47 protein-coding genes (1 of these 47 cut by a window edge) are annotated in these 57,671 nt (G+C 60.1%); 21 read left to right on the forward strand and 26 right to left on the reverse strand.

All coding sequences use genetic code 11. The annotated features are described in order from the left end of the window. Window positions 1-1,019 precede the first annotated feature (1,019 nt). Window positions 1,020-2,126 (reverse strand): molecular chaperone DnaJ, encoded by a 1,107-nt coding sequence (gene dnaJ / locus QZ377_RS02530; protein ID WP_291439235.1) that lies wholly within the window; start codon window positions 2,124-2,126, stop codon window positions 1,020-1,022. A gap of 235 nt (window positions 2,127-2,361) precedes the next feature. Next, a complete protein-coding gene (gene rpoZ, locus QZ377_RS02535) occupies window positions 2,362-2,595 on the reverse strand; it encodes a DNA-directed RNA polymerase subunit omega (RefSeq protein WP_291439238.1) in 234 nt (77 codons plus the stop codon). A 232-nt stretch (window positions 2,596-2,827) separates the two neighbouring features. Between rpoZ and QZ377_RS02540 the strand changes: the two genes are divergently transcribed. The 5 genes from QZ377_RS02540 to QZ377_RS02560 all read left to right on the forward strand — a co-directional run bounded on the left by QZ377_RS02540 (window position 2,828) and on the right by QZ377_RS02560 (window position 8,013). Continuing rightward, the gene (locus QZ377_RS02540; protein ID WP_291439240.1) at window positions 2,828-3,622 is read left to right on the forward strand and encodes a tRNA 2-thiocytidine biosynthesis TtcA family protein; all 795 of its coding nucleotides are present in this window, start codon (window positions 2,828-2,830) and stop codon (window positions 3,620-3,622) included. A gap of 57 nt (window positions 3,623-3,679) precedes the next feature. Then, window positions 3,680-4,579: a M23 family metallopeptidase gene (locus tag QZ377_RS02545; protein ID WP_291439242.1), complete on the forward strand. Its 900-nt coding sequence runs from the start codon at window positions 3,680-3,682 to the stop codon at window positions 4,577-4,579. Between the two features lie 221 nt (window positions 4,580-4,800). After that, entirely contained in the window at window positions 4,801-5,115 is a 315-nt protein-coding gene (locus QZ377_RS02550; RefSeq protein ID WP_291439243.1) for a multidrug efflux SMR transporter, read from the forward strand. Window positions 5,116-5,530: 415 nt separating this feature from the next. Further along, window positions 5,531-6,736, forward strand: coding sequence for a dicarboxylate/amino acid:cation symporter (locus QZ377_RS02555; RefSeq protein ID WP_291439245.1), 1,206 nt, complete (start codon window positions 5,531-5,533; stop codon window positions 6,734-6,736). Then, window positions 6,733-8,013: an L-serine ammonia-lyase, iron-sulfur-dependent, subunit alpha gene (locus QZ377_RS02560; RefSeq protein ID WP_291439246.1), complete on the forward strand. Its 1,281-nt coding sequence runs from the start codon at window positions 6,733-6,735 to the stop codon at window positions 8,011-8,013. The genes QZ377_RS02555 and QZ377_RS02560 overlap by 4 nt, the downstream gene beginning before the upstream one ends. Before the next feature lie 295 nt (window positions 8,014-8,308). On the opposite strand, the gene gatA is transcribed toward QZ377_RS02560, so the two are convergent. From gatA to dnaK, 4 genes are all read right to left on the reverse strand, one after another. Beyond that, window positions 8,309-9,769: an Asp-tRNA(Asn)/Glu-tRNA(Gln) amidotransferase subunit GatA gene (gatA, locus tag QZ377_RS02565; protein ID WP_291439247.1), complete on the reverse strand. Its 1,461-nt coding sequence runs from the start codon at window positions 9,767-9,769 to the stop codon at window positions 8,309-8,311. A 224-nt stretch (window positions 9,770-9,993) separates the two neighbouring features. After that, entirely contained in the window at window positions 9,994-10,290 is a 297-nt protein-coding gene (gene gatC, locus QZ377_RS02570; protein ID WP_291439249.1) for an Asp-tRNA(Asn)/Glu-tRNA(Gln) amidotransferase subunit GatC, read from the reverse strand. A 230-nt stretch (window positions 10,291-10,520) separates the two neighbouring features. After that, entirely contained in the window at window positions 10,521-11,879 is a 1,359-nt protein-coding gene (locus QZ377_RS02575) for an ABC transporter substrate-binding protein (protein WP_291439252.1), read from the reverse strand. A gap of 265 nt (window positions 11,880-12,144) precedes the next feature. After that, a complete protein-coding gene (gene dnaK, locus QZ377_RS02580; protein ID WP_291439253.1) occupies window positions 12,145-14,061 on the reverse strand; it encodes a molecular chaperone DnaK in 1,917 nt (638 codons plus the stop codon). A 305-nt stretch (window positions 14,062-14,366) separates the two neighbouring features. Between dnaK and QZ377_RS02585 the strand changes: the two genes are divergently transcribed. Continuing rightward, complete coding sequence (locus tag QZ377_RS02585) at window positions 14,367-15,206, forward strand: C-GCAxxG-C-C family protein (protein ID WP_291439255.1); 840 nt, start codon at window positions 14,367-14,369, stop codon at window positions 15,204-15,206. A gap of 303 nt (window positions 15,207-15,509) precedes the next feature. Here QZ377_RS02585 and QZ377_RS02590 read toward each other — a convergent pair whose 3' ends face one another. From QZ377_RS02590 to QZ377_RS02620, 7 genes are all read right to left on the reverse strand, one after another. Then, the gene (locus tag QZ377_RS02590; protein WP_291439257.1) at window positions 15,510-17,093 is read right to left on the reverse strand and encodes a methyl-accepting chemotaxis protein; all 1,584 of its coding nucleotides are present in this window, start codon (window positions 17,091-17,093) and stop codon (window positions 15,510-15,512) included. Window positions 17,094-17,663: 570 nt separating this feature from the next. Further along, window positions 17,664-18,494, reverse strand: a complete 831-nt coding sequence (locus QZ377_RS02595; protein WP_291439259.1) for a ZIP family metal transporter — start codon at window positions 18,492-18,494, stop codon at window positions 17,664-17,666. 101 nt (window positions 18,495-18,595) lie between these two features. Further along, the gene (recR, locus tag QZ377_RS02600) at window positions 18,596-19,204 is read right to left on the reverse strand and encodes a recombination mediator RecR (protein ID WP_291439261.1); all 609 of its coding nucleotides are present in this window, start codon (window positions 19,202-19,204) and stop codon (window positions 18,596-18,598) included. Between the two features lie 4 nt (window positions 19,205-19,208). After that, the gene (locus QZ377_RS02605; protein WP_183719012.1) at window positions 19,209-19,520 is read right to left on the reverse strand and encodes a YbaB/EbfC family nucleoid-associated protein; all 312 of its coding nucleotides are present in this window, start codon (window positions 19,518-19,520) and stop codon (window positions 19,209-19,211) included. A gap of 118 nt (window positions 19,521-19,638) precedes the next feature. Further along, window positions 19,639-19,980 carry a DUF6485 family protein gene (locus QZ377_RS12620; protein ID WP_365853913.1) on the reverse strand — a complete coding sequence of 114 codons (342 nt, stop codon included), beginning with the start codon at window positions 19,978-19,980 and terminating at the stop codon, window positions 19,639-19,641. A gap of 56 nt (window positions 19,981-20,036) precedes the next feature. Continuing rightward, window positions 20,037-22,298 carry a DNA polymerase III subunit gamma/tau gene (gene dnaX, locus QZ377_RS02615; RefSeq protein ID WP_291439266.1) on the reverse strand — a complete coding sequence of 754 codons (2,262 nt, stop codon included), beginning with the start codon at window positions 22,296-22,298 and terminating at the stop codon, window positions 20,037-20,039. Window positions 22,299-22,342: 44 nt separating this feature from the next. Next, entirely contained in the window at window positions 22,343-23,263 is a 921-nt protein-coding gene (locus tag QZ377_RS02620; protein WP_291439269.1) for a branched-chain amino acid transaminase, read from the reverse strand. A 224-nt stretch (window positions 23,264-23,487) separates the two neighbouring features. On the opposite strand from QZ377_RS02620, the gene QZ377_RS02625 reads away from it, so the two are divergent. The 8 genes from QZ377_RS02625 to QZ377_RS02660 all read left to right on the forward strand — a co-directional run bounded on the left by QZ377_RS02625 (window position 23,488) and on the right by QZ377_RS02660 (window position 35,001). Next, a complete protein-coding gene (locus QZ377_RS02625) occupies window positions 23,488-25,515 on the forward strand; it encodes a hydantoinase/oxoprolinase family protein (RefSeq protein WP_291439271.1) in 2,028 nt (675 codons plus the stop codon). 385 nt (window positions 25,516-25,900) lie between these two features. Beyond that, window positions 25,901-26,383 carry a tRNA (cytidine(34)-2'-O)-methyltransferase gene (locus tag QZ377_RS02630; protein WP_291439273.1) on the forward strand — a complete coding sequence of 161 codons (483 nt, stop codon included), beginning with the start codon at window positions 25,901-25,903 and terminating at the stop codon, window positions 26,381-26,383. Continuing rightward, window positions 26,380-27,528 carry a CobD/CbiB family cobalamin biosynthesis protein gene (locus QZ377_RS02635; protein ID WP_291439275.1) on the forward strand — a complete coding sequence of 383 codons (1,149 nt, stop codon included), beginning with the start codon at window positions 26,380-26,382 and terminating at the stop codon, window positions 27,526-27,528. The genes QZ377_RS02630 and QZ377_RS02635 overlap by 4 nt, the downstream gene beginning before the upstream one ends. A 166-nt stretch (window positions 27,529-27,694) precedes the next feature. Next, window positions 27,695-28,432 carry a sulfite exporter TauE/SafE family protein gene (locus tag QZ377_RS02640; protein WP_291439277.1) on the forward strand — a complete coding sequence of 246 codons (738 nt, stop codon included), beginning with the start codon at window positions 27,695-27,697 and terminating at the stop codon, window positions 28,430-28,432. A 13-nt stretch (window positions 28,433-28,445) separates the two neighbouring features. Then, a complete protein-coding gene (locus tag QZ377_RS02645) occupies window positions 28,446-31,589 on the forward strand; it encodes an efflux RND transporter permease subunit (protein WP_291439279.1) in 3,144 nt (1,047 codons plus the stop codon). A 145-nt stretch (window positions 31,590-31,734) separates the two neighbouring features. Beyond that, window positions 31,735-32,520 (forward strand): YkgJ family cysteine cluster protein, encoded by a 786-nt coding sequence (locus tag QZ377_RS02650; RefSeq protein WP_291439281.1) that lies wholly within the window; start codon window positions 31,735-31,737, stop codon window positions 32,518-32,520. A gap of 258 nt (window positions 32,521-32,778) precedes the next feature. Beyond that, entirely contained in the window at window positions 32,779-33,993 is a 1,215-nt protein-coding gene (locus QZ377_RS02655; protein WP_291439282.1) for a bifunctional 3,4-dihydroxy-2-butanone-4-phosphate synthase/GTP cyclohydrolase II, read from the forward strand. 432 nt (window positions 33,994-34,425) lie between these two features. Further along, on the forward strand, window positions 34,426-35,001 hold the full coding sequence (locus tag QZ377_RS02660) for a cytochrome b/b6 domain-containing protein (protein WP_291439284.1): 576 nt from the start codon (window positions 34,426-34,428) through the stop codon (window positions 34,999-35,001). 164 nt (window positions 35,002-35,165) lie between these two features. Here the strand turns inward: QZ377_RS02660 and QZ377_RS02665 are convergent, their stop codons facing one another. Further along, window positions 35,166-36,980 carry a 3-phosphoshikimate 1-carboxyvinyltransferase gene (locus QZ377_RS02665; protein WP_291439286.1) on the reverse strand — a complete coding sequence of 605 codons (1,815 nt, stop codon included), beginning with the start codon at window positions 36,978-36,980 and terminating at the stop codon, window positions 35,166-35,168. Window positions 36,981-37,435: 455 nt separating this feature from the next. Here QZ377_RS02665 and aprB point away from each other — a divergent pair, with 455 nt between their 5' ends. Together aprB and aprA are read left to right on the forward strand one after the other, a co-directional pair. After that, window positions 37,436-37,924, forward strand: a complete 489-nt coding sequence (gene aprB / locus QZ377_RS02670; RefSeq protein WP_291439287.1) for an adenylyl-sulfate reductase subunit beta — start codon at window positions 37,436-37,438, stop codon at window positions 37,922-37,924. 37 nt (window positions 37,925-37,961) lie between these two features. Then, the gene (aprA, locus tag QZ377_RS02675) at window positions 37,962-39,950 is read left to right on the forward strand and encodes an adenylyl-sulfate reductase subunit alpha (protein WP_291439288.1); all 1,989 of its coding nucleotides are present in this window, start codon (window positions 37,962-37,964) and stop codon (window positions 39,948-39,950) included. Here aprA and QZ377_RS02680 read toward each other — a convergent pair. Next, window positions 39,947-40,081, reverse strand: coding sequence for a hypothetical protein (locus tag QZ377_RS02680; RefSeq protein ID WP_291439290.1), 135 nt, complete (start codon window positions 40,079-40,081; stop codon window positions 39,947-39,949). The genes aprA and QZ377_RS02680 overlap by 4 nt on opposite strands. Window positions 40,082-40,250: 169 nt before the next feature. Here QZ377_RS02680 and qmoA point away from each other — a divergent pair, with 169 nt between their 5' ends. From qmoA to QZ377_RS02700, 4 genes are all read left to right on the forward strand, one after another. Next, window positions 40,251-41,567, forward strand: coding sequence for a heterodisulfide reductase subunit A (qmoA, locus tag QZ377_RS02685; protein ID WP_365853925.1), 1,317 nt, complete (start codon window positions 40,251-40,253; stop codon window positions 41,565-41,567). A 5-nt stretch (window positions 41,568-41,572) separates the two neighbouring features. Next, window positions 41,573-43,843, forward strand: a complete 2,271-nt coding sequence (qmoB, locus tag QZ377_RS02690; RefSeq protein ID WP_291439294.1) for a heterodisulfide reductase subunit B — start codon at window positions 41,573-41,575, stop codon at window positions 43,841-43,843. A gap of 13 nt (window positions 43,844-43,856) precedes the next feature. Continuing rightward, window positions 43,857-45,038 carry a quinone-interacting membrane-bound oxidoreductase complex subunit QmoC gene (gene qmoC / locus QZ377_RS02695; RefSeq protein ID WP_291439296.1) on the forward strand — a complete coding sequence of 394 codons (1,182 nt, stop codon included), beginning with the start codon at window positions 43,857-43,859 and terminating at the stop codon, window positions 45,036-45,038. A 108-nt stretch (window positions 45,039-45,146) separates the two neighbouring features. Then, window positions 45,147-45,872 (forward strand): hypothetical protein, encoded by a 726-nt coding sequence (locus QZ377_RS02700; RefSeq protein WP_291439298.1) that lies wholly within the window; start codon window positions 45,147-45,149, stop codon window positions 45,870-45,872. Between the two features lie 506 nt (window positions 45,873-46,378). Here QZ377_RS02700 and QZ377_RS02705 read toward each other — a convergent pair. From QZ377_RS02705 to QZ377_RS02755, 11 genes are all read right to left on the reverse strand, one after another. Next, on the reverse strand, window positions 46,379-46,825 hold the full coding sequence (locus QZ377_RS02705; protein ID WP_291439300.1) for a GNAT family N-acetyltransferase: 447 nt from the start codon (window positions 46,823-46,825) through the stop codon (window positions 46,379-46,381). A gap of 42 nt (window positions 46,826-46,867) precedes the next feature. Next, complete coding sequence (locus QZ377_RS02710; protein WP_291439302.1) at window positions 46,868-47,095, reverse strand: SlyX family protein; 228 nt, start codon at window positions 47,093-47,095, stop codon at window positions 46,868-46,870. Window positions 47,096-47,112: 17 nt separating this feature from the next. Then, window positions 47,113-49,332, reverse strand: a complete 2,220-nt coding sequence (locus QZ377_RS02715) for a YgiQ family radical SAM protein (protein WP_365853931.1) — start codon at window positions 49,330-49,332, stop codon at window positions 47,113-47,115. Further along, window positions 49,322-49,741 (reverse strand): EF-hand domain-containing protein, encoded by a 420-nt coding sequence (locus QZ377_RS02720; RefSeq protein WP_291439304.1) that lies wholly within the window; start codon window positions 49,739-49,741, stop codon window positions 49,322-49,324. Before QZ377_RS02720 ends, QZ377_RS02715 begins: the two co-directional genes overlap by 11 nt. Before the next feature lie 189 nt (window positions 49,742-49,930). Then, the gene (locus QZ377_RS02725; protein ID WP_291439306.1) at window positions 49,931-50,335 is read right to left on the reverse strand and encodes a hypothetical protein; all 405 of its coding nucleotides are present in this window, start codon (window positions 50,333-50,335) and stop codon (window positions 49,931-49,933) included. A 370-nt stretch (window positions 50,336-50,705) separates the two neighbouring features. Beyond that, complete coding sequence (locus QZ377_RS02730) at window positions 50,706-51,428, reverse strand: ABC transporter ATP-binding protein (protein ID WP_291439308.1); 723 nt, start codon at window positions 51,426-51,428, stop codon at window positions 50,706-50,708. Window positions 51,429-51,436: 8 nt separating this feature from the next. Continuing rightward, window positions 51,437-52,207, reverse strand: a complete 771-nt coding sequence (locus QZ377_RS02735; protein WP_291439310.1) for an ABC transporter ATP-binding protein — start codon at window positions 52,205-52,207, stop codon at window positions 51,437-51,439. Window positions 52,208-52,272: 65 nt separating this feature from the next. Beyond that, window positions 52,273-53,328: a branched-chain amino acid ABC transporter permease gene (locus QZ377_RS02740; RefSeq protein ID WP_291439352.1), complete on the reverse strand. Its 1,056-nt coding sequence runs from the start codon at window positions 53,326-53,328 to the stop codon at window positions 52,273-52,275. 120 nt (window positions 53,329-53,448) lie between these two features. Next, complete coding sequence (locus tag QZ377_RS02745; protein ID WP_291439312.1) at window positions 53,449-54,363, reverse strand: branched-chain amino acid ABC transporter permease; 915 nt, start codon at window positions 54,361-54,363, stop codon at window positions 53,449-53,451. A gap of 181 nt (window positions 54,364-54,544) precedes the next feature. Further along, entirely contained in the window at window positions 54,545-55,714 is a 1,170-nt protein-coding gene (locus tag QZ377_RS02750; RefSeq protein ID WP_291439314.1) for an ABC transporter substrate-binding protein, read from the reverse strand. 878 nt (window positions 55,715-56,592) lie between these two features. Next, a complete protein-coding gene (locus tag QZ377_RS02755; protein WP_015939118.1) occupies window positions 56,593-56,880 on the reverse strand; it encodes a hypothetical protein in 288 nt (95 codons plus the stop codon). A 386-nt stretch (window positions 56,881-57,266) separates the two neighbouring features. Between QZ377_RS02755 and QZ377_RS02760 the strand changes: the two genes are divergently transcribed. Continuing rightward, window positions 57,267-57,671 carry the 5' portion of a methyl-accepting chemotaxis protein gene (locus QZ377_RS02760; protein ID WP_291439315.1) on the forward strand. The gene runs 1,923 nt beyond the window's last position, so 405 of the gene's 2,328 nt are visible here — the first part of the coding sequence; the start codon lies at window positions 57,267-57,269; its stop codon lies off the right edge, out of view.

Genomic DNA, 57,671 nt, shown 5'->3' on the forward strand with positions numbered 1-57,671 from the left:
ATGGAGAGTCTGTCCGCGAGTTGGCAGAAGAATAGCGTCTGTTTCCTGATCCCGGGTTGTGACCAAGGCTCCGCTGCCTCGCAGCGGAGCCTTTTTTGAAGCTGCCACATTGGCTGGAGAACTGTCGGCCTGTAGAAAAATGATCGACATCGGCAAACTGCCCGGCAGGAATGTTTTTTTGTGTTTTTAAAAGTAGTAGTAATTTAAAGTGGATATGTGCTGAAAGGCCGTGGCATAAATAAAACTTTCAGAAATGTGCAATTCTGTGAAAAATATAACTTGCCAAGGGCGGAGAGGTTTGCTAGCTTGAGCGCACAAACAGTCTTCACCGGCAGCTTTTTGTGCTGTCGGTATAGCTGTGCTGCATTGCTCCCACAAAAAGCGGAAGACCGGATTCAACCCCACCGGACTCCGCAGCGGCACGGCCATAAAGCCGCCAGGCGGCTTATGACAGGACAAGCGCTGGCTTCTGCCAGTGCAGAATATAGGCGGGCAAGCCCGCGCAACTGAGCCGGATTTGATGAGCGGGACCGCATTCCCGCGAGCGCCTGGGCGGCCTGCGCCGCTAGCGCCTTCAAAATACTGGCGCATCTGGACGGATCCCGGGACGGCATGGCCGGACCACAGGGGCGTACACTCCCGTACAGACTGCACAGTTCCGGCGAAGCTCAAGGTTCCTTGCAGACCCTGGGCGTCAACTGCTGGCTTGGATCAGACGCCAGAACCCCCGGTCAATTGTTGGCCGGGGGTTCTTGTTTTGTAAGGCGTTGTATTGCGTTCGGCGGCTTTTGTACGCCTGCCGTGCGGGCTTGCGCGGTCATATGCCGTCGGGGCGTCGCTTGCGCGGGTATGCTTCAGGGCATGCCCCGGAGTCGCTCCGGGAATTCTTCCGTCCACCGGTTGCGGCGGGCATTTTTATTCCGGGCATGTGCCAGAGGGCATATCCCTGTCGCGAAAACTTTTTCTTTGCCCCAGGTGAAAAATCGTTCTGGAGCGAAAGCCGCTGGCCTTGCGACGTGCTAGTCCAGCCCCATGGCCTTGCCGATTTTTTTGGCGGCCTTTTTAACTTTTTGTAGCGGGGTCTGTTCCCCTGCGGCTTCAAATTCGCGCAGCAGTTCTTCCTGCCGGGCCGAAAGGCGCGTGGGGGTGAGTACCTTGACCTCCACCAGCATGTCGCCGCGCTGCTTGCGGCCGGGGTAGGGCATGCCTTCGCCCGCCATGCGCAGCAGCGCGCCGCTTTGCACGCCCTTGGGAATGTCCAGAGGCATGGGGCCGTCCAGGCCTGGGATTTCCACCCTGTGCCCCAGGGCAGCCTGCACAAAGCTGATCTCCTGGGTAAAGATAAGGTCCTGGCCTTGGCGCTGCCAGCGTTTGTCCTGCTCTACAGTAATAACCACATACAGGTCACCGGGGGGGCCGCCGTGCACGCCGGGTTCGCCCTCGCCGCGCACCCGCAGGCGGGTTCCCGTGTCAACCCCGGCAGGCACGCGCACGACCAGTTCGCGGGTGTCGGTAACTATGCCCTCGCCCTTGCACTTGGGGCAGCGCTTGCTGATGACCCGCCCGGTGCCTTCGCAGGACGGGCAGGGCATGGCGATCTGGAAAAAGCCCTGCGAACGCCGCACCTGGCCGGAGCCGTTGCAATGGCGACAGGTCTCGGCCTTGCTGCCCGGGGCTGCGCCGCTGCCCTTGCAGTCGCCACAGGTGATGTGCTTGGGCAGGGAGAGAGTTATCTCATCACCGCGTGCGGCCTGGGAAAAAGTGATGGTGAGGTTGTAGCGCAGGTCTGATCCGGCCATGGGCCGTGGCCCACGGGCAGAAGAGAAACCAAACAGGTCGCCGAAAATGTCGCTGAAGTGGGCGAAGATGTCTTCGTTGCTGCCGAAGCCGCCGGCCCCGCCCTGTACTCCGGCATGGCCGAAGCGGTCGTAGCGGGCGCGTTTTTCCGCGTCACGCAGGATTTCGTAGGCTTCTGCCGCCTGCTTGAATTTTTGTTCGGCTTCCTGATCACCAGGGTTGTGGTCCGGGTGATACTTGAGGGCAAGCTTGCGGTAGGCCTTTTTGATCTCATCTTCACCAGCGCTGCGGCTGACGCCCAGCACCTCGTAGTAATCAAGCTCCATCATGGGTTCCGGTGGCTGCGTGCTTGTGCGCCTGGGTTGGAAGTTGTATTCGCAGGCGCGGCGGCCGCCTTATGGCAACCGCCGCGCGGAAATGTAGCGTTTTTTCCGGTCTGCATACGAGTCTGATGCCGTAAGGCAATGCCTTGTATCCGGCTTTCGGCAAAACGGCTTGCGCGCTGCGCGCGTTCCGCCTTGCTGGTTCCGTCACAGCCCGCCTTACCGCGCAGATTCCGACGAACTAGCCTTCGTTAGCGGCCGCGGCCTGCTCTGTAGGCGTGTAAAGCGCGTCGTCATCGGGCAGCACCTTGCCCGCGGCTATTTCACGCAGGGCGGTGACCACTTCCTTGTTGCGCGATTCCACAAGGGGTTCGTAGCCTTCGCGGTACTGATGCACACGTTTGATAGCCATCTGCACCAGCAGAAAGCGGTTATCCACGCGCTCCTGGCAATCTTCAACAGTAATACGGGCCATGCTGCCTCCGTAGTGTGAGCGGCCGGGGCCGCCAGTCTGTGGCGAAGTGCTTCGCCGCAGTTCGTTTTGGAATTAATACCGCCCGACCGTTTGTAAAGGGGCCGGGCGCGGAATACGCCTGATTGCAGGCTTTGCCTGCTGAAATAAGATATGATATAGGCCGCCTCTGTACCTGTCAAGAGTCGGAGAACGCGTCTGACAGTATAGCCTATTGTTAAGGAGAGTGCCAGCCATGAGCAGAGAAAAACGGTCTTTCGCGCAGGAAGTGTGCGTGAAAAGCGCGGGCAAGGCCATGCAGATGACAGGCATGCTCTGGCCCGGCTGTCGGGTGGGGGTTGCGGCCTCCGGCGGGGTAGACAGCTTTGTGTTGCTGAAAACGCTTAAAATACGCCAGGGAATCGTACCTTTTCGCTTTGAAATGATGGCCCTGCACCTTAACCCGGGTTTTGACGACCAGAGTCACGCGGCGCTTTTGCCCTGGCTGGCGAAGCACGGCATCCCAGCCCATGTTGAGGTTACAAGCCATGGGCCTGATGCCCATTCCGAAAAAAACCTGCGCCGCTCGGCCTGTTTTCGCTGTGCCTGGCTGCGCCGTAAAAGACTGTTCGAGCTTTGCGCGCAGTACGGGCTTACCCACCTTGCCCTTGGGCATAATGCCGAGGACCTGGTGGAAACGTTTTTCATGAACATCTGCCGCAACGGGCGCGTGGATGGCATGAGCATGAACGAACCGTTTTTTGACGGCAAGCTGCGGCTTATCCGCCCGCTCATGCTGGTGGAGAAAAAATACATACGTCAGGCAGCGCGGCAATGGGGCTTGCCCATATGGGCCAATGCCTGCCCTTCCGCCGGAAATACAGCCAGAAGCGGCATGGCCCAGACCCTTGAGCATCTCTATGCGGTCACAAAAGACGGCCGCCGTTGCGTGCTCAACGGCCTGACCCGCTGGCAACTGGACAAAAGCAGTGCGGCTGCGCGTGAGCGCGCGCAGGCCGACATGCAGGCAGGCGCGCGGAATGAAGGCTGAGGGCGTGGGCGCCAATCACATTGACAGGGCCGCCACAGCCCCCTAAAGTTGCTCCGCATGCTTTTCGGCAAATACCATATCGTCATATTCAAAGAAGGCCGTAGCGGCAGCCGCAATCTGCGGATGCGCGGCTGGTTCGGTTTTTCGGTCTGCGCGCTGGTGCTGGCCCTGGTGGTCTGCAATGTCTGGCTGCTCCAGGCGTGGCTTGAGTCGCGCCATCTTGACGATGACCTTGAGAACGCCCAGCGGGTGATCACCGAGCAGCGCCGCCAGCTTGTGAGCCTGGCCGAGCGCATATCCCAGGTGAGCCGCGACCTGCAACGCGTACAGGGTTTTGACTCCAAGCTGCGCATCATGATGAATATGGAAAAAGATCCCGCTGATGCAGGCGGGGGCCTTGATCTTGTGGGTGATTTTTCGCGCTCCTATCTGCCCTTGCACCGTCAGGAACTGGCCGCCCGTAAAATGCAGGATTTTCTTGAGCGCCTTTCGGAATCTGCCCGGCTTGAAGAAGTGCGGCAGCAGGATCTTCTATTGGCCCTGCGCGAAAATCGGGATGCGCTTTCTTCCATGCCGACCATCTGGCCCGTTGTGGGCTTTGTGTCTTCAAGCTTCGGCAGGCGCTCGTCGCCTTTTGGCGGGCGGGGGCAGTTCCACAAGGGGCTGGATATCACCAACCGCGTGGGAACGCCCATTGTGGCCCCGGCCCAGGGGCTGGTCATCCAGTCCGGCCACGACGGGGCCTACGGGCTGAGTATCGAAATCAATCACGGCGGCGGCATTATCACCAAGTACGGGCATATGCAGCGTTGCGCCGTGCCTGCGGGCGTGTGGGTCAAGCGCGGGCAGGTCATCGGCTATGTGGGCATGAGCGGAAGAACCACCGGGCCGCACCTGCATTACGAGGTGCGCCTCAACGGGGTTCCCGTCAATCCCATGCGCTATATTCTGGACTGATCCCCCCCGTACAGGCTTTTTGCGGGGCAGTCCTTTCCTGTGCAGGCAAGAGGTATTTGTCCGTACTGCCGCAGGCAGGTGAAAGCAGGTTTGCGCCGCAAAAAAGCTGTCCCGGCTGGACAGCAGGAGCGGCGCCCTTATATTCAAATACAGGGAGGACGACCTCCCCCCGTCAGGGGTATCTGATCCGGGACGACCCGGCTCTGAAAAAGGAGAGCCGAATGGCCTGGATTTTTCTGTTTTTTGCCGGTCTTCTTGAGGTTGTGTGGGCGTACACTATGAAGCTGTCCGCCGGATTCACCAAGCCCCTCCCTTCCGTACTCACCATTGTGGCCATGATTGCCAGCTTCGGTCTGCTGGCTGTAGCCATGAAAAGCCTGCCCCTGGGTACGGCCTACACCATCTGGACAGGCATCGGCGCTGTTGGGGCCTTTGTGCTCGGCATTCTGGTGCTGGGCGAGCCGGTAAGTGCCATGCGCGTGGGAGCGGCTGCCCTGATTGTGGCCGGCCTTGTGCTCATGAAGCTTTCTTCCTGAGGCCGGGCCACAGGGCGCAATGCCCGGTTCCGGACATCAGGGGGCTGTCTGACGTGTCCTGCTCCGCTTGCCGGGGATTCATCCTTTCCTGCCAGCTTGTTTTTTCTGCCGCCGTTGCGGGCAAAACAGCAGGGGGCAGTACGCCGGGCCAATGCCTGCCTCGGTTGCCTAATATCCCCCGCTGGAATATGGTCAATGTGTCTGTCTATGGAGCTAAGGACGTGCTGATAAACGCTCTTTTGCCCTTTGCCTGCGCCAGACCAGCCCCGTGCGAAATGCCTGCCTGGCATATGTTCGTTTCGTACGGTCGGCGCTTTTGGCGTCAGCGGGCAGGGGTTTACCGATCAGCATTTCCCCAACTTTGGAATACCGGGTTGCGGCATGGGTGCGCCCGAAAACAGAGAGGAGCAAGGTAATGGCCAAGATTGGTGATATGGCACTGGTGCTCAAACTGCTGGCCGGTCTGGTTGTGGGGGCCTTGCTTGGCTTTGTAGCCAATGAGAGCGTCATGAACGTGGTTGTGTCGGTGCGCCACATTCTGGGGCAGATCATTTTCTTTCTTGTGCCGCTGGTTATTGTGGGCTTTATTACTCCTGCCATCATCCGCCTGGGGCAGCAGGCCAGCAAAATTCTGGTAGCTGCCGTACTGCTGGCTTACGTGTCTTCTTTGGGGGCGGCGTTTTTTTCTACATTTGCAGGCTATCTGATTATCCCGCATCTCACGATTTCTTCTGCCACAGAAACGCTGCGCACATTGCCCCAGATGGTGTTTCAGCTTGATATTCCGCCGCTTTTCAGTGTTATGAGCGCCCTGACCCTGGCCCTGCTTTTTGGTCTGGGCGTGGCCCTGACACAATCGGAAACCATGAGCAAACTTTTTGCCGAACTGGAAAAGGTCGTCAGCTGGCTTATCAATAAGGTCATGATTCCCATTCTGCCTTTTTTTGTCGGCCTTTCGTTTATGGGGCTGGCCTATGAAGGCTCGCTCACCAGGCATCTGCCCGTATTTGTGTCCATGGTGGCCCTGGTCATCGTGGGGCAGTTTATCTGGCTTTCGGTTCTTTACGGCATTGGCGGCCTTGTTTCACGGCGGAATCCTTCGCAGGTTTTCCGGCACTATCTGCCCGCCTACCTCACGGCTGTGGGAACCATGTCCAGCGCGGCCACCCTGCCCGTGGCGCTGGAATGCGCCCGCCGCTCACCGGTGCTCAGCCGCACCATGGTGGAATTCATGATTCCTCTGGGGGCCACAGTGCATCTGTGCGGGTCTGTTCTGACCGAAACATTTTTTGTCATGACCATCAGCCTTATACTTTACGGGACCCTGCCCTCCGTAGGGACCATGATTCTTTTCTGCGTGCTGCTCGGTATTTTTGCTGTGGGGGCTCCCGGTGTTCCGGGCGGTACGGTTGTGGCTTCGCTTGGCATTGTTACGGGTGTTCTTGGCTTTGATGCCACGGGCGTTGCCCTGCTTATCGCCATCTTTGCCTTGCAGGACAGCTTCGGCACGGCCTGCAACGTAACCGGCGACGGGGCACTGGCCCTTATTCTTGAAGGTGTTTTCAACGACAACGGGCAATTGGGAGCGTTGCAGACACCGTCAATGACGGAGCATTCATGAATCAGCACTGGCAGTCATTTATAGATTTGCTGCATGAAGAAGTCGTGCCTGCACTCGGCTGCACAGAGCCTGTGGCAGTGGCCCTTACCGCCGCTCAGGCAGCGGAAACACTGGGCTTTACGCCGGAAAGGCTTGAAGTTGAGGTCAGCGCCAACCTGCTCAAGAACGGCATGGGCGTCATGGTTCCCGGTACGGGAAGCATGGGCCTGAGCATTGCCGCGGCAGCCGGTGCGCTTGGCGGACGCAGCAGCCTGGGGCTTGAGTGCCTGCGTCACATGGACGAGGCTCAGGTGGCGGCGGCCAAGGCCCTTGTGGAGGCCGGAAGCGTGGAGATGAAGCTGGCGGGCAATGACCTGCTGCTTTACTGCGCCGTGACGGCCCATGCACAGGGGCACAGCGCCAGAGCCGAACTTGTGGATAGCCATGCCAACATCACGCGGGTATGGCACGACGGTAAACTTGTGTTCGTCAAGGAAGAGCAGGGAGAGCGCGAAACCGGCCTGGATAGCCCCTGGCCCCTGACCCTGGCGGGCATTTATGACTTTGCCGTGGGCGCTCCCCTTGAGGACATATCATTTATTCTCGAAGCCGCGCGCATGAACCGCACCGTGGCCGAGGAAGGGCTGAAAAGCCAGTACGGCCTTGCTGTGGGCAAAAGCATGGATGAGCAGATCCGCCGGCGTATTCTGGCGGACGACATGGCCTCTTTTGCCGTCAAGCTCACTGCGGCCGCAGCCGATGCGCGCATGGCCGGCATCATGATGCCTGTCATGAGCAATTCCGGCAGCGGCAATCAGGGCATCACCTGCACCATGCCGGTGGTGGCCTGTGCCATCCGCTTGCAGATACGCGATGAAGCCCTGGCCCGTGCGCTTATCATGAGTCATCTTGCGTCCATCCACATCAAGCATCATCTGGGGCGGCTTTCCGCACATTGCGGGGCCATGGTGGCCGGTACGGCTTCGGGGTGCGGCATAGCCATGCTGCTCGGCGGCGGCCTCAGGGAAATGGAGATGACCGTGCGCAACATGGTGGGCAATATGGCCGGCATGATTTGCGATGGCGCAAAAAGTTCCTGCGCGCTCAAGGTCGCCTCGGCCGTGGGCGCGGGCATACAGGCCGCCATGCTTGCCATGAGCGGGTCCGCCGTGCCGGGCAATGAAGGTATTGTGGACGACGATATTGAGGTCTGCATCGCCAATCTGGGACGTCTGGGATCCACCGGCATGCGCGAGACCGACAAGGTCATTCTGGATATCATGCTGCACAAAAGCTGAAAATTTTGTAACGCAGACGATCCTGTTCAAAACAGGAAAAAGCGCCTTGACGCAGCCGACCGGGCAAAACACTGCGGCCTGAGTGTGCCGGGTGTGCAGGTTTTGCCACGATATACAACAAAGCGTACCCCGCTAGTGCGGAGTACGCTTTGTTGTTTGTGCTTTCTGCGTTACGGCAGGTTCATAAACTGTAGCCGTTTTCGGCAGTGGCGCTTGACTTGCCCGCCTTGCGGCGCGCGTAAGCACCGTTGTCTGCCGGGTACACGGCGTCTGCCGTGCCGGGCCGCCCTGCTTTTTACAGCGCGGGCATGCCGATGCCGGGCAGTGCCTGTTCCAGGCTGTGCCCAAGGGCCAGCACCTGCGTTTCTTCAAAGGGCTTGCCGATGATCTGCATGCCGACGGGCATGCCGCTTTCCGCTCCAAGGCCCACAGGCAGGGAGAGGCCCGGCAGACCGGCCAGATTCAGGGACAGGGTATAGGCGTCCATCAGGTAAATTTGCAAAGGATCAGCGGTGTTACCGCCCAGGTCGCGCGCGGTCACGGGCGATACGGGGGCCAGCAGGGCATCGCACTGGCCCAGAGCCGCGAGCAGTTCATCACGGATAAGACGGCGCACCTGAGCGGCCTTGCGGTAGTAGGCGTCGTAATAGCCGGATGACAGCACGTAGGCCCCCAGCATGATACGGCGTTTGACCTCCGGCCCGAAGCCTTCAGTACGGCTGTGCACATAGAGATCATCAAGGTTTTTGATATCTGCCGAGCGGTGGCCGAAGCGCACGCCGTCAAAGCGGGCCAGGTTTGAGCTGGCTTCGGCCATGGCGATAATATAGTAGGTGGCGATGGCCGCATCCGTGTGGGGCAGGCTCACTTCCACCAGTTCCGCGCCCTGATTTCTGGCGGTCTGTATGGCGGCTTCGCAGGCTGCCCGCACCTCGTCGCTCAGCCCCTGGCCGTAAAACTCCTTGGGAATGCCCAGGCGCGCGCCCTTGAGTGGCCGCGTGGCCAGAGCGGCGGCATAGTCTTCTGCCGGTCGCGGATCGCAGGTATTGTCGCGTGAATCATATCCGGCAATGGCCGTCAGCATGCGGGCGCAGTCTTCCACATTGCGGGTCAGGGGACCGACCTGATCGAGGGATGAGCCGTAGGCGATGACCCCGTAGCGCGAAACACGGCCATATGTGGGTTTGAGGCCCACGCAGCCGCAGAAGGACGCAGGCTGGCGTATGGAGCCGCCGGTGTCGGTTCCCAGAGAGGCAAAGCACTGCCCGGATGTTACCGATGCGGCCGAGCCGCCGCTGGAGCCGCCGGGAACCTTGCTGATGTCCCAGGGGTTACGCGTGGCCTTGAAGGCAGAATTTTCCGTGCTGGAGCCCATGGCGAATTCGTCCAGGTTGGTTTTACCCAAGATGACGGCCCCGGCTTCGTGCAGCTTTTGTACGGCAAAGGCATCGTAGAAAGGCGTATAGCCTTCAAGCATGCGCGAACCGGCCGTGGTAGGCATGCCCTTGGTGGAAAAAGCGTCCTTGAGCGTCACTGGCACGCCCCACAGCGGCCGTGCGGCATCGGGGCCTTCGCTGTCCAGCGTGGCGGCACGGGCCAGTGCGTTTTCGGCATTCACGTAAAGCAGGGCGGCCAGGTGCGGCTCAGTGGCGGCGATACGGTCAAGGCAGGCCGTGGTGACATCCACAGCGCTCAGTTCTTTTTTTTGCAGGGCCTGGGCCACAGCCGTGAGAGAGAGGGAGCATATGTCGGTCATGGTATTCTCGAAAGTTCTGCTTGTAGTGTTGGCGTAAACGGAAACCTGCCCGCAGGATCTGCTTTGCACTGTTTTGCCTTCCGCTTGTGCCGCATTCGTGTATTACCGCGGCAAAAGGCCGAAAGCACCGGGGATGAAGGCGGCACCGCTGTGTACCTGGCTGTTGCGCGCTGAAAAGGGCGTTCTGAAAGCTTTGAAAGTAGATATTTCAAAGCGCGGCTGCCCTAGACAATACGCGGAACCATAAAATATTCGCCGTCTGCCTCGGGAGCATTTGCCAGCACATCCTGGCGGGTGCAGACATGGGCGGCCACGTCTTTGCGCGGGGCGGGCTGGTGCTGCGCAGGGCTGTACAGCGGTTCTACCTGGCTGGTGTCCACCTTGGCGAGCACGTCCATATAGCCGAGGATGTCGTCCAGTTGCCGGGCGAAAAGCGCCTGCTCTTCCTCATTGACGGTAAGGCGTGAGAGTTCGGCCATATGGGCCACTTCTTTCAAGCCGATGCCTTTGTTCTGTGCCATGTTGCGAGGTCCTTTGCCTTGTCCCGGAAGCGCCGGGGCGGCGCTTCCCGAAGGATGTTGTAAATTTTTCCGGCATGGCGCTGCCGGGGTTGCCGGAGCGGGTGCGCGCACTGCTGCCGTGCCGTTTGATGTGAACGTTTCTGCCGGAACAGGTTCCGGTAACACGCTGTTATCGTCTGCTCCCCGTGCTGCATGGCCGCGCGGGGAGCATTTTTTCAAGATCGGGTATCCTACAGGCGCGGCGGCAAGCTCAGCTTGTACGAGGGCCTGGGAGTCGTGCCGATGGGTTGCAGCGTGGGCTGCTGCCCGTCGCCCGGTGTAAGGGGGTTGCCCTGCGCATCCACGGGCGGCAGGCCCTGCATGCGCAGGGCGGACTGCTGCAGGATATTGCTGCGCGTCTGCCGGAATTCGTCCACATTGACGGGAACCATGCCCGTGGGGGACACGCCGAAGATAAAGAGTTTCTGGTGTGCCACGCCCGCGCTGTCCCAGGTGATGGGAGCCATGCCCCAGACCATGTGCGAAGCGCGCTGCGCGCGCGCGGTTATTTCCGGCGCAGTCAGGCGTGAGGTCAGGCCAAGGCTGACGCTGAAACGGGCAAAATCATACCCAAGGGCCGTCCAGAAGTCCGAACCTGATGACTGGAGGGCGCGGGGGGCGTGGGTGGGATTCCAGGCGGCAGGAAAGACCGCCAGAGCAAATTTTTCAGGAGAATTGACCATCTTGCCGTACAGGCCCTGTTCCCACAGGGTCGTGCCGAGCAGCACCAGGCGGTCTTCGCCGTTATACAGCAGGCTTGTGGTCAGCATGTCCATGCTTTTCCACGAATCCGGCACAAAAAGCGCTTCAAAGGCGGTTTGGGGAACGGGTGTACGGCTGCCTTCGGGGGTTTGGGCATTGATGAGCGGCGCTGCGGCCGAACTCCACGATGTGGGATCGGATGGATTATAGCTGGCCTTCTGGAGAGGCATGTTGCGTTTGTACAGGCTTTGCTCCAGCAGGCCGGTCATGCGCGCGCCGTAGGCATCGGTGGGGTAGAGGGCCCCGTAGCTGCGGATGTTCAGGCTGTCGGTGGCAAAGCCGACAAGGGCGTCAACCTGGTCTTGCGGGCCGGGAAAAAAGCGCCATGCATGCGTGCCTTCATCGCCCTGTTCCAGCGAGGGCAGAAAGGTGAAAAAAGCTTTCTTGTCCGTGGCGCCGGACTTGCGGGCCTGGGCGTAGCTGGACGCCTGCAGGGGGCCGCCCACCACCGCGCAGGCGGCGGGCAGGGCGTTGAGCTTCTGCAGCCAGTCCGGGGCTTCGGTATTGATTACTTCAAGACGCACGTTGACGCCATTGGCGGCCATTTCTTTCTGGGCAATCTGCGCGCCCTGGCGGATCTTGTTGCCGATGGGCGCATACTGCCCGGACGCAGGCAGGGCCAGAGCCACGCAGGCTTCCGGCTTGGGGCTTTGAACGGGCGCGGGTGCGGGGCGCTGGCCTCCGCCAAAAGGCATCTTGCAGGCACTGAGGCAGCCGAGCAGCATGAGCAGCAACAGGACAAGCATCATGCGCGCAAGGGGGTGGCGACACGTTATGGCTGTACGCACTATATCCTCCGGCAGGAGAGTTTCGGCACGGGCCGGATGGCCCCTTGCCCATAAAAAGCAAAAGGTCTGGCTCACAGGGAGCCAGACCTTTTTAGTACAGTGAAGGCATTGAGGCAAGTTCACCCGCATACAGGCAGTTAGGCGGCCTGCATCAGACAGAAAAGGCGGGTGGTTTGCTTCGGGAGCCGACCCCCCTGGCCCGCAACCGGCGAAGACTGTTGTGTCTGACGCGGTGTCGCGGCCATGCGGGGCTTGCCCTGTGCGCCTATTTTTTCACTTCGGTGTAGTCGGCGTCGACCACATCATCGGCCGCATTACCCTGGGGCTGTCCTTCTGCGGCGCCCGCATCGGCCTGCGCGCCAGCCGCGCCGGTCTGCTGGGCCTGCTGCTGGTAAAGCTGCTCGGCCAGCTTGTGAGAGGCCTTGGCCAGCTCGTCCGTGGCGGTCTTGATGGCAGCGGCGTCTTCGCCTTCCATCAGTTTGCGCAGGTCGGCCATCTTGGCTTCAATGTCGCTCTTGACGGTGGCATCAGCCTTGTCGCCCAAGTCGGCCAGAGACTTTTCAGTGCCGTAAATGAGGCTGTCGGCATGGTTGCGGGCCTCAATAAGCTCCTGCTTTTTCTTGTCATCGGTGGCGTGAGCTTCAGCTTCACGCACCAGCTTCTGGATGTCTTCTTCAGACAGGCCGGACGAAGCGGTGATCTTGATGGACTGTTCCTTGCCGGTACCCATATCCTTGGCGGACACGTTGACGATGCCGTTGGCGTCGATGTCAAAAGAGACTTCGATCTGCGGCACGCCGCGGGGCGCCGGGGGAATGCCCGCCAGGTCAAAGCGGGCCAGGGTCATGTTGTCCGCAGACATGGGCCGCTCGCCCTGGAGCACGTGGATGGACACCGAGGGCTGGTTGTCGGAAGCCGTGGTGAACACCTGGCTCTTGCGCGTGGGAATGGTGGTGTTGCGCTCGATAAGCTTGGTAAACACGCCACCCATGGTTTCAATGCCCAGGGAAAGCGGGGTCACGTCGAGCAGCAGCACGTCCTTCACGTCGCCGCTGAGGATGCCGCCCTGAATGGCAGCGCCCATGGCCACCACTTCGTCAGGGTTGACGGAGCGGTTGGGTTCCTTGCCGAAAAACTTGCCCACAACCTGCTGCACCAGGGGCATGCGGGTCATGCCGCCCACAAGGATGACTTCGTCGATCTGGTCGGCGGTCATGCCGGCGTCGGCCAGGGCCTTCTTGCACGGCTCGGTGGTGCTTTCCACAAGGTCGCCCACCAGCGATTCCAGCTTGGCGCGGCTGATCTTGACGAGCATGTGCTTGGGACCGTTCTGGTCAGCGGTGATAAAGGGCAGATTGACCTCGGTTTCCATAGAGGTGGAAAGGTCTTTCTTGGCCTTTTCAGCGGCTTCTTTCAGGCGCTGCAGAGCCATACTGTCCTTGGACAGGTCAATGCCGTTTTCCTTTTTGAATTCTTCCACCAGGAAGTTGATGATGCGCTGGTCGAAGTCTTCACCGCCCAGGAACGTGTCGCCATTGGTGGCGCGCACTTCAACCACGTTATCGCCCACTTCAAGAATGGAGATATCAAACGTGCCGCCGCCAAGGTCGAAGACGGCGATTTTTTCGTTGGCCTTTTTATCCGCGCCATAGGCCAGCGAAGCGGCCGTAGGCTCGTTGATGATGCGCTTGACTTCAAGGCCGGCGATGCGGCCCGCGTCCTTGGTGGCCTGGCGCTGGGCGTCGTTGAAGTAGGCCGGCACGGTAATGACGGCTTCAGTGACGGTTTCGCCCAGATAGGCTTCAGCATCGGCCTTGAGTTTGGCCAGTATCATGGCCGAAATTTCAGGCGCGCTGTAGGTGCGGCCATCCACTTCAACGCCGGCGTCGCCGTTGGGAGCCTTTACGATGGCGTAAGGGCTGTGCTCTTTCCAGCGATCCACTTCAGGGCTGTCAAACTTGCGGCCCATGAGACGCTTGATGGCGAAAATGGTGCGCGTGGGGTTGGTCACGGCCTGACGCTTGGCGATCTCGCCTACCAGGCGTTCCTTGTCAGTAAAGGCCACCACGGAAGGGGTGGTACGCCCGCCTTCGGGGTTGGTAATGCATTTGGGGTCCTTGCCCTCCATGACATACACGCAGGAGTTGGTGGTACCCAGGTCAATACCGATAATCTTGGACATATGGTGATCCTCCTCGGGGAAAACTTGTCTTTATGCTTGGTCGCGCAGCGACCTGCCACGCTGTGCGTCTGCGGAGCGGCGCGCGCGTCAAATTCTGCGGACTGGCCTGCCAGCCGCCCCGTATATGTAAGTCCTTCTCGCAGGTCGTCCAGAGTCTGCCTGAAAAAAAACGACAAAAAAACTCTTTACAATGAAAAAAAATGTATTTCAGGGGTTTTTGAGATTGACCTTTCTTTCCCAAACTTGGTAGTGATTTTTTTAACTACACTGTGTCACGGCAGACACAGACTATCAGGAGGAGATAGATGAACATCGGCAGACGTGATCTTATCTGCGGCCTTGGTGGGCTTGCGGTGGGCGGAGCTATGCTCGGCCTTGGTGGTGTTGAGGCCAGAGCTGCGGGGCAGGCGCAGCCTGCATCGGGTCGTTTTGATCAGGCGGGCGGAGCCTTTGGCTGGAAGCCCCACAAGCTTGATCCCAAAGAATGCGCCCAGGTGGCTTATGACGGTTACTGGTATAAGGGTTTCGGCTGTGGTTTCGGCGCGTTTTACAGTATTGTCGGCCTGATGGGCGAAAAATACGGCGCGCCTTACAATCAGTTTCCCTTTGCCATGCTTGAGGCAAACAAGGGCGGTATTTCCGACTGGGGAACCATCTGCGGCGCGCTTTACGGCGCTGCGGCGACATTTTCGCTGTTCTGGGGCCGCAAGGAAGTGCACCCCATGGTCAACGAACTGTTCCGCTGGTACGAAGTGACCAAGCTGCCCATTTTCAATCCCGGCGATGCGGCCCAGGGCGTCAAGGGCGATCTGCCCATGAGCGCCTCTGATTCTGTGTTGTGCCATATTTCCGTGTCCAAGTGGTGTTATGAGAACAAGATCGAGGCTACCAGCAAGCAGCGCAGCGAGCGTTGCGGACGCCTTACTGCGGACGCGGCCTTCAAGGCTGCCGAAATCATCAATGCCAAGATCGATCAGGGCAAGGATTTCAAGAGCACCTTCCCCATGCAGGCGTCCGTCAGCAGTTGCGGCGAATGTCATATGACCAAGGGCAATGACGCCAACTGGGCCAAGGGCATCATGGACTGTACCCCCTGCCACAGTGGCACGGCGGCAACGCAGAACAAGTTTGTCAATCATCCCTAGATAATTGTGATATGATTCTTTATCCGGGCCGTTGCAATAGCGGTCCGGACGGTTTCAGGCGGCCCGCTTTTCTTGTGAAAAGGCAGGCCGCCTGATGCTTTCCATGATATTTTCGTGCCGGGCAGACGCGGTGGTATAAGAGTTCACAGGAAGGGAAAAGAATTTTTTATGCCGCTTTTGTTATAAATAGCTCAATGCCCTGTGCAGGCGCGGAAAAAGCCGCCGGATTGTGGTCCGGCGGCTTTTTTCGCGCCCGTCGTCAGGGCTGCGGTGCCTGCATGGGGTACGCGCTGTGCGCCAGCCCTACTGCTGTGTGTGGTCTTCCTTGCGTATGGCGTCAAGAATGCCTGTGACAACACTGACCTGACCGGCCATATCGTTGACCTGGCGCGCAGCCAGATCCATCGCTTCCGCAATGTGGGCGCTCAGGCTATTGACTTCGGCTATATGCCGGTTGATTTCTTCCGAGGCGGCGGACTGCTGCGTGGCAGCGGCGGCAATGGCAGAAACCCGCGAGCTGGAATCCCCGGCCAGAGCTGAAATCTGCTCAAGGGACTGACCGGACTCTTCGGCCATGTGGCTTACCTCGTCAATGGCGGACACGGTATTGTCAACCGTGGTGGCGCTTTTGCCCGTGCCGTCCTGAATGGCGGCAATGGCGGTTTCCACCTCCTGGGTGGCGCTCATGGTTTTTTCTGCCAGTTTGCGCACTTCGTCGGCCACCACGGCAAAACCGCGTCCGGCCTCGCCTGCGCGGGCGGCCTCAATGGCTGCGTTGAGGGCGAGCAGGTTGGTCTGATCCGCAATGTCACGGATAAGGGTGAGCACCGCGCCGATATCCTTGGCCTGTTTGTCAAGGCCACTCATGTCGCCCTTGAGGCCGCTGGACTGCTGCTGTACGCTCTGCATGCTCTGGATGGTGCGCAGCACAATGCCCGCACCTTCCTGCGCGTGTCCCTGCACGGACGTTGCGGCCTTGGCGGCGCCCTCGGCATTATGGGCCACCTCAAGCACGGTGGCGTTCATTTCATTCATGGCGGTGGCGGTTTCGGCCATGCGCCCGGCGGCAACGCCCGCCTTGTCACGCACATCGCCAAGTGAAGCATTGAGCGTATCGGCCGCATGCTGCAGGTGGGCCACCACGTCTTCAAGCTGTGTGACTGTGTGCACCCTTGCCTTGTGCGCGGCCTCGGCGGCCTGCTTTTCAAGCATGATCTTTTCAGTAATATCTTCGCCGATTTCTACATGCCCGATGGGCTTGCCTTCCGCGTCCCTCAGGTAGTCCAGCATGATCTGCATGGTCTTGCCGTTGGGCATGTGGTTGATGACTTTTTTATTGCCCAGGCGCAACTGCTCGATGCCGCATTCGGGGGTATTGCAGATATTGCCCTGTTTTTCCGAGCAATGTTTGCCAACCACATCGTTCTGACAGGTTTTATTCATGGTTTCGAGGGCATAGGTGTTGCAGAACGTCCAGATCATGTCGTTGTCCGTAACGGAAACCGACATGGGCAGGGTGTTCAGTATGCCCTCGTACCAATGGGCCTGGCTTTCCAGCTTGGCGACCATGATGCGCAATGACTCTGCCAGGTGTCCCAGGCAGTCGGTGCGGTACACGTCAAGCTTGGCCTCTTCATGCCCGGCGGAAATGGCTTCGGCATAGAGAACGCATTTGCGGATGGGTGCAAGCCTGTTATTGATGAATACCGCGCCAATGACGCCCAGGATCGCAATGCCCCCCGCGCCGAACAGCAGGGCTTTCCACATGGCGGCGGCGCTCAGGCCGTCGCCCAGAGCGAGCTTGAAACCGGTCAGCATGGCCGCGCAGGCCAGCACAAGGGCAATGATGAAAAATACAATGATGCGAAAGCTGAGGGTGAGATTCATAAGGGTTCTTCCTTAGATAGCCGCTCCCGAAGTCACAGGTGGCGGAAAATACGTTCAGGTGTACCCATGGCTGCGGTGCTGTGTCGCGTGGGATCTGGTCCGCGGCTCCAGACCGACTGTGTTTGTGTGTCCAATGGCCGGGGGTGGGCTGTTCCGGACGCCCCGTCAGTGCATACTGTGTGACATATTCGACCCCCCTGTGTATGAAGTGCGCCCAAAAGATGATTACGCTGCGCGCCATGAAGCGTTACATGTTTGTATAAAAATACGAGTTCTTTAGTAGTAAATAAAAAAAGCCATATCCGCAACCACCAATAGCCGTGCGATGAAATACATTTTCAATAAAATAACAAATCGCCTTGCTTATATCTTCGGATGATGTGGAAAAAAGCTTATGGCAGATGAAAAAAAGCGCAAAGAGTGAAATTGTTGTCTTTTTAAGACAAGCAATCCGGGCGCATATCATGCGGCCCATGCGAACAGGATCGAGCCGGGTTCCGCAGGGGAATCCGGCTCAGGCAGGGGCATGCAATAGCGTTGGTCAGTTTTTTGAAAAAAAGGGGGGGGCGGTCAGCCCAGCAGGGTGGTGAGCGCAATAACCAGGCAAACCCCGATAATACAGGAAAGAGAAGCGGCATTGCCATTGCCCGAGGCGTTGGCTTCGGGAATGACCTCTTCAAAGACCACATAGATCATGGCCCCGGCGGCAAAGGCCAGAGCCACAGGCAGAATGCCCGCGGTTACCCCTGCGGCCATGGCCCCCGGTATGGCCCCGATGGGGGCAGTCACGCCGGAGAGCACGCCATAAAAGAAAGATTTTTTTGCCGAATAGCCTTCGGCCCGCAAGGCGGTAGACACTACCATGCCTTCGGGCAGGTTTTGCAGCATGATGGACGCGGTAAGCACGAGGGCAGTGCTCATGCCGAGGCTTTCAATGCCTGTAGCCAGGCCGCTTTCAGCAGCGGCCGCCCCATAGCCTACCCCGATGGCCAGACCTTCGGGAATATGGTGCAGGGCCATGGCCGTAACAAGCAGAACGCTGCGCCGCCAGCGTGTCGAGATGCCCTCGGTGGTGTCCTGCACAAGGTGCAGGTGGGGCAGAACGCGGTCGAGCAGCAGCAGAAAGCCCGCGCCCAGCAGCAGGCCGGACACTACAGGGATGAAGCCCGTGCGTCCCATGTGAGAGGTCAGCTCCATGGCCGGTTGCAGCAGGCCGAAGAAGGACGCGCCCAGCATCATGCCCCCGGCTGCGCCCAGAAGACAGTCCATGGCTTTGCGTGAGAATTCCCGCCGGGTAAAGATGAATGCCGCGCCGAGACTGACGGAAAGCCATGACAACAGACCAGCCACAGTGGCTTGTGCCACCGGATGCTGAATGACGGAAGAAAAGGCCGGGTCCATCAGAACCTCCTGCAATGTGGGAAGATCTACTGTCTGAGTGTGGCGCGGTGAGCTGGCGGGCGATGAACTCTGAGAATGCGCATCCTCAAAGTTCATCTGCTCTAGAGATCCTGCCGGTACTGAAGCGACTGCCGCAGGGTTTCTTTATCCATATACTTGACTTCCGCGCCCAGGGGTATGCCTTGCGCCAGCCGCGAGATACGCACATGCGGAAAGCGTCCCGCCACCATGCGGCGGATGAACGTCGCGGTATTTTCCGCCTCCAGCGTGGCGCCGAGGGCCAGGATAAGTTCGGTTACTTCTCCCTCGTCCAGGCGGCGTACCAGCCGGTCGGTGTCGAGGCCTTCAGCGTCCATGCGTTCCAGGGGGGCCAGCAGGCCGCCGAGGATCATGTACTGGCCCCGGTAAAAGCCGCCTTCGTCCAGGGTAAGCATGCTGTCCCACTCGGTGACCAGGCAGAGCGTGTCGCGCGCGCGTTCGGCATCGGCACAGACCGGGCAGGGGTCTGTGGACGCAAGGCCGCCGCAACGCGAGCACAGGTGCAGATTGTCACGCAGGTCATGGATGCCGCGCCCCAGGCGGCGGGTTTCGGCTTCCGGCCATTTGAGCAGGGCCATGGCCGCGCGCATGGCGGATTTGGGGCCAAGGCCCGGCAGGCGCGCGAGCTGCTCCACCAGGGCCTTGAGCGGTTCGGGAATGCGTTTGTTCATGAACCTAGAAGAGGCCGGGCAGCTTGATGCCGCCGGAAATGTTGCTCATTTCGCGGTCCATTGTTTCACGGGCGATACGCCCCGCCTCATTGACGGCAGCCAGGATGAGGTCTTGCAGCATTTCCACATCGCCGCCTTCCAGTGCCTTGGGATCAATGGTGATCTTGCGCAGTTCCTGCTTGCCGGAAACTTCGGCCTTGACCATGCCGCCGCCGCTGGTGGCCTCGTAACTGTGGTCGCCCATTTCCTGCTGGAGCTTGGCGATCTTGTTCTGCATGACCTGGGCCTGGCGCAGGATGTCATTCATGTTGCGCATATGTTTCTCCTTGAATATTCAAATTGTTGCATCAGGATGAAAGATCTTTGTCTTTCCTTGCCGGGCCGTTGCGCGGGTTCTTTCGTCCGGCGGCCTTGCCGTGCCGCACGATCCGCCTTCAGCGGCAGGCGGTTCCGGAGCCGAGAACCTGTTTTGCAAAGTGTTCAAAGGAGTCTCCTTCCCTTGATTCCGCCCCTTCCAGCAAATCAAAAAAACAGTTGGGAACTTCTTTGAGCCTGAGATTTTTTTGTATGCACGGCGCACAGCCTTTGGCATGCCTGGTCGGATGCAGCGGACAGGCCGTGTTTTTACAGGAACAGAACGCGCTTGATGTGTTCACGGCAGGCCCCCTGAAGTCATGTGGCGCATGGTGCGGCGGAATATCCCCGAAAATGGCGTTTCCCGCAAGTGCTTTCAGAAAACCCCGCTGGGGCCGCCTTGCGCGGGCAACCTGGACCACCGGGCAGTCGCGGCTGCCAATACCCTGTCCCCTTTCCGCTCTTCGTGAAGATGCGGCTAGTCTATGGGGCGGCAGCCTTTCAGCGAGGCCTTCAGCACCTCAAAAAATGGTTGCAGTTCTTCCTTGCGGCTGAACTCGGCAATAAGGTCCGCCTCCGGCCTGTGCGGCTTGGGGGCGATAATCTCCATCTGCGTTTCCGGCGCGCCGTAGGCGGCCAGTGCGGCATACAGGGCTTTGGCCTGTTTTTCAAGCTGGTGCAACTGCGTTTCTGTTCTGGGCTGCAAGCGCAGCGTGTTGCCTTGCCAGTCCACCCCTATGCCGCGCAGCACATAAGGAGCCGGAACGGGGCGTGAAGCCGCTTGTTCCGCCGTGCAAAAATCGTAAAAATCCTGCCAGTTGCGGCTGCGCCCGTCAGGGTTGACCGGTGCGGCGGCAGGGGGGCTCAGGCTTTGCGCGTCGGATTGCTGCGTCTGTTTGTCCCCGTGGGCCTGTCCGGAAGTATCCTGTCCGGAAGTATCTTGGCCGGAAGTGTCTTGGCCGGAAGCATGGCGTCCAAAGGCATCCTGGGCCGAAGCATCCTGCCCGGAAACGTCCGGGCGTTTTGCCGCGTTCCGGCGGCCCGGCCAGTTCTGCGCAACCGGGCTTTCCGTCAGGGCTTCGTCTTCGTAGGGCGCGTAATCTTCGTCCTGCCCTGTCCAGGGGGCGCCGCCCATGTCCGGGCCGGGGGCTTCCGTATGGAGCGCCTGCACAGAGGTTTCGTCCCTGGACGTATCGGGCGGGGCGGAAAACCCGTTGCCGGGGGCGCGACGGTGCGCGCTGTACGGGGGCGTTGCCTCTGCTTCGGCCTGTATGCCACCCTGATCATTGGTGTGGGCGCTGTCCGGGGGACCGCCCTGAACGCTGTGCCGACGGCTGCTCTGGCTCCGGCTGTGGACGCAGGCTGGAGCAGGGTCGGGTGTTTCGGCCTCTTCGCCGTCTGTGGCAGGGCGGGTGGCTGTGGCGGTGGCTCGTGGGCGGGCCGCGCTTTTGCCCATGCCCGAAGCCGCCGGGATGTCATCCGGCGCTCCGGCGCTGTTGCGGGATGCTTCTGCCCCTGCATGGGGCGGCTGCCCTGCCCTGTGATTGCCGTGCGGCATGCCGGAAGGCGGCTGGCTTGCGTCGGCCGGGGCCGCGCCTGTCGGGCCTGCGGGCATCTGGTCCGGCGTGACCTGCCCCACGGGCAGCAGTTGCGGCAGCAGGGCCAGGTTAAGCAGCAGCAGCTCAAGGGCGGCTGCCGGTTCCGGGCTTTGCACGATGCCGCGCTGGGCGTCCAGCGTCATCTGCCATGCCGCATGCAGGTGGGCCGTGGAAAAGCGCGGCGCAAGACCCTGCCACAGGGCAGCCTCGTCAGCGGGCAGTTGCAGGCTGGAAGCCACAGCCGCGCCACCTTGCCGCAAAAGAAAAAGATTGCGCAGGTTGCCGGCCAGTTCACGCACAAAAAAGCCGATATCCACACCCTGTTGTAATATCTGACGGCAAAGTCCGGCCACGGCGGGGCAATCCTGCGTGTGCAGGGCCTCGAAAAGCCCGGCGAACATTTCCTGTCCGGCCAGGCCCAGCACCTGCCGTGTGGCGGCGGCGGTGAGCTGTTCGCCACCCAGGGCCAGGGTCTGATCCAGCAGGGACATGCTGTCGCGCACGCTGCCCGCCGCGCGGCGGGCCAGCAGGCGCACGGCGCTGTCTTCAAAGGCAACGTCTTCCTTGCGCAGCACGCCGGAAAGGTGCTCGACCAGAGCGTCTTCGCTCAGATGGCGGAACACAAAATGCTGACAGCGGCTCACTATGGTGACGGGAAATTTGTGCGCCTCGGTGGTAGCAAAGATAAAGACCACGCGTTCCGGCGGCTCCTCAAGAGTTTTCAGCAGGGCGTTGAAGGCGTTGCGCGTGAGCATGTGGGCTTCGTCAATGATGAAGACCTTGTAGCGGCCTTCCATGGCGGCGTAGCCGATGGTTTCGCGCAGCGAGCGGGCGTCTTCCACACTGTTATTGGACGCGCCGTCAATTTCCGTCACGTCCACATGCACGCCCTGGGTGATCTTGCGGCACTGGGCGCATTCATTGCACGGTTCGGGACCGGGGGAGTGCTCGCAGTTGAGGGCCTTGGCGAAAATGCGGGCAATGGTGGTCTTGCCCACGCCGCGCGTGCCGCTCAAAAGATAGGCCGCAGCGGGCCTGTCCTCGGCGGCGGCGCGGGAAAGGACGGCTTTTACCATGTCCTGTCCCGCCACCTGGGCAAAGGTCTGGGGGCGGTAGCGCGAGGCGAGGGAGAGATGCTTCATGATTTTCGGGCGGCGCGCCCGGTGGGCCGGGCGCGCCAGTTGAGCTAAACTTTATAGTGGTGCAGCCAGCCGGCGTACTTGGGGTTTTCGCCCTTGACGATCCTGAAGTACTCGGTTTGCAGGTGCTTGGTCACAGGCCCGGCGTGTCCGGCCCCGATCTGGCGGTGGTCCATCTCGCGGATGGGGGTTATTTCCGCCGCGGTGCCGGTAAAGAACGCCTCATCGGCGATATACATTTCGTCACGGGTGAACTGCTGTTCTTCCACCGTGTAGCCCAGGTCCTGGGCCAGCTTCATGACGGAATCACGGGTGATGCCACCGAGGATGGAGGTCCAGGGCGTGGTCCTGATAACCCCGTCACGCACGATAAAGATATTTTCACCAGTGGCTTCAGACACATAACCGTTGGTATCCAGCATGACGGCTTCGTCATAGCCTTCGTCCTTGGCCTCCACCTTGGCAAGGATGGAGTTGATGTAGTTGCCTGCGGCCTTGGCTTTGGACATGCTGGTGTTCACATGGCTGCGGGCAAAGGTGCTGGTTTTGACGCGAATGCCCTTTTCCAGTGCTTCGGCGCCAAGGTAGGCTCCCCAGGGCCAGACGGCCACAATGGTCTGCACCGGGTTGTTGCCGGGGTAGACGCCCATTTCGCCATGGCCCACGAAAGAAAGCGGACGCACATAGCCTTCGGCCAGCTTGTTGATTTCAAGCGTTTCAACGCAGGCTTTTACCAGCTCTTCTGCGGTAAGCGTGAGGTTCATGCGTAGGATCTTGGCGGAGTTGAGCATACGCTTGCAGTGGTCTTCAAGGCGGAATATGGCGGACGTGCCGTCGACACAGGCATAAGCCCGGATGCCCTCAAAAATGGCGCTGCCGTAATGCAGGGCATGTGTGAGCACGTGAACCTGGGCTTCGTCCCAGGGAACCATTTTTCCGTCAACCCAGATGTACTTCATCTTTTGCATGACTGTCCTCCGCAAGACTCATAAGTAGGGCGGCATCATCGGCGGCGCACATGACCGCCGAGTCCGCAAGAGAAAAAATTTACTGTAAAGCGCCCCATATGGCAAGCGCACTGACCGCGCGGCAACGGGCCTTCCGCGGCGCGCGCCGCCTCCGGGCAAAGGTCTGGCCCTGGGGCGGCGCATGCCGTATGCTGGGCCTGCCTTTTTGCGCAATGAGGACAGGTATGCAACAGACAGACATGAAAAATACGACAGATACTTCCGTATATTTGCTGGGCATTGATGCCGGGGGAACCCATACCGACGCGGTTTTGCTGATGGAAGAGCCTGAGAGGCATCCATCCGGCAGGGCAGATGTGTCACCCGCAGGCCATGCCGCAACAGCCCTGAACGCCGCTGACGCCACATGTGCGGCACACGCGCCGCAGGCATCGGGCCAACCGGAAAAACAGGCCGCCCCGGACGCGGCAATGCCCCGCATGCGTATTCTGGCCGCTGCCAAAACGCCCACGCGGCACGATGATCTTCCCGCGTCCATTGGCGAGGTGCTGGCGGCCCTGGCAACCGCGCTGGACAGTGATCCAGCCCTGGCTGCCGCTGGCGGCGCGGCGCTGCTCGGGCGGGTGAGCCGTGTTACCCTTGGGGCCACACTGGCTGTCAATGCTCTTGTGCAGGACAAGGCTGATGCCGTGGGGCTGGCCTTGTCCGCCGGGCCGGGGCTTGCGCCCGGCCGTTTTGCCCTGGGGCGGCATGTGTGCATGGTTCCCGGCGGTCTTGATCACAGGGGGGTTGAAGTCAGCCCGCTGGATGTTGCGGAGCTGGAGCGCCAGGCTGCCGTGTGGAAAGAGAAAGGCATCGCCGCCGTAGCCTGCGTGAGCAAGTTTTCGCCGCGTAATCCGGCGCATGAACAGGCCATGGCCGGGGCCGTGGCGCGCGCGTACGGCTCTGCCTTGCGCCGGGATGCGCCCCCGGACCGCGTGCCGGCGGCAGAAGCCGCCGCGCCGGGCATTACTGTGGGACACAGGCTTTCCGGCCGTCTCAGCTTTCCGCGTCGTATCGCCACCGCCTATTTCAACGCTGCCGTGCAGCGCCTGCACGTCAGCTTTCTGGAGGCGGCGGAGAGCGCCCTTGCCCGGGCCGGGGTATCCGCCGCAGTACGTCTGCTCAAGGCTGACGGCGGGGCCGTGCCGCTGCATCTTTCACGGCAGGAGCCGGTGCAGTCCATCCTTTCCGGCCCGGCAGCCAGCGTTATGGGCGTGCTGGCCTTGTGCCCGGCCGCGTGCCAGGGCTGCGGGCTGCTGCTGGATATGGGCGGAACCACCACAGACATGGCTCTGGTGGCTGACGGCTCGCCCGTGGTGGACAGGGACGGCATGCTTCTTCAGGGGCGGCGCACCCTCGTGCGGGCGCTGGCCTCGGTTTCCATCGGTGTGGGCGGCGATTCGCTCATCAGCGTTGAGGGCAGCGATCATGAGGCCGTAGTGCGCGTAGGACCGTTGCGGCAGGGGCCTGCCGTGGCCTTTGGCGGCAGCCGGCCAACCCTGCTGGATGCCCTCAATGCGCTGCACAGCCTGCCATGCCCAGAGGCGGAAAGCGCGGCGGCCAAAGCCGGCGCTGCACAGCTTGCCGGAAAAACCGCAGGGGATGTGGCTGCTTCGGTGGAGAGCATGGGGCATCTGGCTCGGCGGCACGGCCTTGCGCCCGGAGTACTGGCCCGAAAGGCCGTGGACGACGCTCTTGCCCGGATAGTCGCGGCGGCTCATGATCTGGTGGAGGATATCAACGCCCGTCCCATCTACACCCTTGCCGGGCTCAAGGCGCTGCGCCGGGCGCGGCCCCTGCGTGCATGGCTCATGGGCGGCCCGGCAGATTGCATGGGTGCGCATCTGGCCGCTGCGCTGGGCATGCCCGTGGAATGCCCGCCTCACGCCGCCGTGGCCAATGCCGTGGGCGCGGCCCTGACCCTGCCCACGGACTCGCTGGAAGTTTACGCAGATACCGGGCGCGGCATCCTGCGCGCCCCGGCTCTGGATCTGATGGAAAATATCCGCAAGGGCTACAGCCTGGACGCCCTTGGAGCGCGCGCCCGTGAGCTGTTGCTGGAAAAGCTCGAGCAGGGTGGAGCGCACGGGGCCGCAGTGGAGGTCACCGGGGCGGAATCGTTCGCCACGCTGGACGACAGCGGCCGCAGCAGCCGGGACATGCGCGTGGTTTGTCAGGCAGTGCCGGGACTGGCGGGCCGGGTGGGGTAGTTTGCACCCGCAGGGGTGGACCAGCCAGTGGCTGGCCTGTCTCCGCCACTGGCTGACCCCGGCGTCTGCCCCCGGCGTTTGCCCTCGACGTCTGCCCGGTTTTTGCTCCAATCGCTGCCCTGGCTCTGCCCCTGATGCCTACCGCCCCGCGGCCGCGGCACGTTCCCATAACCTCTGACGGCAGCCTCTTGAAAAGCATTGGCATACGCCCTACTATCACGCTCCCGAAAAAACGTCCGCGCAGCAGATGGGCCGGGCCTTAATGCCGTGGCGCCGCCGTTGCTGCCCGGGCAAAAAGCAGTGTGGAAACCGCCGCGCTTTTCGCCCGCCGGAAGCGCCGCCGGACTCCGGCGGCCTGCGCCATATGCGTCGAAATGGAAAAAACATGCAGATAGTTCTTTACGAGCCGGAAATACCCCCCAATACGGGCAATGTGGCCCGCTTGTGCGCAGCCACGGGTGTAACGCTCAACCTCATAGAGCCGCTGGGCTTCAAGCTGGAAGACCGCTACCTCAAGCGCGCAGGTCTGGATTATTGGCCCAATGTGCGTTTGCAGGTCTGGCCCTGCTGGCGCGACTTTACGCGGGACGCCCTGATGGACGGGCGCGCGGGGCGGCTGGTGTTCACCTCGGCCAAGAGCGCGGGTGACAGCGTACCGGTACATCATTTTACCTTTGAGCCGGATGATTTTCTGGTTTTCGGCCCGGAAACACGCGGCCTGCCGCGGGATATTCTGGATCTTTCGCCGCACAGGGTTCGCATCCCCATGCTGGAAGGGCGCGTGCGCAGCATCAATCTGTCTACAGCGGCGGGCATTGTGCTTTATGCGGCTTTGGCGCGCACGGGGCTTATGGAGGACTGGGCGTGAGCCTGGGCCACGGGTTTTCCCTGGTCTTCCCCTGGTCTGTGTGGGAATGCTGGTGGTTGGCCCCTCTGGCCCTTGTTCTGGATTTGTGGCTCGGCGATCCTGCGTTGCCCTGGCGGCACCCTGTCTGCTGTGTGGGCAGGCTGCTGGACGCTCTGGAAGGTCCGGCGCGGCGCTTCATGACGACCGGCCCGGCAGAAAAACAGCGTCTGCGCGGTCGTCTTGCCGGGGCGGCGGCTCTGGCGGTGCTGACGCTCTGTACGGGGCTGGCTGCCTGGGGCCTGTCATCGCTGCCGTTGCTGGCTCTGCCGCTGGCGGTATATCTGGGCTGGTCCGGCCTTGCCATGGGCAGCCTGCTGCAAACCGGGCGCACGGTGCTGGAACGGGTGGAACAGGCGCCCGTGCCTGAAGCCCGCGAGGCGCTCTCCTGGCTGGTCAGCCGCGAGACCGGGAGCATGGATCGACCGCTCATGCGCAAGACCCTGGCCGACACGCTTTCTGAAAATCTCACAGATGCCTTTACCGCGCCTTTTTTCTGGCTGCTGGTTGGCGGCCCTGTGGCCCTGTGGTGCTATAAGGCCGTCAGCACCACGGATTCCATGTGGGGGTACACCACTGACAAGTGGCGCTGGCTCGGCTGGGCCGGAGCGCGGGCCGACGATGCCCTGGCCTTTATACCGGCCCGCCTGGCTGCGCTGAGCGCGGCGCTGGCCCATGTGCTGGCCCGCCTGTGCTCACGGCTTGCCTGCGTGTTTGCTCGCCGGTGCGTGAGGGTGGCGGCCCGGCAGCCCTGGCAGCGCATCATTCGTCGGGCCGCCGGGCTTCCGGCATGGCCGGGGCGCTGGCCCGGGCTTGGCGTGGTGGCCCGTCAGGCTGTGGGCATGCCCAGTCCCAATTCCGGCTGGTCCATGACGGCCTGCGCCTGGCTGTGCTGGGCGCGCATGGCGGGGCCGTCGGTCTATTTTGGCGTGCTGACGCCCAAGCCTTGGCTTGGGCCGTCGCCAGAGGACGAGGAACGTGGCGGCCTTTCGGCCACGTGGGATGCTTCCCGTCTGTCGGCCTTGTGCTCCCTGTTGTGGTGGAGCACCCTGTGCGGGGGCGTGGCCCTCTGGCTTGCGGCCCTTTTGCTGGGTTTTGGCGCAGCTTGAGGGTGACATTGCCCTGTGCGATATTGGCCGGGCGACTCGCGAGATCGCCCCGCCAGAAGCGTGCACGCGGCGCATCCGCGCGGGCAGGGGCCGGGGCAGGCGGCGTAAGAATTTTGCAACGGTATATTTTTGAAGTGAAAATGCTCTAATTATTGAGGCGACTGTCATGATGATAGCGGTTTTGTACGCCACATGCCTGCTGGTGGGTTTTCTGGTGGGAATAACCGGAGTGGGCGGCATTCTTATTCCTCCGGCGCTCATTCTTTTCAGCGGGCAGGAAACCCATATGGCCATGGGTACGGCGCTGGCTTCTTTTCTGCCTGTGGGGCTTGTAGGCACAATCATGTACCGCCGTCTGGGCCATGTGGACTGGCATATGGCCCTGCCCTACATGCTGGGCAGTCTTGCCGCCTGGCCCGGCGCGCTGCTTAACGCCTGGCTGCCTGCCGGGCCGCTGGTGGCCCTTTTGGCCGGGATTATCATTTTTGCGGGCCTGTGCGCTCTGCGGCCGCCGAGGCCGGGCAGCGGCAGCGCATTCTGGCAGAGCAGGCGCGGCTTTTTCTGCATCGGCGCAGTAACGGGGCTTATGGCCGGGCTTACAGGAGCGGGCGGCCCGGTGCTTTCCATTCCCTGGATGATCATGGCGGGCGTTTCACCCATGACGGCTGTGGGCCTTGCCATGCCCTATCAGGTGACCACGGCCCTGTTCGGCACTATCGGCAACATGTCTGACGGGCATGTGGACTTTACCATCTTGCCCTATATCTGCGGCATGGCGCTGGCGGGCCTGTTTGCCGGAGTGGCTGTTGCCAAACGTATTCCAACGGAATTGCTAAGAAAGCTTATCGGCGGCCTGTGCTGCGGGCTGGGGCTGTTTTTGTTCTTGCGCCTGATATGCAGTTAACGTAAAAAATGGCATGAATATCGCCTCCGTGTTTATCAGCCGCCCGGTCGCCACGGTGCTGCTCATGCTCGGCATGCTTTTTTTCGGCATAACGGGCTATAAAAACCTGCCTGTCAACCATCTGCCCAATGTGGACTTTCCTACCATCCAGGTCATGGCCGACCTTGCGGGGGCCGACCCGGAAACCATGGCCGCTTCCGTAGCCACGCCGCTGGAAAAGGAATTTTTTACCATTGCGGGCATTGACTCCATTTCGTCGGTCAACTCGACGGGCCGTACCCGCATAACCATCCAGTTCGCCCTGGACCGCGATATTGACGCGGCGGCTCTGGACGTGCAGTCGGCCATCGGCCTTGCACAGCGGCGCATGCCCGCCAACATGACCACGCCGCCGAGCTTCCGCAAGGTAAACCCGGCCGACATGCCCATCCTGTATCTACGGGTGTCGTCGCCCACCCTGCCGCTGTACGCCCTTAACGAATATGCCGATACCCTTATAGGCCAGCGTCTTTCCATGGTGGAAGGCGTGGCCCAGGTAGTGGTGTACGGGCAGAAGAAATACGCCGTGCGAGTGCAGCTTGACCCGGATGAGCTGGCCTCGCGCGGGCTTGGCATCGACGAGGTGGCCGATGCCGTGGCCGCGGCCAACAGCATGCTGCCCACAGGCTCGCTGGAGGGGGCGCAGCGCGCCAGCGCCATCAAGTCTTCGGGCCAACTGCTCAATGCCCGCGCTTTTCAGGATACGGTGGTGGCCTACCGCAATGGTGCGCCGGTGCGGCTGCGCGATCTCGGGCAGGTGGTGGACAGCGTAAAGCAGGACAAGCAGCTTACCTGGGGCAACGGCGGCTCGCCAGGCATCACCCTGGCCGTGGAGCGCCAGCCGGGAACCAATACCGTGCAGGTGGTGGATTCCATCCGCAAGCTTCTGCCGGGCCTTGAGCGTCAGTTGCCGCCGTCCGTTGCGCTGGAAGTTTTTTACGACCGTTCCGACTCCATCCGTCACTCTGTGGCGGATGTTAAGTTTACCCTGGTGCTTACGGTTTTTCTGGTGGTGCTGGTCATTTTTGTTTTTCTGCGCAACCTGCCCGCCACCATAATCCCCAGCCTGGCCCTGCCCATGTCGGTCATTTCCACGTTTGCCGTCATGGCGGTGCTTGGCTACAGCCTGGACAACCTTTCGCTCATGGCCCTGACACTGGCCGTGGGCTTTGTGGTGGATGACGCCATCGTCATGCTCGAAAATATCGTGCGCCACCAGGAAATGGGCAAGGATCCGCTTACGGCGGCGTACGACGGATCGGCGGAAATCGGTTTCACCATCGTGTCCATGACGGTTTCGCTGGCGGCGGTATTTATTCCCGTGCTGTTTATGGGCGGTATTGTGGGCCGTTTGTTCAGGGAGTTTGCCGTGGTCATCATCACGGCCATTCTGGCATCGGGGGTGGTATCGCTTACGCTCACGCCCATGCTGTGCGCCTACTTTCTGAAAGCGCGGGGCGCGCATGCCGTGGGGCGCACCGCCGGACAGGGGTTTTACGGCTTGCTTGAGCGCGGTTTTGACCGGTTGAACAGCCTTTATGCACGCTCACTGGCTGTGGTGCTGCGCCATCGCCTGAAGACGCTCATGGCCTCTCTGCTTTTGCTGGCGCTCACCGGATGGCTGGGGGCAGTCATGCCCAAGGGCTTTCTGCCCGTGGAGGATCTCGGCATGCTGGTGGCCAGCACCGAGGCCGAGCAGGGCGTGTCCTACGAAGGCATGGTAAACGCGCAGCGCAGCCTTGACCCCCTGCTGGAAAAAAATCCCCACCTGGCCGTATACAATTCCATCGTGGGCATTGTGGGCGGCAGCCCGAGCATGAATAACGGCATACTGCTCATGCCGCTCAAGCCGCACGGCCAGCGACCCGGCATCGAGCAGGTGGCCGAGCAGCTACGCCGTGAACTGAATATTTCGCCTTCGTTGAGGGTTTTTGTGCGTGTGCCTCCGGCCATCAATATCGGCGGGCGTTCTTCAAAGGCCCTTTACCAGTACACGCTGTCCGGGCCGGATATGGAAGCTCTGTATGACAGCGCCCAGGAAGTGGAAGAGGCCCTGCGCGCCCTGCCGCAGGTGCAGGACGTGAACAGCGACCTGCAACTGAAAAATCCCGAGCTGCGCGTCACCATCGACCGTAACCGGGCGGCGGCGCTGGGCGTAAGCCCGCACCAGATAGAGCTGGCCCTGCAATCGGCGTACGGGTCGCGCGAAATTTCAACAATCTACGCGCCAACCAACGACTATACGGTTTTTGTGGAACTGCAAAAGAAATTCCAGCAGGACAGCTCGGCCCTGTCGCGCCTGTACGTGCGCGCGGCTGACGGCAATCTTGTGCCGCTGGACACGCTGGTGAAGATGGAGCCGGGCGTCGGCCCCATTGCCGTGAACCACAATGGCCAGTTTCCTGCGGTGACCATTTCTTACAACCTGCGGCCCGGGGTGTCGCTGGGGCAGGGCGTGGCCGCTGTGGAGGCCGCCGCCAAACCGCTGCTGCCGGATACGGTCACTGCCGAATCGCAGGGTACGGCGCAGGCCTTTCAAAGCTCGCTGACGGGCATGGGCTGGCTGCTGGTGCTGGCGATTGTGGTCATCTACCTGGTACTGGGCATCCTGTATGAAAGTTTTATCCACCCCCTGACCATTCTTTCAGGCCTGCCTTCGGCGGGTTTCGGCGCGCTGGCGACCCTGTGGCTGTTCGGCATGGATTTGAACCTCTACGGCTTTGTGGGCGTCATCATGCTGTTGGGCATCGTGAAGAAGAACGCCATCATGATGCTGGACTTCGCCCTTGAAGCGCAGCGCCATAATCCCGGGATGGAGCCGCTTGAAGCCATTACGCGTGGTTGCCATGTGCGCTTCCGGCCTATTATGATGACCACGGTGGCGGCGCTTATGGGCGCGCTGCCCATTGCCATAGGCATCGGGGCCGGGGCCGAGGCGCGGCGTCCCCTTGGCATGGCTGTGGTCGGCGGGCTTTGCTTTTCGCAGATTGTTACGCTCTACATAACCCCCGTATACTATTATTATATGGAAAAGATGTCGCGCTCGCTGGGCAGACGGTGGGGCGGGCGCTTCAGGCGGCCCGGGGCGGGCGCGCCGGAGCTTGCCGCAAAAGACTGAAGCGGGTACACAGCGCCAAGCGCCCACAGAAATTTTTGCTGCGCGTTCCGAGCGCGCGGCGTCCGGTAAAAACAGCATCCGCTCGCGCCTTGCACATTGTGCACCGGCGTATGAAAGCCCGGCGGCATGCCGCGATGGAGACCGCATGATTTCACAAGATATGTCCTCACCCCTTGAAGCCCCTGTCTGTCGCCGTTGCGGCATGTGCTGTCTGCGTGGCGGCCCTACCCTCATGCAGGCGGACCTGCCGCGCCTCACCGGAGACGTGCTCACCCTTGAAACGCTTATATGCCTGCGCGCGGGAGAATGGGCGCGTGACGATGCGCGGGGCGAATTGCGCCCGCTTGACCGGGAGTGCATCAAGGTGGCGGGGCTTGGCGGCCAGGCACACCCCTGGCGCTGTCGTTTTTATCGCGACGCTTCGGGCTGCGCCATTTACGCCCATCGCCCGGTGCAGTGTTCGGCCCTGTTCTGCATGAATACGGACCCGCTGGAAGACCTGCTGGCTCGCGAGCCTCTGCTTGACCGCGCCAAGGCTCTGGAGGCGCTGGCCGCTTTGGCGCATATACCGGGTTTTTACGGAATGCCCGACGGCACCCGAGCCCTTTTGCCCGACCTTGTGACCGCCCACGAGGAGCAGAATCCTGTGGCTCCCGTGCTTGAGGCCGCGGCGCGTCTTGGCTTCGCGCCCAAGGGGGCGAGCGCCGTAACCGGGGAAGAGGCCGCTATGGATGAGGGCGAACGCCAGAACCTGCTTGACGGCATCAGCAAGGCCGTGCGTACAGAGGCGGCCTTTCGCGAGCTGTGTGTGGAGCGCGCGGGCATACCCGCCGCCATGCTGCCTTTTCTTTTGGGGCGGCCCATGGCCGATCTGCTGGCCGAGGTCGGATTGCGCCCGGCGGCCACGACGCCGGAGCGACCGCAGTTGTAAAGCGTCTGCGGCGGCAGTGCGGCGCAGGTCTCACAGGGGCAGTCAGCCTGGTGTATACCTGCTTTCTGAGTGGCGGGCCATGCGATGGATTGCGCGGCGGAGCGTCAGGCCTTTTCCGGCCGGCAGCCGGGTTGCCGGGGAAGCCCCGGCACAGGCATGGGAGCTGCCGCTCTTGGTTGACAGAAGGCCGCCACGGCCCTACCTTACATAAATTATAATATTCACAGCCCGCGCCACGGGCCAAACGAAGGAAGCATCATGCCATTGTGCAGCATTGAGGAAGCCGTTGCCGACATTAAACAGGGCAAAATGGTCATTCTTGTGGACGATGAAGGCCGGGAGAATGAAGGCGACCTGACCATGGCCGCGGAATTTGTCACCCCCGAGGCCATCAATTTTATGGCCAAATACGGGCGGGGGCTTATCTGCCTGCCCATGTCGCCGGAGATGATCGACCGGCTTGATCTGCCTCTTATGACGCAGCGCAACGGCTCGCGTTTCGGCACCAACTTCACCATTTCCATTGAAGCCCGCGAGGGTGTTACCACGGGCATTTCCGCCGCGGACCGCGCCACCACCATTCTGGCCGCTGTTGCCGATGAAGTGCGCCCCGACGACCTTGTGACGCCGGGGCATGTTTTTCCCCTGCGCGCCAAGGCCGGAGGCGTACTTTCGCGCGCCGGGCAGACCGAAGGTGGCGTGGACCTGTCAAAGCTGGCCGGGCTCAAGCCCGCCTCGGTTATTTGCGAGATCATGCGGGATGACGGAACAATGGCCCGCATGCCCGATCTGGAAACTTTTGCCGAAGAGCACGGCCTCAAGATCGTGGCTGTCAAGGATATCATCCGCTACCGCCTCAACAGGGGGCAGGTGTCTGTGCGCAATGTGGCCAAGGCCCATCTGCCCACAAGGTGCGGTGATTTCACGGTATATGCCTATGGAAGCGAAACCGAGCAGGGTACGCATCTGGCACTGGTCAAGGGCGACCTTTCCGGGCCGGAGCCTGTGCTTGCCCGCGTGCACAGCGAATGCCTCACGGGCGACGCCCTGGGATCGCTGCGTTGCGACTGCGGCGGCCAGCTTGGCGCGGCCCTGCGGCAGATAGAAAAAGAAGGGCGCGGCGCGCTGCTGTATATGCGCCAGGAAGGGCGCGGCATAGGCCTTGCCAATAAAATACGTGCCTATGCCCTTCAGGACGAAGGGTACGACACCGTGGAAGCCAACCGCAAACTGGGCTTTCCCCCGGATCTGCGTGACTACGGAACCGGCGCCCAGATGCTGGTTGACCTGGGCATACACAAGGTGCGCCTGCTGACCAACAATCCCAAGAAAATTGTGGGGCTTTCCGGTTACGGCATCGAAATTGTCGAAAGAGTACCCATCGAAATGGACGCCTGCCCTGAAAACGAGCACTACCTGCGTACCAAGAAAGAAAAAATGCAGCATATGCTGCACTGCTCCTGCTGCCGTTAGGAGTTTCTTTTTCCGGCATGGCCTGAGCCATATCGGACGAGTCCCTGCCGCCAGGCCAGGCAAGCAGCCTGGCGGCAATAGTTTGCAGGGGGGGCATATGCCACCTGCCGCGGCCGTACTGTATAGCTTCCCGGCCCTGGGCCACTGGGCTTTCGGGCTGATGCTGCCGGCGTCCTTGTGGGAGACTGCTTTTTTGAGCATGTCGGCTTTGAAAACAGGTGTTCTTAAAGCCGCAAGAGGCTTATTATGGCGTTTATCCACACAGGCCGCTGTGTTTGCGCCTCTGTGGCGGACGTCTGCGCACGCAGCCGTCAGGGCAGTTTTAAAGTGAAATTGCCCTAAAAAAACAGGACCGTCCCTTGACCCCGGCATGCCGCTGCCCTGGCTTTCAGAGCGGCACGGGGTGGCGGTTCATACCTCAGGGAGTACTGCATGACCGTAAAGGAAAAAATTGTGGCTCAGGGCGCGCTGCTGTGGCGTTTTCTGGGTTTTTTCCAGCCGCCCCTGTTGCGCTGTATCCATGCCGCCGTGATCGCATTTGTGCTTTTGCAGTTCCTGACCAGCATGGTCATGGTGGTCACTGTGGAAGGCCCCTCGGGCCTGGCCTGGATACACATCATTTCAGGCATGACCCTGTGCCTGCTGGGTATCGCCCTTGTGACGCTCAGCATCAGAAAGCGCGGCTTGCGCAATTTCTTTCCCTATCTGTGGGGCGATATGGAGCAGCTCGGCAAGGATATGCGCGCTGCGGCACAGTTCAAGATGGTTGGCCCCCGCCCCAAAGGCCTGCCCGCATGTATTCAGGGCCTTGGCATGGGCGCGCTGCTTCTGGCGGTGTTTACCGGCCTGTGGTGGTTTAACGACTGGAGCAATGACCGCCTCGGCCTTACTGCCCTGAGCGTGCACAAGTTTTTTGCCTGGGCCATGGTAGCCTACATCGCAGGGCATGGCGGCATGGCGCTGGCCCATTTTGCCATGTGGCAGAAAAAAACGGCGCCCAAGAAATAGCGCGCGGTTGACAAAATAGCACGCATTTTATGCCTGCAATGCTTTGCGGGGGAGGGACCCGTTTGCAAAAGGGTCGCCTCCCCCATAAAGCGATTCACCGTAAAAATGCTCTGTGGGGTTCCTCCCCACAGAGCATTTCAAAGTAAATTGTCTTCGGCGCTGTTCTAGTAGTCTTCTTCTTCCTTCATTTCCGGCGGCACAGCCACCGCAGTGGTGATAATGCGCCGGCGGGCCGGGGCCGCGGGGGCGGTTTCAGGGGTGGCACGGCGCTGCGGCGGCTCGGGCAGGGCGTTGTACAAAGCCCAGAAGGCCGGATACAGGCCGGTCATGACACCGGGGTTGCCGAGCTTCTGGTGCTGTTTTGCACAAGCAGCCAAAGCAAGAGCCATGGCCCACACAGGCGTGGGGGCGTTCCAGGCGACCTTGGCTTCTGGTTGTGCAGTTTTGCACAATCTGCTGTTGTCATCCAGTTCCAGATCTACGGCATGCAGAAAGCTTTCCACTTCATGCATGTCCGTTCCCTGAGGCAATGGCGGCAGTACTGTCTGCCCGCCGCGCAAGGCTGCGCATGCGGCAAGGCCAACCACCAGGGGCGACCAGTCCGCAGGCAGGTACGCAGGCAGGGCAGATATGCTGAATGCCTTGAGCGGAGCCGTATTTTGCGCGTAGATTTCTTCGCCTTCCTTGCCTTTCTGCTGTTGCAGATCAAGGCCCAGATCGCGCAGGATGCCCCAACCGGCTTCGGCGGCGGGCCACTGGGGCCACTGGCCGGCAAGGCGCGTTTCACCGCCCAGAACCAGGGGCAAGGCCAGCAGAAACAGCGCCAGTTCCGGTTCAACGGGCAGTTGCGGCTGTGCAGGAATATTCAGCTTTGTCGGATGGATGCGCACAACGCCGCTGTCCACGGCCACATCGGCTCCGGCTGCCCGCAGGATGGGCAGTGTACGGGCCAGTATGGTTTTTTGGGCCGGGTGGCCGCTGATATCCATGGCCAGGCTGTGTTCATAGCCGGGCGCTGCCAGCAAAATGCCTTCGGCCAGTTCGGCGGGCGTATCAGCAGGCATGGTTACAGCGTCGGGGATAATGCCCGAGCTTTCAAGCCGTGCGGGCAGGCCGTCGCTCTTGGGGACCACGTGCACAAGGCGCGCGCCCATGGTGGGCAGAAAGTGGCGCACAGCGGAAAGGTCGGCCAGCTTCAGGCCGGACTCGCCCGCAAACTTTGCCCGTGAGGGGCGTCCCAGATAGTGGCCCAGCAGCAGAAAGAAGTTCCACGCGCTGTCGCCCACGTAGAGCACCTTGTCGGGCGCGCCCAGGGGTACGGCGGGTCTGGCGGTAACGCCTTCGTCCTCACGGGTGAGGGCTGCCCCGGCCTGGTTGAGCATTTTCACACAGTCCACGACAGGGTCGTTCATGAGGCTTGGGCTAAGGCGCAGGGGCTGCCCTGTGGCGGCTGCCAGCATGAGCCACGCGCGTGTGGCGTGGCAGGCCAGAGGAGCCTGCATGCGCAGGCGCACGGCCTTGGTCGGCGGGGCCAGGTTGAACGCCATGCGCTTGTCGGTGCTTTCGCGGGGGCTGTCGGCAAAGGGCTGGCCGCCGTCGGCGGAGCCGCCCTCGTGTCCTTCGCCTTCGGGTCTTTCCTGCCGCTCGCTTACAGGGCGGGGCTGAAATTCCACTTCCTGCATAAGAGAAAAAAAATGGCCCGAGAGGCGGGCGTCGCGACTGATGCGGGCTACAGCGGCCTCCCACGATTCACGCAGTATTTTTTCCTCGGCGGCGTCCATGCGTGGCTTGTCGCCGCGCATGCGCGTCAGGATATTATGGCGCCGCAGCAGAAGGCGTAAAATGTCGCGGTCAATTTCGCAAACGGTTTCGCGCAAGGGGCGGCGCGGACGTGCCTCGCCCTGGCCCCGGAAATCGCGTTTTTCGCGGCTGTCCCGGGGGGGGCGCGGGCCGCGCGGGTCGTTCGAATGATCAGTCATGCTCTTTCCTGTAGGAAAATGGGGAGGGGGGGGGTGATTAAATCCCTTTTCGTTGTGTGGAATTGCAGGGGTTTGCTGCAAATACGCAGCAAATCTGCGCCACAGTCTTTCTTTCTCTGCGCAAACGTGTTAGCTTGAAATGACTTCTCTTGCAAGGGTGTGCTCGCGAGGACTCTGTTTTGAGAAGGTTTGAATCGGGGATTAGAACTTTTTTCACAAGAACCTTATCTGGCTGAATTTTATTGGAAAAGCCTGTTCGGCAATGTAATGTTTCCACGAAATTTTGCAGAGGGGGCTTGACTCGGACGCCAAGTGCTTGTTACTAATTGCGCAAGCCATTCGCCCAACGTTTTAGCGAAGGCGCTCGGCTAACCCCGGCGTGTCGGTCTTTCCCGTCGCGCCACGCCGAACCCGGCGGGTTTTTCAAACACTTTTTACTGAGTTGGAGGATACGTATGCCGACTTATGTCGATCCGTCCAAATGTGACGGCTGCAAGGGTGGCGAAAAGACGGCTTGCATGTACATTTGCCCCAACGACCTCATGATCCTCGATCCCGAGGAAATGAAGGCCTACAACCAGGAACCCGACGCCTGCTGGGAATGCTATTCCTGCGTGAAGATCTGCCCCCAGGGCGCCATCACGGCCCGCCCCTACGCTGACTTCGCTCCCATGGGCGGAACCTGTATCCCCATGCGGTCGGCAGATTCCATCATGTGGACGGTTCAGTTTCGTAACGGCAATGTAAAGCGTTTCAAGTTCCCCATTCGCACCACTCCGGAAGGTTCCATCAAGCCTTTTGAAGGTTTCCCCGAAGGCGGCAACATCGAAGACGAACTTCTGTTTACCGAACAGGCCTTGGTTGCTCCCAAGGAAGCTCTCGGCAAGAAGTTTGAAATGCTGGAAGCCGAAAAGGTTCTTACTTGCATGGAACACGGCCGTTAGGTCTTTGCAACCGCTAGTGCGATAAGGAGATACCATTATGCCTATGATTCCCGTAAAGGAAGCGATAAAGGGCGTAGCCATTGCCGAACCCGAAGTTAAAGAACATGCGGTTGACCTGCTCATCGTGGGCGGCGGCATGGGGTCCTGCGGCACCGCTTTTGAAGCCGTCCGCTGGGGCGAAAAGCACGGTCTGAAAATTCTGCTTTGCGACAAGGCTTCCCTCGAGCGCTCCGGCGCCGTGGCCCAGGGCCTTTCCGCCATTAACACCTATCTGGGTGAAAACAGCGCCGACGACTACGTGCGCATGGTCCGCACCGACCTTATGGGCCTCGTGCGCGAAGACCTTATCTTCGACTGCGGCCGCCACGTTGACGACTCCGTGCATCTGTTTGAAGACTGGGGTCTGCCCTGCTGGATCAAGGGCGAAGACGGCCACAACATGAACGGCGCCGCCGCCAAGGCCGCCGGCAAGAGCCTGCGCAAGGGCGACGCCCCCGTGCGTTCCGGCCGCTGGCAGATCATGATCAACGGTGAATCCTACAAGTGCATCGTGGCCGAAGCTGCCAAGAATGCCCTGGGTGAAGACCGCATCATGGAGCGCATCTTTATCGTAAAGCTGCTGCTCGACAAAAATACCCCCAATCGCATCGCCGGCGCCGTGGGCTTTAACCTGCGCGCCAACGAAGTGCACATCTTCAAAGCCAACACCATCATGGTGGCCGCCGGCGGCGCGGTGAACGTGTACCGCCCCCGCTCCACCGGTGAAGGCATGGGTCGCGCCTGGTATCCCGTATGGAATGCCGGTTCCACCTACACCATGTGTGCCCAGGTCGGCGCTGAAATGACCATGATGGAAAACCGCTTCGTACCCGCCCGCTTCAAGGACGGTTACGGCCCCGTGGGCGCGTGGTTCCTGCTCTTCAAGGCCAAAGCCACCAACAGCAAGGGCGAAGACTACTGCGTGACCAACCGTGCCATGCTGAAGCCCTACGAAGACCGCGGCTACGCCAAGGGCCATGTCATTCCGACCTGCCTGCGTAACCACATGATGCTTCGCGAAATGCGCGAAGGCCGTGGCCCCATCTACATGGACACCAAGACCGCCCTGCAGACCACCTTCGCCACGTTGAACGAAGAACAGCAGAAGGAACTTGAGTCCGAAGCCTGGGAAGACTTCCTCGACATGTGCGTTGGTCAGGCCAACCTGTGGGCCTGCACCAATACCGCCCCTGAAGAGCGCGGTTCCGAAATCATGCCCACCGAACCCTATCTGCTCGGTTCCCACTCCGGGTGCTGCGGCATCTGGGTGTCCGGTCCCGACGAAGAATGGGTGCCTGAAGACTATAAGGTGCGTGCGGGCAACGGCAAGGTCTACAACCGCATGACCACCGTTGAAGGCCTGTTCACCTGCGCCGACGGCGTGGGCGCTTCCGGTCACAAGTTCTCTTCCGGTTCGCATGCTGAAGGCCGTATCGCCGGCAAGCAGATGGTGCGCTGGTGCCTTGACCACAAGGACTTCAAGCCCGAGTTCAAGGAAACCGCCGATGAACTGAAGAAGCTCATCTACCGTCCGTACTACAACTTCATGGCCGGCAAGGACGCCTCCACCGACCCTGTGGTGAACCCCAACTACATCACGCCCAAGAACTTCATGATGCGTCTTGTGAAGTGCACCGACGAATACGGCGGCGGCGTGAGCACCTACTACACCACCTCCAAGGCTCTGCTCGACACGGGCTTCAACCTGCTTGCCATGATGGAAGAAGACTCCCTCAAGCTGGCCTCCCGTGACCTGCACGAACTGCTGCGCTGCTGGGAAAACTACCATCGCCTGTGGACGGTGCGCCTGCACATGCAGCACATCTCCTTCCGCGAAGAATCCCGTTATCCCGGCTTCTACTATCGCGCGGACTTCATGGCCCTGGACGACACCAAGTGGAAGTGCTTCGTGAACTCCAAGTACGATCCCGCCACCGGCGAGACCAAGATATTCAAGAAGCCCTACTACCAGATCATCCCCGACTAGTCGGCGGCATGTAGCACAAAAGGGGCGGCCGCAAGGCCGCCCCCCTTGGCTGTACGCTCTGCTACGGCCAGCGGGTGCAACTGGCGAAAGGGCGCGAAATGCGCCTTGCCCGCCGCGCAGATGCTCAGCATGCGGTTTGTATGTCCCCGTCAGGCGGTTCGCCGCCGCCGGAAAAACTGCCGGCTATGATGGTGAGGCAAAGTCTTAGGGCAACCGGGTACGGTTCCGGGCCGCCACATTCGGAAACTGTGGCCGGCCGTCGGCAGTTGGCGCGAGCCGATGCCCGTAAGGTTTGGCCGGATGCGGCCACTCCTTTTTTCCGCGGCGAGGGGCGTTGTCACTTCTTCAGCCGCTATGCAACAACGCAGGAGGATATCCAGGATGTCCAATGCCATTCTCGTCGTGGGCGGCGGCTTTGCAGGCCTTACAGCCGCCATTGAAGCGGCGGAACTGGGTCACGACGTCTATATCGTCGAAAAGTCGCCCTGGCTTGGGGGCCGCGTGGCTCAGCTCAATAAATATTTTCCCAAACTCTGTCCCCCCTCCTGCGGCTTGGAAATCCAGTTCCAGCGCATCAGGAAAAATCCGCGTGTGAAGTTCTTTACCCAGGCCGAAGTTGTGGGCTTCAGCGGGGTCAAGGGCGATTATACCGTCAAGGTGCGCATCGAGCCGCGCCACACGGCGCCCCATAACGTGGATTTCAGCCTGCTGGCCTCCAGCCTTGACGGCGAAAGCCCCAGCGAATTCGACTTTGGGCTTTCAAAGCGCAAAGCCTTGTACAAGGCCATGCCTTTTGCCTTCCCCAGCCGCTACACCCTGGATAAACAGACTCTTTCCAAGGCCGACAAGGCCCGTGTGGCAGGTAACCAGTTTCTGGATGTGACCGAAGCCCCCCGCGAGATCGAGCTGGGCGTGGGCGCCGTGGTCATTGCCACGGGCTGGAAGCCTTATGATGTCACCCGCCTGAGCAACCTTGGCGCTGGCAACGTGAAAAACTGCATTTCCAACATGCAGATGGAGCGTCTCGCCTCGCCCTGTGGGCCCACTGGCGGGCGCATCACGCGCCCCACGGACGGACGCAGGCCACACCGCGTTGCCTTTGTGCAGTGTGCCGGTTCGCGCGACCAGAACCATCTGAACTACTGTTCATACATCTGCTGTATGGCCACGCTCAAGCAGTGCCAGTACATTGCCGAGCAGAATCCCGATACGCAGATCACCGTGTATTATATTGATATGCGCGCTCCTGGTCGCTACGTGAAGGTGCTTGAAAAGGTCAAGGCCATGCCCAACGTGCATTTTGTCAAGGGCAAGGTCGCCGATGTGGTGCAGGCCGAGGGCGACAAGGTGCGCCTGACGGCAGAAGACGCCGTAAGCGGCGAAAAGCTCACCCTTGATTATGACCTTGTGGTGCTGGCCACGGGCATGCAGCCCTCTTTGGCCGGCGAAGACGCGCCTCTGCCTCTGCCTCTTGATGAAGAAGGCTTTGTGGCGGGCGGCGAGGAAGCCGGTATATTTGCCGCCGGTTGCGCGCGCATGCCTCTGGATGTGATGCGCTCGGCTCAGTCCGGTACAGCCGCCGCCCTGAAGGCGGTACAAACGGTGAAAGGGAGGTAGGCGGCATGTCCGGTAAGATTGGCGTCTATTTTGACCAGCAGAACATTGGCGGCGGCCTTGATATCGAGGCGCTTGCCGCGCAGACCTCGGCAAAGTGGGGCGATCTCACTGCCGTGGTCAAGGTGGTTCCCGTGCTGGCATTGGCCGTGGATGAAATTCGGGCCGATATCGAGGCCCAGGGGCTGGACGGCGTGCTGCTGTGCGGCGCTTCCCCTCGTGTGGACGGCGAACTGTACCGTCTGCCCGTGCAGGTGGAACATGTGAACCTGCGTGAGCAGTGCGTGCAGGCCTACAAGAATCCGGACAGAACGCCCGTTGATTCTGCCAGCGCACCCGAACTGCTGACGCTCATGGCCCGCGATTACGTGAATATGGGCGTGGTAAAATTGCAGAAGAGCGAAGCCCCCGAAGCCGCTTCGGTAACGGGCGTGCAGCGCATTCTGGTGATCGGCGGCGGCTGGACCGGCCTTACGGCGGCTCTGGAAGCTGCGGCCACGGGGTATGAGGTGGTGCTGGTAGAAAAAGCCGACAGGCTCGGCGGCGCTGCCAACAACATTCCCATGGCCTCTCCCCTGGTTTCGCCCTGGACGGACAAGCAGCCCACAAACCTCGTGGCCAAGGTCAGTGAGGTTACGGGCAGTCCCAAAATCAAGGTCCACATGAATTCCCGCATGGAAAAGCTGGAAGGTCAGCCCGGCGAATTCAAGGCCGTGATTGCCACGGCTTCCGGCCCTGTGGAAGTGGAAGTGGGCGCGGTGGTGCTGGCTACGGGCTGGGTTGCCCTTGACCAGAAATACCTGGCTCCCATGGGTCTTGGCAAAAGCCCCATGGTGGTTGATGCGGCCACGTTCGGCAAAATGCTGGTGGCCGACCAGGTAAAGGCCAACCGCATTGCTTTTGTGCTCGATACCACCATGGCTGAGCAGGCCGTGGCCCAGGCTGCCGAAGAAAGCGCGGCCGCCGGAGATGAAAAGCCCGCCGCGGCTGCGGCTTCCGACACTGAGGCAGGCGAAGCGGTTTTTGTGAAAGAAGACCTCGAAAGCCTGCGTCACCTGTCCTACTCCAACGCTGTCAACAGTGTGGGTATGCTGCGCCTTGCCAATACGGTCTGTGAAAAGACCAATGATGCCTGTCAGGCCTTTATCCTGTACAAGGACATGACCGTTCCCGGCATTCTGGAACGCTTCTACAAGAAAATGCAGGAGCGCCTGGGCGTCATGATGACAAAGGCCGATGTGACCGACATCCGCGAAGCGGGCGGCCACATGGTTGTGGAGTGCAAAAACACCCTGCTCGGCATGGACTTTGACCTTGATGTGGACATGGTTGTTCTGCCTACGGGCCTTGTGCCCACCACGGCCAAAGACGTGACCATCCATTTTGACTACCGCCAGGGACCGGATTTTCCGGACTTGCAGTTGTTTGACGGCTTTGCCGACTCAAACTACATCTGTTTCCCCTACGAAACGCGCCGCACCGGTGTGTACGCGGCGGGCTGCGTGCGTCAGCCCCTTACTATGGACGCCTGCGAAGAAGACGCCAAGGGCGCGGTGCTCAAGGCTGTGCAGTGCGTTGAGGCATCCAGCCACGGCGTGTCTGTGCATCCGCGTTCGGGGGATCTTTCCTACCCCCTGTTCAATATGGTGCGCTGCACCCAGTGCAAACGCTGCACTGAAGAATGCCCCTTCGGCGCTCTGGACGACGACGAAAAGGGAACGCCCAGGCTCAATCCCACGCGCTGCCGCCGTTGCGGCACCTGTTTCGGCGCGTGCCCCGAGCGCGTCATCTCCTTCGCCAACTATAATATTGACCAGATCGGCTCCATGATCCGTGAAGTGCAGGTGCCCAAGGACTTCAAGAAGGAGGGCCCCCGCGTGCTCATTCTGGCCTGCGAAAACGACGCCTATCCTGCCCTTGATATGGCCGGTGAGCGCCACAAGCCCTGGAGCCCCTATTGCCGCATCATTCCCGTGCGCTGCCTTGGCTCGGTCAACGCCATATGGGTGTCTGACGCCATGAGCAAGGGCTATGACGGCGTGATGCTGCTGGGCTGCAAGTATGGCGATGACTACCAGTGCCACTTTGTGAAGGGTTCGGAAATTTGCGCCAAGCGCAAGGAAAATATCGCCGAGACGCTTAACCGTCTGGGCGTTGAACCTGAGCGTGTGGAACTGCTTGAAGTGGCCATTGACGAATACGACAAGGTTCCCGCCATAATTGACGGCTTTGTGGATCGCATCGTGGCCATGGGCCCCAACCCGTTCAAGGGCATGTAGGAGGAAGGCAGCAATGGCACAAATTACCATCAAACCTGATCTGGAGTTTGTCAGGGCGCTGGAAGAGGCGGGGGGTGAATCCCTCAAGAAATGTTACCAGTGCGCCACATGCTCGGTGGCATGCCCACTGTCTCCTGCCAATGCGCCCTATCCGCGCAAGGAAATGGTGTGGGCCTCCTGGGGCCTCAAGGACAAACTGCGTGGAGATATCGACCTGTGGCTTTGCCACAATTGCGGCAACTGCTCTGACCTTTGCCCGCGCGGCGCCAAGCCCGCCGACCTTATGGGTGCGGCGCGCAACGTCATTTACAAGGACCTGACCGAACCCACGGTGGTGGGCAAGTGGATGAGCAAGCCCTCGGGCCTGCCCATTCTCTTCGGCATTCCTGCTGTCATATGGCTTGTGGTATGGTGGATCCGCGCCGGATTCAACGGCGGCCAGTGGTTCCCCCGCGCTGCCGACGGCCGCATTGTATTCGGCCAGATATTCTACGGCGACTACACCATCGACCCCATCTTCATACTGACGTTCTTTGGTGCGTTGTTCATTCTGGCGCGCGGCGTCATGAAGCTGTGGGCGCTCTTCAGGCCTGAAGGCACAACGACCGTCATCGGCAAAACAAAATGCTGGATATGGCACTTGTGGGACGTGCTGTGGGATGAAATCATCACGCACCGCAAGTTTGACGACTGCGAAGACGGCCCCGCCACGGGCAAGGATACCCCCAGCCGCAAGTACGGACACTTTCTGCTGGTGTGGAGCTTTGCCATCCTGGCCTGCGTAACCGCCATAGTGGCTTTCGCCCACTGGGGCGGCAAGGTGATACCCATCATACACTTTGAAACGCCCATGCCGTTGACCTTCCCGGTGAAAATTCTTGCCAACATCGGCGCGCTCATGCTGCTGCTGGGTCTGGGTTTTCTTACGGTGCGCCGTCTGCGCCTGAACCCCAAGTTCCAGGGATCCAACTGGTACGACTGGTACCTGCTGGGCATCATCTGGCTGGTGGCGGTTACCGGTGTGCTGTCGCAGTGCTTCCGCCTGGCGGACACCATTGTGCCTGCATTCCTGGTGTACTACCTGCACCTGGTTTTTGTGTGGATGCTCTTTGCCTATCTGCCCTGGTCCAAGCTCGGACACTTTGTCTACCGCACGGCGGCCCTGCTGTACGCCCGCATGTACGGCAGAAGCTAGTTGGCGCGGCGCTCCCGGCGGCCGGTCCCCGGGAGCGCCGACAGAGTGTGCACTGTTGGCATTAAGGTTTTTTTGAATAAAATTACGATCTCCGAGGAGGAGGCCGCCATGTCCGATACATCTCGCAAAGTTTTTCCTGTGGAGTCCGTGCTTGCCCTCGTTGTGGGTAAGGAAGGCGTGGACGTAAAGGAAATTGCCGGTTTTGTGGCCGGGCGTACCATCGTCTGTGATACCTGCGCCAGGGCCGTTGGCCCCTTTGCCGCCACCTGGCTGGCTCACTGCTACCCCAAGTTTGCGGAACTGGAATGGAAAGAAGGGCAGTCCTGGGACGCTTTTGTGAATAACGGCAAAAGCCTGCTTGGTGATAATGTTTCTCTGCCCGCCATGGACGGGCATACCAAGGCTATGGTTGACCATATAGTTGATTACCTTGGTGAAACATACGACAGTCTGGCCGCGCAGACCGCGGCTGCCACCGCCCTTGAAGAGCGCGTGCGCGTTCTCGAGCCTGCCGAAGCCCGCGCCGAGGCCCTGTCCAAAAAAGTGGATGAGCTGGAAGCCAAGATCAAGGCCATGAATGCTGATATGGGCGGCCTGCGCCGTCAGGTGGCCGAATTCCAGGGCAAGGTTGCCATCAATCATGACGACCTGCTTGTGAATATCAAAGACGCCATCAAGGACGGACTCAAGGGCATGGTTATGGCTGGCGGCGCTGGAGCCGCTCTTGCCGCTTCCGGCGACGAGGCCGTTGCTGAAGCCATGGACGAAAGCGCCGTGCCTGACGATTTCGGCTTTGGTGCTTCCGGCGCCAACTCCGACGGCTTCGGTTTCTAAAGCCGCTGTCTGCGGTTTTTATAAAAGACCGCAGCCGGATGGTGAAGCTCCGCCGGTATGCCGGGCCTTTCCCCTGCCGCAAGGTGGTTGAAAAACAGGCGCTAGCGCCGCCCCGACAAACCCGGATGCGCCGCCGTCAGGCAGGCTCAACGTGAATATGCTCTGAGCCGCAGTGAACAATATCTGAAAAATCCCGCCTCTCAACCGAGGGGCGGGATTTTTTGAACTGTCACTGTTTGGACTGCCCCCCAGTGCCTCCGTGGGGCGCCTGTGCGGCGGGCATTTGCCAAAGAGGCACAAGCGTCGTGCCTGTTTACCGGCCCGGCCGGACAGGGCGCGCCGAAGCCGGCCTTGTCTGTTTCGCGCACATTAGCTTTGAAAAAAACTACATGCGCAAACGCTGCACGAGAGTGAAGCGCGTTGTAACACGGTGTGGATTTTGCCGAAGAGTGCATTTCGGCAGAATAACAACTTTGAGATGTGAAGTGTTTTAACGCTATTCTGCTCTACCCCAGGCGTTTTTCAAAGAAAACACGTTTAAAGCCATCTTCAAGGCAACGGCCGGTTTCCGTATAGCCCAGGCGGGGGTAGATGGAGAGATTGGCAGTCATTTTTTCGTTGGTGTACAGGCGTACCGTACTGAGACCCAGGCGTCGGGCTTCATTCTCGCAGAAGGCAATGAGCGCCTTGCCCATGCCCCGGCCGGCGGCTTCGGGCAGCACGGCCACGCTTTCCAGCAGCATGTGGTTGCCCTGGGGGTAGAAAACAATATAGCCCTGTACCGCGTTATCTTCTCCCAGACAGACGTGCGTCAGCCCGGCCGCGATCTGCGCGGCGAAATCGGCCGCCATAGGGGCTGGCTCACGGCCCATGAGCGGGATATAGCCCTCATAGGCCAGGCGGGCGCATTGCCGTATGGCGGTTTCGTCCTGTGGCGCAGCGGCTCTTATCATGCTTTCTTCTGGTGCGGCTTGCTGTGCTTCTGCCAGCAGCGCCTACCAGCGCTCCGGCATAAAATGGGGCGGCAATGTATTTTCCGGCTGTTGGGTCAGCTTGTCCCGCAGGGCGCGGATAACAAGGCGGGCGTCGGCCAGCTCCCTTTCCACTGCATCAAGCTGCGTCTGCTGCGCCGTGAGGGCGGCATCCAGTTTTTCGATGCGTTCTTCCTGAAAAAATGTCAGCTCTTCCAGCCGGGTGAGCCTGTCTTCGAGCATGTTGGGCATGACTGTTCTCCTGTGCTTCAGGCGCGGCGTCCGGGGACGGGAAATTTTCCGGATTTTTGACCGTGGTCATTGCCTCGGCCGGATTTCTTATCCCTTGTGCGTTCTGCTTCGTGGGCCGGACGCTGTTCTGTCGTGCGCCCGGAACGGTCCGGCCTGGCAGGCCGGTCGGGCCGGTTTGTTCCCCGGCTGCGGCCGCTGCCCGGCGTGTGTTCCGCCTTGTTGCCGTTGTGGCGCTTTTCGCCGTGCTCCCGCCCCGGGGCAGTGCGTTTGCCCGCTGTGCCTTCTTTGCCCGCAGTGTTTTTTGGGCCGGATCTGGCTGGCCGTCTGCCTTCCGCATTGCTGCGCTCAGGCATGAGTATGCCGTGCTGGCGCAAGCGCTGGGCATCGGTGCGGGCCACATAAATGTCTTCTCCGGCTTCATTCTTGCCGCAATAAAACATGGCTGTGGCGATGGTTCCGGGCGTGGGGATAAAGCACTGGGTCTGGCGGGGATTCCAGTTGCGCTCGCGCAGCCAGTTGGAAAGGGTGCGCATATCATCATCCGTACAGCCGGGAAAGCCGCTGAGAAGATAAGGTACAACGTACTGCTCGCGTCCTGCGGCCTTGCTCTGGCGGATAAAGCTTGCCAGAAAGGCTTCAAAAACTTCCAGCGGCGGCTTGCGCATGAGGCTCAAGACGCCGGTTGCGCAATGCTCGGGCGCCACCTTGAGCTGCCCGCCCGTGAATTCGCCCGTATAGGCAGCCAGGGCGGCGGCATCGCGCAGGGCCAGATCGGCCCGAACACCGCTGGCAACCCGGGCCTGTTTGACTTCAGGCAGGGCTGCCACGCTGCGCAGCAGGCCCACATGCTTGCCCTGCGGAGTGGTAAAAAATTTGCAAATAGTAGGATAACAACAGCTTGTGCGACGGCAGCGGCTTGTATTGCGCTCTTCCGCCCCGGCCTGTGCCAGGGGGTGGGCAGGTGAACCCGTGCGGTTTGCGCTGCTGCGTTCACGCATGCGGTCCAGGGCGCAGTAGCCCTGCCACATGTTGGCTGTGGGGCCGCCCACGTCTGATATGGCTACCGGCCCCTTGCCGCGCTCCATATTTTCCTGTCCGAGCCTGCGGGCTTCGGCCAGGATGGAGTCTTCAGAGCGGGAACTGATGCGGCGGCCCTGGTGCAGGGCCAGCGAGCAGAAAGAGCAGCCTCCGCCGCAGCCCCTGTGGCTGGTAATGCTGGTGCGCATCATTTCTGCCGCCGGTATGGGCTCGCGGTAACTTGGGTGGGGCCGCCGGGTAAAGGGGATTTCGTACAGGGCGTCCATTTCTTCTGTTGTCAGCGGGGGCGCGGGGCGGGCCAGCATGAGGGCGCGGTCGCCCACGGGCTGAAAAGCCCAGGCGTCCAGCCTGTGCACCTGGCGCTCCAGGGCCTGAGTCATGACAAGCAGTTGTACGGGATCGGCCAGGATGTCTTCATGCGAGGGCAACGGCACGGCCGGTGTTTGGGCCAGCTCCAGCGGCAGGCTGGCCGGGCGGGGGCCTTCCGGTGTCTGCTCGAGCCTGTCGAGCCAGGCTGTGCCGGGGATGCCGCGCGTGTCTTCACCTTTGTGAAGCCGCCGGGCGTACTCAAGCGTGGCGTATTCGCCCATGCCCCAGATGAGCAGGTCGGCCTTGGCGTCCATCAGGATGGGCTTGCGCAGGGAATCTGTCCAGAAATCATAATGGCTCACCCGGCGCAGGCTGGCCTCTATGCCGCCGAGGGCCAGCGGCAGGCCCGGAAAAGCCCTGCGCGCCAGGTTGGCATAGACAAGACAGGCCCTGTTGGGCCGTGCTCCGGCCTTGCCGCCCGGGGTATAGGCATCATCATGCCGCTTTTTGCGAAAGGCTGTGTAGTGGGCCAGCAGGGAATCCAGAGCGCCTGCGCTGATTCCTGCGAACAGGCGCGGCCTGCCCATAACCAGCAGGTCATCCGGATTTTCCCAGCGGGGCTGGGCCACAATGCCCGCGCGAAAGCCGTGGTGGATGAGCCAGCGGGCCAGCAGCACACTGCCGAACGAGGAGTGGTCCACATAGGCATCGCCGGTGACGAAAAGCACATCCAGACAGTCCCAGCCGAGGGCGCGCATTTCTTCCGCGCTCATAGGGACAAAAAGGGGCTGCCGGTGCAGGCTGTCAGGGCCGGAGACGGAAGCGGCCCCGGCATTCCCTGCGGAACGCCGGGGCGCGGAAAGGGCCGGGCCGGAGCGCTTAGTTGCCATTGGGCGGTGTAACCAGCGGCAGATCGGGGTTGCCCGGATTGGGCATCATCGGGTCACCGGGCGCGCCCATGGGGCCGTCGCCCATGCCACGGTTGGGACGCATGCCGGAAGAGTGGTCTTTCATAAAGGCGTTCCATTCATCAAGGGAGATAAAGCCGTCGCCATCCTGGTCAATGGCAACAAAGGCTTCATCCCGCATGTTGGGGAAAAGCGCCTTGAACTCTTCACGGCTGACCTTGCCGTCCTTATTGGTGTCCATCTGGTCGAACTTGTCGCCCATGCCGCCTCCGCCGCCCATGCCGGGCATGGCCTGCGCCGGGGATGCCATAAGAACAATGGCGGCCAGGAGGGGCAGCAGGGATAATTTGAGCAGCGCCGGAAGATCGGGCAGATTCAGGGTGCGCGTCATGAGATTCTCCTTGAGATTACTGATGCCGCGCGGCCTTATGCCGGGCGGTGCCATGCCCCTTGCGGGGCGGTAACAGGCACGCCGCACGGCGGCCCGTAGTGGTAAATAAGCTCGTAAAAAGTATTGGCAAGCTGTTTGCCGCCATGCCGTGTGCGTTATTTTCGCGCAGCGCGTGTTGCTGGCGCGGCGCTAGCTCGGGCGGAAGTCCGCGCCTTCTTTTTCCATGCGTTCGATGCACAGTGTCAGGTTGTCCGGCTCGCCTTTGCGATGATCATCCGGGTAAAGCAGCGCGCCCATATAAAAGATGGAGTCAAGCCGCAGGGCCGTGCGCGCGCTGGCTGAAAAATTTTCCAGCGCCAGGGCCACGTTGAAGCGCAGCTCGCCGGGCAGGAATTCCAGCATGGGTTTGGCATCGTCGGCCATTGATGCCAGCAGTTCGGCCTTTTGGCGCATGGCGGCATTATGGCCGGGGGTATCATTGGCGTCAAGATATTGCAGGGCCTGTGCTTCGGCCTGCATGACCTGGGTATGACGCTGGCGAAGCCACTGGGTAAGCTGGCCCAGGGCGGGATTGGCGGATTGCTCTTGGCTCATGCGTTCTCCTTGGTTTCTCCGGTTTTTCGGGGGAACCCGATGGATTCAGCATACTCCTTTGCGCGCTTTCTGTATACGGAAAGAGCTATCCCCGGACTTTTGCTGGCCGGAATCGCCCGGGGCCGTCATACACCCGCCCGCTGGGCAGGGTACAGGCCCGGCACGGCATCGCCCCTGCCCCATACAGGCTGGGGGCGGAAAAAGCATGATCTTCCGGCGCGGCGGCAGGCCATGCCGGAAGATCATGCTTTTTATGGAGTCTGTGCAGTTGCGCCGTAACGGCTTTTCTGCTTTTCCGGCAGTTCCGGTTTTGGTCGCCCGCTGATGTTCCCAACAAGGCGGGGCCGCCTTTACCGTTGGTGCGAAGCAGCTATGCGCCCAGATAGGCGGCCTTTATTTCCGGTGTGTCCGCCAGCTCCGCGGCGGTTCCCTGGGCCACAATGCCCCCGGTGTCCAGCACATAGCCGCGGTCAGCCACCTGCAGGGCCAGGCGGGCGTTCTGTTCTACCACAATGACGGTGAGCCCTTCGCTGTTGAGCTTTTTGAAAGTGCGGAACATGTCATACATGAGCAGGGGTGAAAGCCCCATGGACGGCTCGTCCAGCAGGATGACGGAGCAGCTTGTCATCAACGCGCGGCCCACGGCCAGCATCTGCTGTTCGCCGCCGGAAAGCGTGTCGCTGCGCTGGTGTATGCGCTCTTTAAGACGGGGAAAAAGGTCAAAAACCCTGTCCATGTCTTTTTCCACGCCGCCGTCCTTGCGGGTCCAGGTGGCAAGCTTGAGGTTTTCGCGCACGGTCAGGTTGCCGAAAATATGCCTGCCTTCGGGTACAAGATCCATTTTGAGACGCGCCACCACGTTGTGCGGCTCAGTTTTGAGTATGGACTCGCCCTTGAAGCGGATGTCGCCGCTGAGTACCGAGGGAGATTCCGGCGGGGGCAGGCGCATGACCGCCTTGAGCGTGGTGGATTTTCCCGCCCCGTTGGCCCCGATGAGGGTGACTATCTCGCCCTCGTTCACATGAAAGGATATGCCGTGCAAGGCTTCTATCTTGCCGTAGCCCGCATAGAGATTTTCCACTTCAAGCAGCATGATGCCCCCTACACGTTCTCGTCGCCCAGATAGGCCTTGATGACATCGGGATTGTTCTGGATTTCCTGCGGCGTGCCGCTGGCGATGGTCTGGCCGAATTCCACCACGGTAATATGCTGGCAAAGCGACATGACCACCTTCATCTGGTGCTCGATCATCCATATGGCAATTTTGAACTGGTCGTAAATCCAGCCGATATGCTTGATCAGGCCGTCCACATCAGACGAGTTGAGCCCGGCTGCCGGTTCGTCCAGCAAGAGCAGCCTGGGATCTGTGGAAAGGGCGCGGGCCAGCTCCACACGGCGCTGCAGGCCGTAGGGAAGGTTTTTGGGCAGTTCTTCCGCCACATGCCCCAGCTCCATAACCTCCAGAATTTCCGCCGCCTTTTTTTTGACGCGCTTTTCCTCGCGCCCGTAGCGGCCCGTATTGAACCATGCGTCCAGCAGGCCGTAGCCCAGGCGGCTGTATTGCGACACGCAGATATTGTCCAGCACGGTCATGCCGGGCCACAGGCGGATGTTCTGAAAGGTGCGCGCCATGCCCATAGTGGTCACCTCATGCGGCGCAAGTTTGGGCTGGTATTTGTGCCCGGCAAAGGTGATTTCGCCCTCAGTGGCGTGATAAAAATGCGAGGCCAGGTTGAATACCGTGGTTTTTCCCGCGCCGTTGGGACCGATAAGGCCCGTGAGGCTGTGGTCCTCTATCTGTATGTTGAAGCAGGACAGCGCGATAAGACCGCCGAAGCGCTGTGTTACGTCTTTCATTTCAAGCAGTGCCAAGGTTCGCCCCCAGTACGTTGTCAGTCATTGAATACGTATCCGCACAACCGTGACGCCCGCGTTGTCTATTCCACGCGGGCCGGGGCAAGCAGCCTTTTCAGCCGGGGAAAGACCTGGGTAAGTTCGCGGCCGCCCAGCAGCCCTTCAGGGCGAAACTGCATAAGCAGGATAAGGATAAGGGGGATAAGCACCCACTTCCATTCCTGACTGATCATGAAACTGTCAGGAACAAAGGGCAGATGATGCAAAAGGTCGCTCAGGGCAGGCAGTGCGAAGCGCAGCACCTCGATGAGCAGGGTAAAAAGTATGGCCGCCAGCACCGAGCCGGAAAGGGAGCCCATGCCGCCCAGATAAACCATGACCATAGCCTCGGTGGACTTCATGATGCCGAAGCTGTTGGCGTAGATGGAACTGAACATGTGGGCGTAAACAGCCCCGGCCATGCCCGCGATGCCCGCGGACACCATAAAGGCCACAAGTTTCACCTTCTTGGTGTTCACACTCATGATTTCTGCGGCAACCTCATTCTGGCATACAGCCGGAATACCCTTGCCGAGAGTGCTGTTCACAAGCCGGTAAAGCATCATGATGGAAACCATCACAAGCAGTACCACCCACACCATCATCCACGGCAGGTCGGCCACACCCTCCATGGCTCGCACCACGCCGCGCATGCCGGAAAGGCCGCGCGGCCCGCCCACCACATCAATATTGATGATAAGGGCTATGATGATGTAGTTGGCCGCGATGGTAATGATGGCCAGATAGTCGTCGCGCGTCTTGAACGAAGGCAGGGCTACCAGCAGGCCGAATATGGCCGCCACGCCGCCCGCCACAATAATGACCAGCGGAAAGAGCAGGGGGGCCAGTTCCGGAGGCAACAGGGGCGCGCCCATAAGCTTGTTGTTGGTGAACAGGATGATGGAGATAAGCCCCCCCACATAGGCTCCTACACACATGAAACCCGCATGCCCGCAGGAAAATTCGCCCATATAGCCGTTAACCAGGTTGAGGCTGGCGGCAAAAACAATGTTGATGCCCATAAACTTGAGCACGGACAGCCAGTAACCGTCTATCCACGAAAACTGCTCTGCACAGATGAGCAGTACGCCGACGACCATAAAAAGCAGGCAGTCGGTTTTTTTGCAGGTGACGACACGCTTGATGGCATAACCGAAGCAGAGCAGGGCGAAGATTGCGAGTACTATTTGCACAATGGTGAGCAGCATCTCTGACTCCGGCTATATTTTGGTCGTTTGGGGGGTTCCGAAAATGCCTGTGGGCCGCATCCACAGAATGAGCAGCAAAATGGTGAAAGAAAACAGATCCATATAGGTGGAAGGCAGAAATGCTACCACCATAATTTCCACAAAGGCCAGTAAAAAGCCGCCCACAAAGGCCCCGCGTATGTCGCCTATGCCGCCTACCACGGCAGCGATAAAGGCTTTCCAGCCGATCATGGCCCCCATGTAAGGCTCAAGTGTGGGGTAGCACATGGCGAAAAGCATGCCGCCAAGTCCCGCTATGCCGGAGCCGAGAATAAAGGTGACCACAATGACGCTGTCCAGGGGGATGCCCATAAGCGGCAGGGCGAAACGGTCCCAGGAGACGGCGCGCATGGCCATGCCCACCTTGGTGCGCGTGACAATGGTTTGCAGAACAAGAAAAACGAGAACCGCAGCCACAATAACCCAGAGCTTCAGATTGGTGACCACCAGCGGGCCGAAAGAATAGATTGTTTTGTCTACCAGTTCGGGCAGTTTGCGTTTGGTGGCGCCAAGCAGGGCCAGGTTGCCGTTTTCAAGAATAAGCCCGCACATAAGGGCCGTAATGACCACATACAGGCGGTGCGCGCCCTTGCGGCGCAGAGGACGGTAGGCCACGCGCTCAATGGTTACCCCCACAAAGGCGGTAAGCATCATGGTCAGGGGAATGGTCAGCCACAATACGGCTTGCTGGGGCAGACCCATACCGTCAGTGGAAATGAGCCAGGTGGAAACAAAAAAGGCGATATACGCACCGACCATAAAAATATCGCCATGCGCGAAGTTGATAAGGCGCAACACCCCGTATACCAGGGTATAGCCCAAGGCTATCAGCGCATAAAAACTGCCCCATTGCAGGGCATTAAGCATCTGCTGCAAAAAGAAATCCATAGGGCACCCGATTCGGTATGAGCGGTTGGGGCCGGGTACGGCCATACGGATGCGCAGGGGGACGGGCCTTGGCCCGTACGCGCTTTCCGTGCCGTAAAGGCCCTCGGGCAGTGTGTGCCGTGAGCGCCCGCCCCCCGCGGGCGCTCACGGCCTGCCATCCCAGGCTTGTCAGCAGGTCTGGCTATTTGGGACAGACGGATTCCACAAAGGCAAAGCTGCCGCTGTCAGTTACCCGGACGATAACCGCGCACTTTATGGGGTCGCCGTTGTCGTCAAATTTCATGCTGCCGGTGATGCCGTCAAAGTTTTCAATGGCAGCCATGTTGTCGCGGATGATCTTGCGCTGCTTTTTGAGATCGGGATCAATCTTGCCGGCATTTTGGATGGCCTGAAGAACGATGTTGATGGAATCCCAGGTAAGGGCGGCCACATCGTCAGGCACATAGCCGTACTTGGCCTTGTATTTGTCGATGAATTCGCGGGTTTTTCCCGTTGCCCCTTCGGCCGTATAGTGGGTGGAGAAATACTGCCCCACGCAGTCTTTGCCGCGAAGGTTGAACAGCTCTGCCGAGCCCCAGGCGTCAGAACCCATGAAAGGCCCCTTATAGCCGAGGTCACGGGCCTGCGGCACGATCAGGGCCGCAAAGCTGTAATTTTCGGGTACAAAAATAAAGTCGGGCTTGGCTGCGATGATCTTGGTCAGTTGGGCGGAAAAATCCTGATCCTTGGGGCCGTGGGATTCCATAGCCACCACAGAGCCTTTACCGTGTGTTTTTTCAAAAGCTTCTTTAAAATTGTCGGCGAGGCCCTTGGAATAGTCGTTAGAGACTTCAAAAAGCACAGCGGCCTTTTTGGCGTTGAACTGCTTGGTGGCAAAGTCTACAGCCACCGGGGCCTGAAAGGGATCAAGGAACGCGCCGCGGAAGACCCAGGGGCGGTCGTTGGTGGCGTCGGGGTTGGTGGACCAGGGGGTGATCATCGGGACTTCTTCATCATTGGCCACGCCCCCGGCCGGTACGGCCTGGCGTGAAGACTGCGGGCCTACGATGGCGTGTACCTTGTCGCGCGCAATGAGCTTGAGGGTCACGTTAACGGCGGATTCGGGCTTGGATTCGTTGTCTTCATAAATGAACTCGAGGGGGTAATACTTATCGCCCACCTTAAGCCCGCCCTTGGCGTTGATTTCTTCTTTCAGCATTTCGGCCGCAAATTTGGAGCCTTCGCCCACCTTGGGGATTTCGCCCGTAAGGGGGATGGGGAAGCCGATTTTGATGGGCTTTTCTGCCGCAAGGGCCGCCTGCCCTACAAAAAGCGACAAGGCGCAGGCGGTCACCAACTTGAACAACTTCATGAAAGCCTCCCGGTGGTTTACGTGCAGGATGGAAGGGGCTTGCCCCATGCAGGCTCCTTAGCAAGAAAAGTTCCACAGCGAGGATCCGGCTGAAATGATAGATATATTTACACAGTGGTTTGGAAAAGATCCCTCACGGGCCAAGTTGGCCTGATAAAAAGCTACAAAAAGGTCGAAAGTTGACATTTGGTAGTTTTTTTATTTTCGAAATGTGAATAAGTGTTTTGATGGACAGGCCTGCCTTGTTTGTGAAATATTGAATTAACGTATACAATAGTCTATTTTAATTTATTAATTTTTCAGAATCGAAGTTTTTTGTCTCTGAAGAAGAAAATGAAGATGCTTTTCATTGTATGGTTATACAACCAGTTAAAATTATTAAGTGTTTACATTAATGAGCCTTTGGCATGGCCGTTAAATAAATATACGATAATGTAGAAATATGACTAAAAAAATGCATATGGATTTATATAAAAAGCAAAAAAATAGCGTAATATGCTAATATAGAAGCATATACAAATTTCTACTAAAAAGTAGAATATATTTTTCTACCCGTTAAGACAGGATCCGGCTGCATTCTTGCGGGCATGGGGGAAATTTTTTTGTGGGGGGATGTTTTCGTTGGAGCGGATATTTTATTCAAAGATCGACACTGGGTAGCGGGGCTTTGGGGTGCTTGTCGTCGCTGGCAGGGATTGGGCCGTGTGCAGCGGCGCAGCGCCTTCGCTGTTTGCTAGAATGTGTCATGGTTGCCGGGCATAGTATTGCAAACGCTATGCCGAAACGCAGAAAACGCGGGGCTTCTCCCGCGTTTTCTGCGTACGCCGATCAACCAGGCGTATGAAATATATGGCCGTGTGCCGCCTGTGCGGCGCGGCTTATTCGCGCTTTTTACCCTTGATGCTGCGGTACAGAAAGAATATGGCCGCAGCGGCCAGGGGAATACCGAGATAGGTCAGCATATTCCAGCTTTCCTGTACCTCAATATCTGAAAGGTCGGCAAAGATGCGTTCCAGCAGATAGAGGATGAAGAGCAGGAACAGGCCTGTGAAGAGCGGGTGGTACCAGAAAAACTTGAAGCCCCGCTTCTTGAGCATATGGTGCACCCAGGTAAAAAGCAGGGCGATGCCAAAGCCCACCAGTGCCCACGTTACATGTGTACTCATGCCACCCTCCTGTTTAAATGCCTTCACGGGCTGCCCTTGGGCCGTCTCTGCCAAGCCAGCCCATATAATCATGAAACGGCGCGTAATGCCATAAAAAATCCGCATCCGGCGCGCCGGGCAGGCTGCGCCGGGAATTTTTGTACAAGTACTAATGTTTTTCCTGCGGGCAACGATTTAAGTCATTACCTCGTTTCATACGGTTCAGGTTTCCGGTGGATACTGGATGTGAGACCAGCGGCATGGCCTTGTGCAATGCCGTATATATGGTGTTTTGTATGTGGAATGCCATTAATTATCTATTTTTTTATAATAAAAATGGTTGTCAACAAGCCGGGGCTGTCATACATGGCTAAGACTTTGTTCACCTCAGCGTCAGGGGGCGCATAATGCGACAGATACGCATCAACACCATATGCACAGTTTCCATAACAGCATCCATTTTCATCATTATTGCGGTTCTGATCGCATATGTTTCCTTGTCGTCGTACCGTATGGTTTCGGGAGTCCAAAGCGAAGCCCTGGATCAGACGGCCCGTCTTGTGGCGCAGTCTGCCCAGAACTATATTGAGCAGTCTGTGGACGTGGCGACGATTCTTGCGGGGCAAGAGCACGTGCGGGAGGCCTTGGCAGGCTCACCCCGGGCTACGGAGGAAGTGCAGCGGATGTTGCACACCTACGTAAAATCTTTTCCCTCGTACTGGTCTTTTTTTGTTTTTGACGTCAAAGGGCGCATTGTGGCGGGGCTGAACGCCGCGCTGACTGATATGACCGGCGGGGACCGTTTTGACCGC

Source organism: Desulfovibrio sp. (assembly GCF_019424165.1).
Taxonomy (GTDB): Bacteria; Desulfobacterota; Desulfovibrionia; order Desulfovibrionales; family Desulfovibrionaceae; genus Desulfovibrio.

Coding starts and splice junctions, on each gene's coding strand:
- dnaJ (WP_291439235.1), bottom strand. CDS start 2,126: ATGATGGAGCTTGATTACTACGAGGTGCTGGGCGTCAGCCGCAGCGCT.
- rpoZ (WP_291439238.1), bottom strand. CDS start 2,595: ATGGCCCGTATTACTGTTGAAGATTGCCAGGAGCGCGTGGATAACCGC.
- QZ377_RS02540 (WP_291439240.1), top strand. CDS start 2,828: ATGAGCAGAGAAAAACGGTCTTTCGCGCAGGAAGTGTGCGTGAAAAGC.
- QZ377_RS02545 (WP_291439242.1), top strand. CDS start 3,680: ATGCTTTTCGGCAAATACCATATCGTCATATTCAAAGAAGGCCGTAGC.
- QZ377_RS02550 (WP_291439243.1), top strand. CDS start 4,801: ATGGCCTGGATTTTTCTGTTTTTTGCCGGTCTTCTTGAGGTTGTGTGG.
- QZ377_RS02555 (WP_291439245.1), top strand. CDS start 5,531: ATGGCCAAGATTGGTGATATGGCACTGGTGCTCAAACTGCTGGCCGGT.
- QZ377_RS02560 (WP_291439246.1), top strand. CDS start 6,733: ATGAATCAGCACTGGCAGTCATTTATAGATTTGCTGCATGAAGAAGTC.
- gatA (WP_291439247.1), bottom strand. CDS start 9,769: ATGACCGACATATGCTCCCTCTCTCTCACGGCTGTGGCCCAGGCCCTG.
- gatC (WP_291439249.1), bottom strand. CDS start 10,290: ATGGCACAGAACAAAGGCATCGGCTTGAAAGAAGTGGCCCATATGGCC.
- dnaK (WP_291439253.1), bottom strand. CDS start 14,061: ATGTCCAAGATTATCGGTATTGACCTGGGTACCACCAACTCCTGCGTG.
- QZ377_RS02585 (WP_291439255.1), top strand. CDS start 14,367: ATGAACATCGGCAGACGTGATCTTATCTGCGGCCTTGGTGGGCTTGCG.
- QZ377_RS02590 (WP_291439257.1), bottom strand. CDS start 17,093: ATGAATCTCACCCTCAGCTTTCGCATCATTGTATTTTTCATCATTGCC.
- QZ377_RS02595 (WP_291439259.1), bottom strand. CDS start 18,494: ATGGACCCGGCCTTTTCTTCCGTCATTCAGCATCCGGTGGCACAAGCC.
- recR (WP_291439261.1), bottom strand. CDS start 19,204: ATGAACAAACGCATTCCCGAACCGCTCAAGGCCCTGGTGGAGCAGCTC.
- QZ377_RS02605 (WP_183719012.1), bottom strand. CDS start 19,520: ATGCGCAACATGAATGACATCCTGCGCCAGGCCCAGGTCATGCAGAAC.
- dnaX (WP_291439266.1), bottom strand. CDS start 22,298: ATGAAGCATCTCTCCCTCGCCTCGCGCTACCGCCCCCAGACCTTTGCC.
- QZ377_RS02620 (WP_291439269.1), bottom strand. CDS start 23,263: ATGCAAAAGATGAAGTACATCTGGGTTGACGGAAAAATGGTTCCCTGG.
- QZ377_RS02625 (WP_291439271.1), top strand. CDS start 23,488: ATGCAACAGACAGACATGAAAAATACGACAGATACTTCCGTATATTTG.
- QZ377_RS02630 (WP_291439273.1), top strand. CDS start 25,901: ATGCAGATAGTTCTTTACGAGCCGGAAATACCCCCCAATACGGGCAAT.
- QZ377_RS02640 (WP_291439277.1), top strand. CDS start 27,695: ATGATGATAGCGGTTTTGTACGCCACATGCCTGCTGGTGGGTTTTCTG.
- QZ377_RS02645 (WP_291439279.1), top strand. CDS start 28,446: ATGAATATCGCCTCCGTGTTTATCAGCCGCCCGGTCGCCACGGTGCTG.
- QZ377_RS02650 (WP_291439281.1), top strand. CDS start 31,735: ATGATTTCACAAGATATGTCCTCACCCCTTGAAGCCCCTGTCTGTCGC.
- QZ377_RS02655 (WP_291439282.1), top strand. CDS start 32,779: ATGCCATTGTGCAGCATTGAGGAAGCCGTTGCCGACATTAAACAGGGC.
- QZ377_RS02660 (WP_291439284.1), top strand. CDS start 34,426: ATGACCGTAAAGGAAAAAATTGTGGCTCAGGGCGCGCTGCTGTGGCGT.
- QZ377_RS02665 (WP_291439286.1), bottom strand. CDS start 36,980: ATGACTGATCATTCGAACGACCCGCGCGGCCCGCGCCCCCCCCGGGAC.
- aprB (WP_291439287.1), top strand. CDS start 37,436: ATGCCGACTTATGTCGATCCGTCCAAATGTGACGGCTGCAAGGGTGGC.
- aprA (WP_291439288.1), top strand. CDS start 37,962: ATGCCTATGATTCCCGTAAAGGAAGCGATAAAGGGCGTAGCCATTGCC.
- QZ377_RS02680 (WP_291439290.1), bottom strand. CDS start 40,081: ATGCTGAGCATCTGCGCGGCGGGCAAGGCGCATTTCGCGCCCTTTCGC.
- qmoA (WP_365853925.1), top strand. CDS start 40,251: ATGCGGCCACTCCTTTTTTCCGCGGCGAGGGGCGTTGTCACTTCTTCA.
- qmoB (WP_291439294.1), top strand. CDS start 41,573: ATGTCCGGTAAGATTGGCGTCTATTTTGACCAGCAGAACATTGGCGGC.
- qmoC (WP_291439296.1), top strand. CDS start 43,857: ATGGCACAAATTACCATCAAACCTGATCTGGAGTTTGTCAGGGCGCTG.
- QZ377_RS02700 (WP_291439298.1), top strand. CDS start 45,147: ATGTCCGATACATCTCGCAAAGTTTTTCCTGTGGAGTCCGTGCTTGCC.
- QZ377_RS02705 (WP_291439300.1), bottom strand. CDS start 46,825: ATGATAAGAGCCGCTGCGCCACAGGACGAAACCGCCATACGGCAATGC.
- QZ377_RS02710 (WP_291439302.1), bottom strand. CDS start 47,095: ATGCCCAACATGCTCGAAGACAGGCTCACCCGGCTGGAAGAGCTGACA.
- QZ377_RS02715 (WP_365853931.1), bottom strand. CDS start 49,332: ATGGCAACTAAGCGCTCCGGCCCGGCCCTTTCCGCGCCCCGGCGTTCC.
- QZ377_RS02720 (WP_291439304.1), bottom strand. CDS start 49,741: ATGACGCGCACCCTGAATCTGCCCGATCTTCCGGCGCTGCTCAAATTA.
- QZ377_RS02725 (WP_291439306.1), bottom strand. CDS start 50,335: ATGAGCCAAGAGCAATCCGCCAATCCCGCCCTGGGCCAGCTTACCCAG.
- QZ377_RS02730 (WP_291439308.1), bottom strand. CDS start 51,428: ATGCTGCTTGAAGTGGAAAATCTCTATGCGGGCTACGGCAAGATAGAA.
- QZ377_RS02740 (WP_291439352.1), bottom strand. CDS start 53,328: ATGGTCGTCGGCGTACTGCTCATCTGTGCAGAGCAGTTTTCGTGGATA.
- QZ377_RS02745 (WP_291439312.1), bottom strand. CDS start 54,363: ATGGATTTCTTTTTGCAGCAGATGCTTAATGCCCTGCAATGGGGCAGT.
- QZ377_RS02750 (WP_291439314.1), bottom strand. CDS start 55,714: ATGAAGTTGTTCAAGTTGGTGACCGCCTGCGCCTTGTCGCTTTTTGTA.
- QZ377_RS02755 (WP_015939118.1), bottom strand. CDS start 56,880: ATGAGTACACATGTAACGTGGGCACTGGTGGGCTTTGGCATCGCCCTG.